Consider the following 57,671-nt stretch of genomic DNA (forward strand, 5'->3'; position numbering starts at 1 on the left):
GCAATTATAAACGTTAAAAACAAATTCTGTGTAGGTGACTCGCTTGAGTTGATGACGCCAAGCGGCAACATTACCTTTACTCTAAATGAGATGCTGGATAAGAAAAACCATTCTATTACAGATGCTAAAGGTTCAGGACACCAAGTAAGAATACCGATACCTAGCGATGTATCTTTAAATTTTGCCCTACTGTTGCGAAACCTAGATGCAGGCGTTGATACCCGCAATCCGTTTCGAAAAGCACCTAATGCAGTAACACCCGAAAACGTGAGCGAGGCATAATTTATGGCACTGCTTATTCTTGATAGCTGCATAAACTGCGACATGTGCGAACCAGAATGCCCTAATGCCGCTATAAGCATGGGAAATAAAGTGTATGAAATAGACCCGTTACGCTGTACAGAATGTGTGGGGCATTACGATGCGCCTACTTGCGCAGCGGTATGCCCAATCGATGTTGTTAAGCCCGACCCGCACAATAAAGAGTCACCAGACGAGCTGGCTGAAAAGTTTGTTCGTTTAAACAGTTAACAAAAAGTAATTCAGCGAGTAAATGGTACTTCTCGAAGAATTCCCTTGAATCATAACCAAGAGTGGTCCCTAATTGCGGTAAAGTTTGAATTGGCACTACTAATTAAGGGTTTTATTTTGAAGTTTGCCTCTCGCGCTACGGCGATTTCTCCGTTTCTTGCTATGGCCTATGGCGAAAAAGCCACGACGCTAGAACAGCAAGGTAAAGATGTTATAAGACTTAATTTAGGCGAGCCTGGTTTCGGCGCACCCGCGGCAGTGCTCGCGGCAATGAAAGAAAGCTTAAGTGCCTCAGATTTTCCCTACACCTCGGCGCTGGGCATGCCTGAACTACGTGAAGCCATTGCACGTTTTTATGAAGTTAAACATGGCGTAGCGGTAAGCCCTTCTAGAGTGGTAATTACCGCTGGGGCTTCTGGTGCTTTACTTTTGGCAAGTGCTGCCTTGGTTGAATCAGGCGACAACGTGATATTGGGCGACCCGTCTTACCCCTGTAATCGACGTTTTTTAAACGCATTTGGCGCAGAGGTAACGCTGGTGCCAACACGCAGCGAGGATAACTTTCAGCTAACCGCTACAAGTGTTGCTGATAATTGGAAGCACAACACGAAAGGTGTACTTATCGCCACACCTGCCAATCCTACAGGTACGGTTATAGATGTAGAAGAACTGATTAAAATTGGCGAATACTGCAAATCCCAAGGTGGCTTTTTAATTGTTGACGAGATTTACTTAGATCTTTCGCTTTCGGCTGATCTTGATATTCGCGATGATGCATTCGCTTCCCAATCGACCCTAGACACTAATACCAAACTTCGAACCGTACTTGCCAATGCACAGCTTGAAGAAACAGTGGTCGTAATAAACAGTTTTTCCAAATATTTTGGTATGACCGGCTGGCGTCTTGGCTGGTGTGTGGTACCTGAAGCGATGACACCCATCCTTGAAAAGCTCGCGCAGAATTTGTTTATTTGCCCCTCTACCCTCTCGCAAAAGGCCGCTCTTGCGTGCTTTACCCCAGAAGCATTGGCGCAATGCGAGCAAAACCGCCATACGCTGGAAAAGCGCGCTTCCCTTGTTTTTAGTGCACTTGAAAACATGGGGCTTGGTTTAGATGCAAAGCCTGACGGTGCGTTTTACGCATACATCAATATTAAGCACACAGGGCTAAGTGCAATTGAATTTTGTGATGCCCTACTCTCACAACATCATGTAGCGCTTACTCCGGGTAATGATTTTGGTGAGCACAATGCCAACCAATACGTAAGGCTGTCTTTCGCCACTAGCATTGAACGCTTGAAGGAAGGCCTGTCGCGACTAGCAGTGTTTGTAGAGTCAATAAGCTAACGTTTTTTATACTCACTGTTTAATTTCGTGAATAGACAAATATTACCGAAAAAAATGATAGATATGGGTGCTTGTGCGTATATTGGGTAACGCATATTGATGACACGTGTCGAAACGAAATAAAACAGGACAAAACAATGAGTAACGAACGGGAATTTGATGTAGTTATCTTCGGTGCTACAGGCTTCACGGGCAAACTAGTAGCTGAGTATTTTCAAGCGCAGTATGGCAGTGACAGCAATGTTAAATGGGCAGTGGCAGGTCGTAACGAAGCTAAACTTAATGATGTTAAACAAGAGCTAGGCATTAGCGATTGCGTTGCGAGTATTGTAGCCGACGGTGACAATGCCAATGCACTTGACGCAATGACAAAGCGCACAGCCGTTGTACTTACCACTGTTGGGCCGTATCAAATTTACGGCGAAAAGTTACTTTCTGCATGTATCGATAACGGCACCGGCTATACAGATCTTTGCGGTGAGCCTGCCTGGATGCACCAAATGATCAACAAGTACGAAGCGAAAGCTAAAGAAACCGGCGCAAACATTGTGTTCTCGTGTGGCTTTGATTCTGTGCCTTTTGACCTTGGTGTGCACTACCTTCAAGAACATGCCAAAAAGCAAACTGGCGATGTCATTGAATATGTAAAAGGTCGTGTACGCAAAATGCAGGGCACGTTTTCTGGCGGTACGGCTGCCAGTTTGAAAGCGACCATGGCGGCTGCGCACAAAGATAAGTCTGTCATGGCTGCGCTTATTAATCCGCACTCATTAACCGATGGCGCGTCAAATCAGCCACAGCCTGATGGCAATAAACCTTACTTCGATGAGCAGTTGGGCACATGGGTTGCACCATTTATTATGGCGGCCATCAATACTAAAAACGTTCATCGCACGAACTATCTGGGCGGTTATAGCTACGGCAAGAACTTTCAGTATGATGAAATGATGATGACCGGCCCAGGTGAGAAAGGTGAAGCCATGGCGAATCACGTTGCCAAAGATAAGTCGCTTGCAAGTGATGATGGCCCTAAACCAGGTGAAGGCCCAAGCAAAGAAGAGCGCGAAAATGGCTTTTACGATGTCATGTTTGTGGGTACGGCTACCAATGGTGATATGCTAGCCGTATCGGTAAAAGGCGACAAGGATCCAGGCTACGGCTCTACCAGTAAAATGATTTCAGAATCTGCCCTTTGCTTGTGCAAAGACGTTAGTTTATCTGGTGGTTTCTTCACACCTGCGGCAGCACTCGGTAACAAGCTTATCAACCGTTTGGAAGAAAAAGCAGGCTTAACGTTTGCTATCGAGAAATAGCGATTCAAAAAACGAAGGCTGAACACAAATTGCGTTCAGCCTTTTCTCTCTGCGCTAGGTGTTATTATTATTTTAAGCAAGTACTGCTTTTAATGCTTTAACGCAAGCATCTGTTTCTGAGGGCGTACCCACGCTTATACGTGACCATGAGTCATACCCTGGCCAAGTACGCCCAACTACCTTTATGCCTTCGGCTTTCATTTTCTCTGCAAATTTATCGTGTGGCATGCCCGTGTCGATATAAATGAAATTGCCCTGCGGATTTGGGGCATAAGGCTGTTTTAATTCCTTGGCAACTTTTACTAACTTATCACGTTCAGTTTTAATCCGTGAACGCATGGTGTTTAAGTTTGCATGGTCATCCATACTTGCCATGCCTGCAACGAGTGCCAAGTAGTTCACACCGCCCATGCGCAGCATGCCGCCCATGGCTTTCGCTTGCTCAGCAGGCATAATAGCGTAACCTAAACGCTGGCCAGCCATGGCGTGGATTTTTGAGAACGTGCGGCAAACCACCACGTTGTGCCCCTCTGCGACCAGCTTCGATTGCACGTTAGCAGGGTAAGCGTCCGACATCTCAATGTAGGCTTCATCAATGAATACCTGCGCTTTTTTCGACACCCGTTTTGCAAAAGCGGTAAGCTTGGCTGCATCTACCATACTGCCAGTCGGGTTATTTGGGTTGCACACATAAACAGCGGTGGTATCGTCAGTCACTGCTGCTTCGATAGCATCTAGGTCAAAAGTCATATCGGCAGCGAGCGGCACATAAGTTACATCTGCTCCCATAAACTCTGCCCCTCGCGGCACACCTTCGTAAGTAGCCATCGAGGTTACCAGCTTGTTGCCATTTTTCGTGATCCAGTCGGCGTAACCAAATAAAATAGGTGAAGAACCGTTTGTAATAACGATTTGATCGGCAGACACGCCCTCTTGCTCAGCAATTTTCTGCGCCAATACTTCAACCGTAGCATCGGTATAACGCGCTAGATTTAAAAGCTCGCTTTGCATTGCCTTAGCGGCCTTTTTCGAAGGTCCAAAGGCGTTTTCATTTGACGATAAGCGAATAAGACCGTCGTTCACGTTAGGTGTAGCCGAGGGAAAATGTTCGGTGGGCATTCCCGCCGCACGCAGGTCTCCCATTATGCTGTCGACGCTGGTAGTCAGCGCCACGGCTCCGGCGCCTAATCCCACAGATTTTAACCAATTACGACGAGAAGAATTCACCGAGGTTTGTTGTACGTTTTTATTCATATTTCGCTCTGCCTTCCATCTACAATGTCTTTAGACTAAAGGCTTGGTTTTAAACGCGCAATAGCCTAAAAACGCTAACTCATTGACACTATTGCACTTTTTACGTGCACAAAATGCACTAAAATTGACAATGTAAGTAGTTTTAATGTGTTAAGCGGTTACATTGCGGTGCAGTGCTTTTATTAGCATTTAGGCGTTTGCGATGAATGACATTTTTTAGAGAGGAGTGATAAAAAATAAAAGCGTGTACGAACACGCTTTATCTATGTAGTAATTGAAATAGCTCAGCTATTGACTTTACTTCCTGCGTTTTAGTCGCAAAAAAGCAGCGGCAGATAATATAAAAATGCCAAAAGATGCAGGCTCTGAAACTCGAGCAACTGAGAGTTGTGCGTTTCGGCCGATATCATAAGCTTCTTCATCAGTTCTGATATACCAAGTTCCGTCGTCAAAAAACTCCAAATCGAATCTGACTAATTTTAAGAGAGCTTCTTCACCTGTATTGACCAAAGTACTCATCTTAATATATTCGCCGGTCGACTGGTTCACAGGGACATAAGTATCAAAAGATATCGATAAGAAATAACTTTCCAAATCACCTGTAATTTTACCTGATACGCTCAAGTTCTCGCCAAATTCAGCGTAATAGCCCTCTGGAGGAACCGTACCAGTGATTGGAGTGACAAAATCAGTCCGTCCAATGTCGTTAAATATAGCGTCAGAGTTATCAATCCAAGTATCTTCTGAAGAATAACTCGCGTTATATATAATTAAATTGTCTACGTGATTTGATGGACCATCGTATTGAAATGAATAAAGGTTAGACGAATTAAACCGAAAGTCTTCGCCATAAATAAAGCCATCTACAACAATGTTACCTGACACATCTACTGCATCTAAAAAACCATCGTCTCCCTTTACACCTAAACAATCAGAACAACTTCCAGTCCAGCTAATAATTGTTCTGTTTTGAGCATCGCTTTCAATTATTATTCCAGCCGACGCTGATGATGCTAATCCCATAAACGCTACTGACAATAAAACGTTTTTCAAATACATCTTTATTCCTTTTTTGATTTTATTAACTTTTATTCCACTTGTATTCCGCGATACTTAAGCAAAATCTAATCCATTTATTATTTATTTTAATATCAGACACTTAAAATTAAACACCCCTATTCCGTAAAATTTTTCGACACTAGAAAATTAAAATCACTGAATATCAGAATTAGTTAGTCTGAAAGATGGAAAAGTAAGTCGCCCTAAATTTCACTGGTGCAGCCTCAATATTTAAAAAGTAGCTCGGCTACCTGTAAACTTTTACGCTACTTCTGAAGTAACTATCTTAGTAATTTAATTGCAAAACAGGAGTTAACTATGGCTAAGGATCACGGTACCCAAATTAAAAACGACGACACTTACGAAGCCTTGCGCGATGAAGGCTATAGTAAAGAGAAATCAGCACGCATTGCTAACGCACAAGCTAACAGTGAGCAAACACCGTCAAAGGACGGTGGAAAAGGTAAGAAGTACGAAAACCGTACTAAAGATGAGCTGTATGAAAAAGCCAAAGAAGTAGGTATTGAAGGCCGCTCGAACATGAGTAAAGAGCAATTAATCAAAGCGTTGCGCAACCATTAAAGGAATAGACTATGGACAGCTCATATAGACTGCTCTGCTTTTGCTCAATATTGCTTATTGCTGCAGCTTCCCCCCTCAGTAAGGCGACAAGTATGTCAATGGAATCAAATGACACCATTACAATCTCAACTCATCTTGGCAAGGTACAAGGCAGTCTTAAAAATAATGTTGTTACTTTTTACGGCGTCCCCTATGCAGCTGACCCTTTTGTCAAAACTAAACGCTTTCAAGCACCAGAACCGATAAAACCGTGGCAGGGTGTACTGCGCGCAATAGAGATGAAACCGCCAGTACCACAACCAGGGCGAGGAAAGAATGTAAAATTAGTCGGCGCACCTGGCGACTTAACCGTAAATATTTGGGCGCCTGAAGACGCGTTTTCAGATAATAATAAAAGGCCTGTTATGGTATGGCTTCCAGGGGGGGCTTACATTAGAGCGGACGCCGGAGAAGGTGTTTATGATGGGTCACACTTCGCCCAAAAAGGCGTAGTAATCGTCACTGTCAATTACCGAGTAGGCGTAGATGGGTTTATGCATATTGATGGCGCCCCTGATAATCGGGGTACTTTAGACCAAATTCTTGCCCTTAAGTGGGTTAAAAACAATATTGAAGATTATGGTGGGGATCCAAGCAACATCACCTTATTCGGGCAGTCAGCCGGCGCAGGCAGCGTAGCAATCCTACTTGGGAGCAGTCGGGCAAATACCCTGTTTGATAAAGCCATAATGCAAAGCCCCCCTATGCAGGCTATTTCTAAAGCGCAAGCCGCAGAAGTGACACGAGCATTTGCGAAAAAATTGAATATCGAACCTACACTGGCAGCACTATCAAACGTGCCGTTTGAGGCATTAGTCAAAGGCGTGGTAGATATCGGTAACGCTATTAAAAGTCGTCGTGAATGGGGGATGCTATCATGGGGCGGTACCGCATTCTTACCCGTAGTTGATGGCGAGCTGATCATCAATTCACCAATGTTGAGCCTCAAAAACGGTGCTAACCCGTCTATTCCAACCATCGTCGGTAGTACAGATCAAGAATCGAGATTGTATTTAGTGCCAGGCAATGAAATTGAAAAGATTGACGAGCGCAAGGTGTCGCTTTTCTTACATGATTTAAACTTGGGTGAGAATGCACCAAAGGTTTACAAAAAAACCCATCATGATTCCTATGGCGATATCTATGCTGACATTCAGTCTGATTATACGTTTAGAATGCCAGCTATCCAGATAGCAGAGCTTCTAACTGAAAAAGGCAATACTGTGTGGAAATACAATTTTGGCTGGAAGTCGGACGCTTACGGTGGTGAGCTTGGAGCCGCACATTTTGTCGATGTTCCGTATACGTTCGATACTATAGACACAAAAGAAGCAAGTAACTTTGTTGGCAATAACCCTTCTGAAGAACTGAGTCAGGCGATGCAAAACTATTGGGTGAGATTTGCAAAACAGGGGGCACCAGGATGGAGTGAATACACCAAAGAGAGTCGCAAAACGATGCGCTTCGACAACCAGTCGGTTGAGGAAGAAGACCCTAACTCGCTGAAAAGAGCGTTATGGGAAGCGTTTGAGTTCTGAGAGTTTACACTTGTCTTAGCAACATTTATTGATGATGAAAACTAAAGGGTTTTCAACTCTACCTTTACCATGGATGGTTTGAATTTATTTTTCAACCTCTAGTGCTTTTCACAAACCCTAAACCTTGAGAAAAATTCATAGTTCAATGAAAATAAGTCATTTTTATTCATAGTTTAGACCGCGTATAACGTACGTACAGCTTTAAAGGCTCCACGACATTCGGTTTAATCTTAGGAATAAAAGCGTATTCTCATGAACAACAACGTGAACCCAAATTTTTCTTTTACTATTAACAGCGTTCAGTTTAATGAAGATTATCGCCCTTCAGATAACACGCGTATCACCACTAACTTCGCTAACTTAGCTCGCGGCCAGCGCCGAAAGGAGAACTTACGCGATGCTCTGAGTATGATAAACAACCGCTTTAACGCATTAGCGAGTTGGGATAACGAAAATGGTGACCGCTATGCCGTTGAACTTGAAATTGTGTCGGTAGATATCGATTTAGAAAGTAACGGCAACACCTTCCCTACTATCGAGATCTTGCAGACCAACATCATCGATAAAAAAACAGGGAAGCGTACCCAAGGCATAGTGGGAAATAACTTCTCATCTTACGTTCGCGATTATGACTTTAGCGTTCGTCTATCTAATCACAATCGTGGTCAGTCATCATTTAGCGTACCCAATGACTTTGGCGATCTCCACGGAAAACTGTTTAAGTACTTTGTTAATTCAGAGGCCTATAAAGCGCACTTTTTAAAGCTGCCGGTTATTTGCTTAAGTGTTTCTGACAACAAAACCTATCGCAGAATAGAAAATCATCACCCTGTTTTAGGCGTGGAATATCAGCCGAATGAATCGTCGCTCACCGAGCAGTATTTTAAAAAGATGGGCTTAAACGTGCGCTATTTCATGCCACCAAACAGTGCTGCTCCTTTTGCATTTTATTTCTTTGGTGATTTGTTAAACGACTACACCAATTTGGAGCTTATCAGCACTATTGCCACGATGGAGACCTTCCAAAAAATTTATCGCCCTGAGATTTATAACGCTAACGCCCAAGCAGGTTTAAGCTACAAACCAAACTTGAAAAATAGCGATCACTCAGTGACTCGCATTGTTTATGACCGTGAAGAGCGGACTCATCTAGCCGTTGAACAAGGCAAGTTCGTAGAAGAGAACTTTATAAAGCCTTATCAACACAAGTTAGCGCAATTCACAGCAAGCTACGCCTGATCCGTTCATTTAGATACTTGCGATATTCAAGCCGCATACGTTGCGACAGTAAAACTATGATAAGGGCAGCACGTTCTGCCCTTCACGCATCCATACGAATTATTGATTAGAAGAAAGCGAATCACATGAAAAAACTCCTCCCCACCTCTATTGCAGGCAGTCTTCCAAAACCATCGTGGCTTGCACAGCCTGAAACCCTGTGGTCGCCGTGGAAGTTAGAAGATGAAGCATTAGAGGAAGGCAAAAAAGACGCGCTTCGCGTTACGCTTCAGGAACAAGTTCAATCAGGCATCGATATTGTGTGTGACGGTGAGCAAACCCGTCAGCATTTTGTAACTACCTTTATTGAGCATCTAGACGGTGTTGATTTTGAAAACCGTAAAACCGTACGTATTCGCAACCGTTACGATGCTAGCGTACCTGTGGTTACCCACGCCGTTACACGGCCAAAATCAGTGTTCGTTGAAGACGCTAAATTTTTAAGAAGCCAAACTGACCAACCAATTAAATGGGCGTTACCTGGCCCTATGACGATGGTTGATACGCTGTACGACGACCATTATAAAAGTCGCGAGAAACTTGCATGGGAGTTTGCCAAAATACTAAACCAAGAGGCAAAGGAGCTTGAGGCTGCTGGTGTTGACATTATCCAGTTTGATGAACCTTCGTTTAACGTATTTTTTGATGAGGTCAATGAATGGGGTATTGCCGCATTAGAAAGAGCCATTGAAGGGCTTAAATGCGAAACTGCAGTGCACATTTGCTACGGATATGGCATCAAAGCGAATACCGACTGGAAGAAGACATTGGGCTCTGAGTGGCGACAATATGAGGAGAGCTTTCCTAAGCTAGCAAAATCTAAAATTGATATGGTTTCTCTGGAGTGCCATAACTCTCATGTACCCATTGAACTGATCTCGCTGCTTAAAGGCAAAAAAGTGATGGTGGGCGCTATCGATGTTGCAACTGACACAATAGAGACACCAGAAGAAGTAGCAGCTACATTACGTAAAGCATTAAAGTACGTGGATGCCGACAAACTCTACCCCTGTACAAACTGTGGTATGGCTCCCCTTTCTCGACAGGTTGCTCGAGGCAAGCTTGAAGCGCTCAGCGCTGGCGCTGAAATAGTAAGGCAAGAATTAGCGCAAAAACAGTCTGCGTAACATGGCTTTGTGCAAGTTCACTTTTTGGCTTCCCTTGTTAATCACATCAAGCGCCGAGCCCGCGTTAGCGGGCGCGCCATCTTCACCATTATCGCTAGTTTTCATGACAGGTTTCTCTTGGCTCCCCGTCACAACTGAGTAATTGCTTTAATCTTTCGCTAAAATTTTTACCATACCTCAGCCATTTATTAGTGTTTGTTTAAACTACAGTGTAAACTCTGTCACTCTCTTTTAGAGCGATTGGTTCAAGAGATATTGAGTTTGGCGCAAAGGGAAAAGCCAAATTACACGTAGTAATCCAAACTGAAGATACAAGCGACAATGACTCCACAACTTTTAATAAAAAAACGAGTTAAGTTTTTAAATTTCATCCAGCTGCTATTCATTTCAATAAGTACTTTCACTCTATCTATTGATGCTGAAGCTGCTAACCGTATTTTAGAGAAAGCGTACGAAATTAGAAGTTCTGACCCTCAAACATCTAAAGAACTATTTAATAGCTTAGACAAAGCAAATTTAAGCAAGGATGATAAGCAACTTTATGACTTTACTGCCGCCTACATTAAGCTAGTCGCCGGTGACTTACTTGCCGCGTCCGAAGCCTATCGGCAAATTGCTAAAGGTGATTATTCGTTTCGGTATCAATTTCAATCATACGCTGCGTTAGCTGCTCTTAACGCCGCTACGCAAAATTGGAACGATGCGTTTTCGGCTATGGATTTTTTGACGGAAAACATTGACAGAGTCAGTGATCCCTCAGTGAAAGAACAAGCGCATAACGCGATAATTAATTTCTATAGTTCAATTGACGAAAAAGAGACGGTAATAAACTATGGGAACTCGTTAATTGATGGGCAACATTCTCCACGTTTCACTTGTTTATTACATATGCAGCTTATCGTTGCTCTTGTCTTAACCAAAAACGACTCACTATCAGAAGAGCGATTTTCTCAAGCGCTAAATTTTTGTGAAATAGCTAACGAGCAAATAGCGCTTATTGCCATATACACACATTTCGCCACTTATTTATACAACGAAAATGAAATCGAACGCTCTCTCGCCGTTCTCCAAGAACACCTGGCCGACGTTGAAAGTACTAATTACCCTCCATTGTTGGAAGAACATTATGCGTTGTTAAGTAAGATATATTTTTTACGTGAAGAATATAAACTTGCCAAAGAATACGCATATAAAGTTTTAGATCAAAATGAAGATACCGGATACGCGGTGATTTCAGATATCGATGCCTATGAGGTGTTATACAAAATTGCTGAAAAACAGCAGGATTATAAAAAGGCGTTTGAATTACATAAAGCTTATGCAAAAGCGAGGTCTTTGAACTTATCGAGTATGAGCAACAAAATGTTAAGTATTCACAAAGCTCAGCAAGATAGTCTTATTGCATCAAACCAAATCACTTTACTCGATGCAGAAAACTCCCTGTTGAAAGCACGAGCTCAACTCGCTAAAGAAGAAGACAACAAACGTAAACTTATATACTTGGTGCTTTTTTTGACGTTCATAGTGGTCGCTTTTTGGTTGTACAAAAAGCGTAGTCATTACATTGCGCTAAAAAGAATCTCACAAAGAGATGGCCTTACAGGCACAGCAAACCGCACCTACTTTTCAGCAATGGCGACTGAGCAGATAAGCATCGCAGAGCAACAATTAAAGCCGGTCAGCCTGATCATTTTTGACTTAGACGACTTTAAACAAATAAACGATACCTTTGGACATCGAGTAGGCGATCAGGCTTTGCAAACTGCGGTGTCAGCAGCCCAAAAGGGCTGCAGACCACAAGACTGTATTGGTCGACTAGGTGGCGAAGAGTTTGGAATTATTTTGCCCAACTGTAACCTTAAACAAGCTCTCACCGTTGCTGAGCGCTGTAAAAACGAAATAGCGCTAACTAATCAATCTGGCCAACAAAGCTTCAAACTCACCGCCAGTTTTGGCGTTGCAAGTGCACCCAAATGCGCCTACGACTTTGAAGTGTTATTTGAAGCCGCAGATGGTGCCCTTTACCAGTCTAAACATTCAGGAAAAAACCAAGTTAACTGTTCGCTGAACGGTGATTATTGATAGAATGAAAAATACTACTGTCTGAAGGGAACCATGGACTATGGCGTTAGATACCTTCAGGCGGTCAGATTTTAAAAGCAAGCCCCGTTAACCAAATTAAAACATTTAAGTTAACAACTCCTGATTACCGATAAATAACCCAAATATTACGACGAATTGAAGAACCAATATAGGCATGATTAATATTTGTTCTAACAAGCAAAATTCTCATCTTTAAAATCGCATAAGCTAAAACATTCGGTACTTTTTTAATAAAAATTTTTGACCATAAAACACGCTATACGTTCACACTTTGTCCCATCGTTCATAAAAGCAACATAACCTGCTTGTTTTTAATTCAGCTCCTGCAAAACATAGCAAAATTCTATTATTTAAATAAACATCAAAAAATAGTTAATTAATTAAATAGCGTTACTTATTTCACCGCAAAAAATTGATTTAGCTCATCTTTGCTCATTAGAATGCGCGCCCTTTTTAGACTTAAGTATAAATTTGTACATAAATCGACCTCGTAAGGCTTGCCTAAAATTTTGGCCTTATTTAACAACAAGCATGTAAATTCTAATTCATTAGGAACAATCAATGAAAAACATTGCAACTGCTGTTCGGTTAGCATTGGCTGGAAGTGTCGCTCTGACATCTGGCAACGTAATAGCGCAAAATTCAACGACTGAAAGCGCTGATGTTGAAAAAATTCAGGTTACTGGTTCACGTATTTCTCGCCAAGGCGCGATTGCCCCTTCACCAGTTACCGCTATTTCAGGCGAGTCTCTGCTTAATTCGGGCGCCATGAACATTGGCGAAGTGCTAAACGAATTGCCTTCTCTTGCAAATACGTTCTCACTAGGTAACTCAGGTCAATTTATCGGTACCGCAGGCCTCAACATTTTAGACCTTCGCGGTATGGGCACAGACCGTACGCTTGTCTTAGTTGACGGTAAAAGACACGTATCTTCTTCAGCGGGGACCGCTGCGGTTGATACTAACACCATCCCTACTTCATGGATTGAGCGCGTAGAAATCGTAACAGGCGGTGCATCTGCTGTATATGGTGCCGACGCTGTGACCGGTGTGGTTAACTTTATTCTTAAGAAAAATATTGAAGGGTTTGATATCAGCGCAACACAAGGTTTTGCGCAGGAAAACGGTTATAAAAACAATAAGTACCAAGCGTCTTATGGTTTTAACTTCGATAACGACCGCGGCAACATTGCTTTTGCCGCTGAATACAGCTCTCAAGAATCGCTGGATGCGTTAGACAATCCATGGACTGCTACGTCTTACCGCAACATGAGCTTTGAAAGCATCATGGGTTACGAGCGCAGTGAAGACCAGCTAAATTCAACCGCCTATCCAGATGATATTTACACCGCTAACGCGGATTATTACGTAATAAACAATGCGGGTGTATTTGGCGATGGCACAAAAACCTTCAATGCCGACGGTTCAATTAAAGACATCTATATAGGCGACCAAGTAGATGGCGCTTTCTGCGCAAATTGTGATTCTTTTAACCTTCGTCAGTTCACACAGCTACAGCCAGAATTTGACCGCACCAACTTAAACGTTAAAGGTAACTACGAGCTTAATGACGATACTCGGGTTTACGCGCAAGCTAAATATGCTCGCACTCGTGCGATTTCTATGGCGCAACCAGCGTTCTTTTTCTATAGCGACGAAACAACTATAACGCGCGACAATGCATTTCTAGACGACAGTGTTACTGAGTACATGGTCGAGAACGGCCTTGATAGTATTGTGCTAAACCGGATGATGACCGATTTAGGTGTTCGTACGGAAGCTGACGAGCGTGAAACCTATCGCTATGTACTTGGAGTTGAAGGTTATATCGGTGAAGAGTGGAACTACGAAGCGTTTGTAAACTACGGTAAAACAGAGCTAGAGCGTGAAAACCGCAACAATCTGATTTTACAAAACTTCTACAACGCAATAGATGCTATCGAAGATGACAATGGCAACATTGTTTGTGCATCAGGTAGCGAAGATGGCTGTGTTCCGCTTAACATTATGGGTTATGGTCAAGCTTCACAGGAAGCTATCGACTACGTTAATACTACGTCTGTAGGTACGAGCAAAATTGAACAATATAATGCTGGTGCAACTATCGCTAACTCAGGTATCTACGAGCTGCCAGCGGGCTACGTTGGCTTTGCAGCGGGTGTGGAATATCGCAAAGAGAAAAGTGAAATTGATGAGCCTGAAAACGCGGCAGGAACCTTCTTCAATGCGCTAGGCGAAGACAAGGGTGAATACGACGTTTCTGAAGTATTTACTGAAGTAACTATCCCACTTATTGAAGGTCTTCCAGGTGTTGATATGCTTACGTTCGATACAGCGGCGCGTATTGCTAACTATTCATCTATCGGCAACGCAAAAAGCTGGAAGCTTGGTCTAGATTGGCAGGTTTACGAAGACTTACGTGTTAGAGCAACTAAGTCCTCTGCCCTTCGCGCGCCAAACATTAGCGAGCTTTACGGTGAAGCCAGCCAAACGTTTTTTAACGTTGACGATCCATGCCGTACAAACAACCTAGAAAACCTAGCTAATGCCGACCAGCGTATAGCTAACTGCGCAGCACTAGGCGTTCCGGCAGATTTCAACTCCGACTACGATGCGGCTACTTTGGAAGGCGTAAACGGCGGTAACATCGACCTTCAGGCAGAACAGTCTATCTCTAAAACCTTGGGTTTGGTTTACACCCCAGCTTGGTTTGAAGACTTTACTGCGACTGTCGATTACTGGGAAATTGAACTAACTGACGCTATCACCAATATCGATGGTCAAACTATTCTGGACCGTTGCGTTGACTCTGAGACTGGCATCAACAATTCATATTGTGGTCTTATCGACCGTGACTCGGAAACAGGCGAAATTACCCAAATCCGCAGCTACGCACTGAACATTGCGGGTCAAGAGGCCAAGGGTATCGACTTCGAACTAGGGTATGATTTCGACGCGCTAGAGGGTGCATTCCGTACAAGCCTTATAGCAACATACCTTAAAGACCGTAAAGAGTTCCCATTCCAGGACAACCCTGAGCTATTTTACCAAAATGCAGGCACAGCGGGTGAGTCGGACTGGCAAGGCGTATTCACGGTTAACTACAGCCGTGGCGACTGGGAAGCAAGTTGGAAAACTCGCTACATTGAGCGCGCAAGCCTTTATGATAATCAAGATTTAGCTCGTAACCCTAATCCAAGTAATCGCATGGAGCTGCCTTCATATGCAGTAACCGATGTTACCGCCGGCTATAACTTCGCAAACGGTGTAAGCCTAACTGTAGGTATTGATAACCTGTTTAATCGTGCACTACCTACAGGCACAACCGGTACCGGCTCTACCGACGCGGCTTATGACAACATTGGTCGCTTTGGCTATGTAACGGTAGCGTACAAAATGTAATTTACGTTATATCGAGCAATAATTAAAACGGCGTTTATAAGCGCCGTTTTTTATTATGAAGATAACATGATGTCATTTTATCGCTATATAAACGTCTATATGGTTGCCATTCACATAGTGCTCGAAGTCTATTGAAAACGTCCTTTCATACTCGGCACCTCCTTGTGTGAAATAGCGCCAAATATCGCTCCATGCATCGATGGCAATTTGTGGCATTTCACCTTGTCGCGAAAATACGAGATACTTTCCGGCGGGAATAGTGATGTGCTCAATCTTTAAATGTTCGGGCACTGAGTCACCGTCAAACCCAGCCAACACGGAAAAGTCACCAGAATGATCGGATTCGTAGTTGAAATACACGCCATACACTCGCTCGCCGCCTTTATAGTCAACAGCTATCGAATTATCAAACCTTTGCCAAAGTGCGGGTATCTTTCCCTGTGGTGAGAATTCAGTGTGATTATTGGTAATTACCGTAAAGCCTTTAATATTTATCGGTGAAGAGAGTTGTCGCATTTCCATATCTTTATTCCATTTATTTGCGCGAGATAATCATGATACACGCTTGTGCTTTGCACACCATTCAGATCTTGGTTATTTCTCTTACTTTTCATGTGTATTCTAACTGCAAAATAAAAGGCTCATTGGTTAAAAATAATGAAACTAGCTATTATCACCTTTTAATTTCAATACTTTTCCTTATCAACGAGCATTTCAGTTTTAGAACAAATATAATCCGGTTTTGTCTCATCCAGGTTGCAATATATTGTGAATCAACGTTTTTTACTTGCCATAGTCGCAGTGCTTCTGGCGATGGTAACCATACAGTCTGGTGCATCGTTTGCGAAACAACTCTTTCCTATAGTTGGCCCTGAAGGCACCAGTGCTCTTCGTGCGTTTTTCGCCGCGTTGGTGTTAACAATAATTTTTAGGCCTTGGAGAGCGCGCTTGAGCGCGAAAGGGTGGCGTAACGTTATTTTCTACGGCGCTTGCTTAGGCGCAATGAATATCATTTTCTATCTTGCGATTGAGCGTATTCCCCTTGGCATAGGTGTTGCGCTTGAGTTCACCGGGCCATTGGCTGTGGCGTTTTTTAGTGCCAGAAAAAAGCGAGATTTTGCGTGGGCGATTTTAGCTGTTGCAGGCGTTTGTTTGCTGCTTCCCGATATTGGCGGCGTAACGGCCGAGAGCTTAGATCCCGTCGGCGTTACTCTTGCCCTAACAGCCGGAGCGTTTTGGGCCGGTTATATCGTTTTTGGAAACAAAACAGGCAACGAAGGTTCTGGCGGTGTTACGGTAACATTAGGCATGCTAGTAGCAGCTATCTGTGTAGTGCCTATTGGCGTTGCAAGTCAAGGTGTCGCCTTACTCTCACCACAGACTATTTTCATTGGGTTCGCTGTAGGCGTTTTCTCGTCGGCTATCCCGTATACGTTAGAAATGAGTGCAATGCGCAATATGCCTAAACAAACTTTCAGCATTATGATGAGTGTTGAGCCTGCCGTTGCAGCCATGGCGGCGTTCATCATTATTGATGAAACCCTCACGCTTTCACAATGGTTTGCAGTTGCTTTGGTTGTTATTGCAACCGCGGGTAGTTCTACTACGCAAAAACAAGGTCCAAAAGAAAAACAAATTGAAACCCTTTCCTAGGGTTTCAAGCTTACTTTTCCCTTCTTATTATCCTGCTTTGTGAACTCATACCTTGCCCTTATCGTTTAACTGCTATGTACATTGTTAAATTAACGGCACAAGGTGTAACGATGAAACATTACGCAGTGAACACAGAAGTAGAATGGGAATGGGGTAACGGCAGTGCAACAGGAAACATCAGAGAAAAATTTACCAATGATGTAGAGCGCACGATTAAGGGTTCGTCGGTAAAACGAGAGGCTAGCGACAACGACCCAGCATATCTCATTGAACAGGACGACGGTAGCAAAGTGCTAAAATCTCACAGCGAAATTACGAAGTCGTCTTAATCTGTTTATTAATAAACCTAAACAAAAAATGCAGCGTTCCTTTTTCACCGATAGCGATGTCGTCAATATAGCGAAGTCGCTCATTGGTAACTTCCTGTTTAGTAATGTCGACGGCGTACTAACCGGGGGAACGATAATAGAAACGGAAGCCTACCGTGGTCATAATGATCTTGCCATGGAAAAACACCTGTTGCGGCGTCCTTCTTCTTTATCAACACTTAAAAAGCAAGGCGGCATTGCGTACATCTACACCATTTATGGTTCTCACAGTATGTTGAATATTGTTACGAATGACGCTGACCACACTGATTCAGTTCTGATCCGAAAAATTAAGCCTACAGAAGGTGTAGACAAAATGCGTGAACGTCGCGGCGTCACACCATTGCGTAATCTATGTGACGGTCCAGCTAAGCTGACACAAGCTCTGGCGATAACACCTGCGCTTAATGGTGAGCCTGTAGTGAATAACGCTTTGATTTGGGTTGAGGATAGTAACCATACTATTACAAGCAAACACATCGCTAGTTCGCCTCGCATTGGCATAGACTACGCAAAAGACGATCAAACCGGTAAGCTAGGTGCACGCGATGACACAACCTTGCCTTGGCGGTTCACGCTTAAGTAGCGCACCTCAATTGAAACTACTTCGCAAAAGCGAAGGTCAGCTTGCAGTCGATGTATTTGAGCAATTTGTTTACCACCCTTGGCACGGCAATATCACCGTTAGCAATTTTTGATTCAACATAAATATCGCAGTCATCATATTGAATTTGCTGGCGAATAACGTAATCGTTGAGTTCGTCAAACAGGCTTTCTTTTAAAGGCACCATACCAATGAACGCATCTGGGCCTTTTTTATCTACACATTCTTCACGCTTAATAAAATAAGCGCCTTCAATTTCTCGTTTTAGCGTGTACGCTTGCATGGCATCTAACGATGTTAAGCGAAAGTGCACGCTTGTTTGGGAGTCTGTCACTGTATAACTCTGTTTTTCTTTTGAAGATTATCTAAATGGCTACTGCTTTATTTCCACTTTCCAAGGCGGGTTCACTCTATTCTCTCCCGCCCAGTACAGCTTTATTTTGTTGCCCGATGGATCTCTTAAAATGGCCTCTTTCCAAAGGTAGCGCTGCTGCGTTGGCGGCTGCTCAAAACGAATACCTTTTTCCACAAGAGAGGTATACAACTCGTCTAGCGCCTCGTGTTCAAAATAGATCACACTGTGATTTTGAGCACTTTCGCTTTCTAAAAAGAGCGAAAAAGTGGACGAGCCTTCAGGACACGTGAATCTGGCATAATGCGGTGTATCTACAATTTGAGTGAACCCAAGTGAAAGGTAAAACTCCACCGATTCGACCATATTGGTAACGGGTAACGTAACTTGATTCAATTCCATGAAGATCTGCTCCTTTTGTAAAAATTTGAAAGACGCCAGCCTAGCGGTTTTCACTTAAAAGGTCAGCGTCCAGTCAATATAACCGTTACACTATCAAAAATAACGTGGCTGCTGTTGCCGCGCCCATTGTCAGGTTAAACTGCCGTCTTCGAATTGGCGAACTCAACCACACGCGTATTTTTGCGCCTACCGCCGCCCAAAGAGAGATGCTTGGGAAACCAATTACGGCAAAAGCGATAACAATCGCAATACCAGATTGCGTGTAGTGCTCGCCAGGCAGTGAAAACGTGCCTACACTGGCTAACGCCATCATCCATGCTTTAGGGTTAATTAACTGAAATAATGCCCCTTCCCACCACTTGAGCGGCCCTTGGCGTTTGGTCGATTTAATTTTGTTTTCTACTAGGTCTACTGGCTCATCTACGGGGCCAGTGGCAATTTTAAATGCTAACCATAACAGATATCCCACGCCAAGCACTTTCAGCACACTGTACAGTACAGGAAATATGTTGAACAGCGCACCAATGCCCAGCAGTGTGCTTATCATTAGACCTGCAACACCAATTACAATACCCAGCATGTGCGGCAGCGAACGTTTATAACCGTATTGTGCCCCAGAAGCCAATAGCATCATATTATTCGGGCCAGGCGTTACCGTACTAATGAATGCGAATGTCGCAAGCGCGATGAGTAAAGATGTTTCCATGACAGTCCTTATGTGTTGAGTTGAGCAATGCGTTTCTTTAAAAAGAAAGGGGTCGGTTAACCAAACGCTTGTTTTTCACCAACACAATACAATCATATTTTTGTATGCATCATACCCAAACATGCTTAAAAACAGCCATACAGTTTAGTCATTGTAACGCCTGTATGGTAGTTATTTCACCAATCTGTATGGTTAAAAGCTCCTGCCAATTAAGATATAGTCATCTGTATGCAGATGACTTCATAAGAATAAATATTGCGATGACGCTTTACGAAACATTAGCCAATGAACTTAAAGCCCAAATCGAGCGTGGTGTTTTTGAGGTGGGGAACAAGTTACCCTCGGTTAGGCAGCTGTCAACGGAGCATAAAGTAAGTATAGCTACCGTGCAGGAAGCATATCGAGTGTTAGAAGCGCAGCAACTGGTAGAGGCAAAACCTAAATCAGGTTATTTTGTCGCCCGTAGTGTATTAATAGATAACACCCCTAGCATGACGAAGCCTCCGCAACGCCCTATGAATGTGTCTCAATGGGAAGATGTGCTAGACACCTTGCTAAATACCTTCAATAAAGAGCATGACGCTAAAACCCTGTGTCAGTTTCAGCATGCCATGCCCAACATGACTGCCAAAACCCTTAAACCGCTCATAAAACGCCTGCATGAACTCACCAAACATCGAGCCTTGGACGGCATGATATACGGTGACGTAAAAGGTGATGAAACTCTGCGAAAACAGCTTAGCCGATTGGCCGCAGCATCTGGCTGTGCGTTGCAAAACGATGAATTTATTGTGACTTCTGGCTGCCAGGAAGCCTTATCTGTGTGCCTTCGCGCAGTAGCGAGCGCCGGCGATGTAGTAGCGGTAGAATCCCCCGGATTCTACGGTGCTATGCAAGCTATAAAAGGCGCTGAATTAAAAGCGTTAGAGATCCCCACCGACTCTGCAACAGGACTGAGTTTAGAGGCATTAAAGCTAGCGCTTGATCAATGGCCGATCAAGGCCATTTTAGTTGCCCCAACGGTAAATAACCCTCAAGGATTCGTTATGCCTGAGGCGAAAAAGAAAGCGTTATATGAATTGGCCAGAGAGTACGACGTAGCCATTATTGAGGACGACATTTACGGCGATATTGCCTACGCCTACCCTCGTCCAAAAACCATTAAATCGTTCGATAAAGATGGACGCGTTTTACTGTGCTCCTCGTTTTCAAAAACGCTAGCGCCTGGTTTTCGCGTGGGTTGGATAGCGCCGGGAAGCTATAGAAATAAAGTCCTCCACGTTAAATATGTCAGTAGCTCTATGTGCCCTACTCTACCCCAATTAGCTATAGCCAGTTTCATTGAGCAAGGCGGTTATGACAAACATATTCGGGCTATGCGTCACCATTACCTCAGTGCACGAGACGCACTACGTTCAGACATTAAGCGTTACTTTCCCGCCGACACCTGTATTAGCTATCCTCAAGGGGGCTATGTGCTTTGGGTAGAGCTAAACAGCCGTTATGACTCCGTGAAGCTGGCTGACGAAGCCAAGCAAAAAGGAATTTATATCGCGCCGGGGCAGCTATTTTCGGCAACGGGTAAGTATCGACATTGCCTGCGTTTTAATTTCATCGATGGCACTCAGGCTGCGCGCACCGAAGCTATTAAGCGCCTCGGTGAGATGCTTGTTGCGCAAGACGCCTAATTATTTATACAAAAGGCGTAAACCCGAGGGCAGTTGATCCACATCAACGCAGGCTTGCCGTAAGTCCACCAAAATAAAACCATCAAAACTAACCTGTGAAACTTTGTATGCTTACGTTAGTGAATTATACAGATGCGAATGATGACATTGTGCCTGAAGCACACGGACTATACCGTCTGCATTTAAAGCCTAACACGCAAATAGCGATAGAGAACAAGCCCGTTTTCGGTGCGAACATTACCCTGCATAGCAGTGTTTTAAAGCACGATAATTTTGTGGCGACACCAGATAATATATTAGGTTGGCTAGATCACTGCGGTTTGTCACACTTTGCAGTGAAAGCCGAGACCGACAATTCAGAAAGTGAAGACACGTCTGTACTTTTGCCTTCACAGTTTTTAAATGCCGAAGGCGGAATTTTGCGTGTAACTGCCCCCACCCGCATTTATCTAATCAGCAAAACCCCAATTGATATTAACAAACGCGGCCTGTGCCTTTTTACGCCAGTAAAATAACCACACAGAAAAGTACTCTGCCCCCCAAATTTTGGGGGGCAGAGTACATTCTCTTTTATTCGATTTCAGTGGTGGCGTTTGATGTGCTCTCTAGGTGCAGGCTAATCGCTTCAGACAACCCGGAATAACGCTTATCCACCCGTTGAACCATGTGGCTAAATGTAGTGTTGTCAGAGATGATTAAGCAGCCGTCTTTAGCACGGGTTAACCCTGTGTACACTAGGCCTCGATGAAATAAATTGGCGGCTTTCTCGCTATCAGGCTTAGGTAAAATAAGCACAACATGGTTAAACTCAGAGCCCTGAGATTTATGTATGGTCATGGCGTACACAGTTTCAAACTGCGGTACTCTTGATAGCGATATGCTGCGCAACGCTTGTTTTTGCTGTAGCGCCTTGTCAGCATTGTCTCCCGCATTTGCCGAAGCTTTTTGGCTTGAACCGTTTTGACCTGAAGCTTGGATATCCTGGTAAAACCACGCATATAGCTTTCCCTTGCTGTCAGGCCAGATTATACCAACCTCACCGTTTGAAAGTCGCTGTGGATGATGATTCTTTACAATCATAATGGGCTGACCTTGATAGAAATGGCCTTCCCGCCTTCTAATCTTGTGCTTGATAGCATCGAACACCAAATTATTCAGGCCTTCTACGCCCATGGAGCCCTTACGGACCGGAGTTAGCCACCTAACCACATTCAGACGATTAAGCGCTTCTTCAGCGCTGCCGGCATCAAAAATGGGCAAGAAGCTTTCTTTAGCCAACTGGTGTAAATCACGGCCGCTAACCTGCTGCTCTGGCCATAGGTGTACGCCCGCCTGTAGTCGTGATGCCGTATTTGAACCAGGGTCAGAATCGAGTTTTGAACCAAGACCCGCACTTTCGTTATTGTCGCCAGCCTTGTCGGTAATAGCGGTAAGTGCACCGCTTGCATCACCTCGCTGTATGGCCGTTGCAACTTTTGCCACCTGCCCTTTGAAGCGCTGCGGTGCTTGCAGAGTTGCTACATAGCTTTTTGCCTGCTCATCAACAGGTAACAGAGGCAAATGCGGGCACAGCGTAGCGATGTGCTGACGCATTAACGATGGCACGCCACCTAAAGAAAGCGCGTCGTCATGACTGTTAAAACTAAGTGAGCTATGTGCGCTGTTCGTGCCATTTGGCACATTCTCGTTTTCGTCAAAACTTGCTGAACCGGTACTAACTAGCTGCTCTAGCACGTTGCCAAGCTCAACCGCAGGAAGCTGGTCGGCATCACCGATAAAATAGAGCCGTGCATGGTCTGGCAATGCTCGTACTATGCGCGTCATTAGTGCTAAGTCGACCATACTTGCTTCATCGACAATGAGTACATCTGCTAACAACTGGTTGTGCTGATTGAACTTAGTCGATACACCGTGCTCGCGCAATCCTAGTAATCTGTGCAGCGTCACAGCATCGGTAGGCACGTTGTCAAGCACTGTGTCGTCCAACTTGCCGCGAAGCCCGTCTATGCTTTTCATGATAGATTCGGTCATACGCTGTTGCGCTTTACCTGTAGGGGCCGCCAGCACAATATTTAAGTTTTCATCGCAAGCCTGTAGCGCCAGTAATAAGCGCAATACAGTATAGGTTTTACCTGTTCCTGGCCCACCGTTTATAACGCAAAAGCGCTGCATCAGGCTTTTCGCCACCGCTATTTGCTGCCAATCTTGCCGATCGGTTGTTTCGGTAGGAAAAATAGCGGGCCAAAGTTGCTTTACTTTTTCGGTAGCTTCATAGCTTAACGGCGTAAGCGCAGCTCGTTTTACCACATTGCGCGCCACTTCTTGTTCAAATTCATAGTAGCGACGGCTGTACAGCTTGCCGTTGTTATAGACAAATAGTTGAGCCACCTGCTCGTTAACCAGTGCGCTTTTTACAATTCTAAGTAACGGCGTTAGTTGTGGCACGTCAACACCTGCTTTGGGCGCTTTTTCCTGCTCTGATTGTTCAACCAGCGTCAGTGAGGCAGCGGCCGTTCCGTTATTGCTATGCTCATTTGTTTCGGCCGCCAAGGCCGCCTCTTTTTCCGCTATTGGTTCTTTAAAAAGCGTCGTACCCGCTATGTCTTTAAGATAGATACAGCTGTGGCCATTGCGCTGCATATACGACAAATACGCTAAGACCCCAGCCCAGATAAGCCTTTCTTCTTGATCTAGCTCGTCAACAAAACCGAATTCTTTTGCGACAAATTTGTCGATCGCCTCGATGCCAAACAAATTATCAAAAAATGACGATACAGAATGTTGATTGTTATTCATTATTTTCCTTTGCCTTAGTTCTTTTGACGTGTATTACTCGTCGTCAAAACTAAACTGCTGCTGACCCAAAGACGTTTGTTCCAAAGGCTGGCGAGAACTGCCTGCATGCTTTGAACTATCGCTTTGGTAGGCATCATCTTTGCTCGCAAATATCCCGTCTAATCGATTGAGTACAGACGATGAAATATCAGTATAAAACACTCCTTCACCGCGCTCGTTTTCTGGGTGCATCCCGCGTAGATACAGGTAATACACTCCACCGAAATGCATATCTGGGTCGTAGTTAGGCAGCGTATTCTTTAAATAGCGATGTAGCGCCAAGCAGTAAATTAAGTACTGAAGGTCGTAAAGGTGATGCTGGTTATTGTGAAACAGCGCTGTTGGCGTGTAACTATCTAGGGTATCGCCAAGCCAGGTTGACTTGTAGTCTGCCACATAAAACTGACCGTCATGTTCAAAAATCAAGTCAATAAACCCGTGCATCATTCCCTGTAATTTTGCAGTGATTAGTTGAGGCGCTGTTTCCACCTCGCCACCAATAACGTCAGCTACGTTTTTGCGATGAGTAGCGAGTACTTCACGAAGCTGAGTCCATTGCGTGTCGTTCATTGGAAAATAGAATTCTGCTTCGCGCAGGGTTTGCGCTAAGGGCAAATCACTCATACTTAACTGCGTATTAGGATAAAGCGGTGTTTGCAGTGTTTCCTCTAGCCACTCATAAAGTAACGGCGTGCGCTTCTCATCTAGCCCAAAGCGGTTAACCAGTTCCTTACCCGTTTCTTCCCACTCGGGCGCACTAAAGTCACTGTGCTCTAGAATATCGTGAAGTAAATTACCTGCGCTCGCACCTTTTTCGAGGGTAAAACGCAGATCATTTTTACTTACCGTACTTTCAATACCTGCCGAGGAATTGATGTCTGCATCAATTGAGCCCATCTCAGCCATAAGAGTGTCGCTTGCATACACTTCTTCATCTCGAATGGTTTGAAGTACGGGCACACTAGGAAGGGTTTGACTCAAGGGCTCTGTTGTTGCGACTTTTTCTGCCGCCGTGCCGGTCTCTGGGCTTTGCCCTGTAACAACCGTGGTCAAACGGCTCATTGCTGAAAATGAATACAGTCGCCATTCTTCGCTTGCCGTGCCGGTAAATTGCAACGCAGTAAGCTGAGGTAACTCATCTTCTTGTTCAAAGCCGGTGTACACTTCCTCAAACTCATCACCGTCGATATGGCAGGCATGGGACGCTTCTTCTTCAGCAACACGGTTTAACACACTTGACCAATCGTTGTTGCTGCCATCGCCACCTACACCAAGTGCTCGTGCTAATGCGCTTCTTTCATTGTTAGTCAGCGGTACAACGCCCATGTAACAGCGATGGGCAGCTCGTGTTACCGCCACATAGGCCAGTCGCATGTCTTCCGCTTCGCTCTCACTTTGAACGCGAGCTATGGCCTGTGGCGTCTGCCCAAGCTGCATTTGTAAATCTTGTTTTTCTTCGTCGTAATAGGTAAATATTTGCGACGTAGTGTTGCCGTTTTTAGCGGCGTCTTTATAGCCGGTGGCAAAAGGAACAAACACGATGGGGTATTCTAGCCCTTTCGAGCCGTGTTGAGTAATAAGTCGAATAAGTTGGCTATCACTTTCAAGGCGTAATGTAAGCTCTTCATCGCTTTCAGGCTTATGAATTTGCTTATTCAACCAGTCGAGTAGCTGCTCTGGGCACTGGTGAGTAGTGCTGGCTTTTTCCAGCACTTCGGCCAAATGCTGATAATTAGTAAGGGCGCGTTCCACGCTGTCAGCATGAGGTTGATAGCTATCTTGCATTAAATACAGCAGCACACTCATGCACCCTTTTTGCAGCCACATATCTCGCAGCGACAATACTTTGTCGATAGCCGCATCCCACTGCGCGTCATCTTCATGGTATAACAATTCAATGAGTGTTTGTGCGCTATATCCCCAAAGCGGAGACGCCAAGCTCGACGACACTTTACTGGTGTCGTTGGCATGCCAAATACCGTTAAGTAACCGCAGTACATCTTTGGCTTCGGCACTGGTAAATAAGTTACTGCGATCGCTTAAATAAACGCACGCCAAGCCTTTTTGCTGCAGTACACTTTTGATAGCGCCAGCTTCGGTCCTGTCTTTCACCAAGATAGCGATATCCTGAGGCCTCACCGGCGCGGTGCCACCATTGTCGGTTTGAAAGTGCGCTTCGTTCAATAAGCGGTAAATCTCTTGCGCAATCCACTGAGCCATTTTGCGACGCATAATGTGGGCGTTTTCTTTGTCTTCCAAACACATGCTAACGTAGTTCATTGCACTGCGTTTCGTTACAGCACTTTTCATTACACCGCTCTTCATTACAGCACTTTTCATTACACTGTCTTGTTCGGCAGCGTCGATAAGTGGCGTTTTTGCCGCGGCCGCTTTAGGTGTAAATTCCACAGGGTTGTATTTGATGTCAAAGCCAAACACATCGGTGGGCTTATTTGATGCCACAGGCGCACCATAAAATAACCGATTATAGGCTTTAACCATTCCCTCTACCGAGCGCCAGTTGGTATTCATCACCCAGCGGTAATCAGCCTGGCTACCCGCCTTTAAATAGGTAAAAATATCGCCACCGCGAAAGCGATAAATCGCCTGCTTGGGGTCACCTATCATTAATAACGCACTTTCGTTAGCATTCTCAAGATTAGGATAAACTGCGTCTAAAATCGCGTACTGCTTTGCATCGGTATCTTGAAATTCGTCGATAAGCGCTACGGGAAATTTTTTGCGAAGCTCAGGCACTAGGGTATTGTTCGGCTTCACCACTTCGTCGGCGAGCATGCGAATAAGATCGTCGAAGTCGATAACGCCAAGCTGCTTTTTCTGCTTTTCAACGCGGGATTTGATGAACGCAATGGCTTCAACCACCAGCTTGAATACAGGCACTTTGCCAAGCGCTTTGTCTTTCTCACCAAATGCTTTTTTTAGCGCCCCTGCAAAATCTTTTATAGGCGTTAAGATCTCTTTTACGCCAGATGAATTTCGCGCATATCGATTACCTTTAACAAAGGCTTCCGCTTCGGGCGGTGGAAGATAATAACTTTGTTCATCTACACAAGAACGCAACCAAGCTTTAAGTGCAGCCAACTCCTGCGGCCGTTCTTTTTTATGGGCCGGTGTTTTGATGAGCTGTTCTACCAATAGCCCTTCATTGTCTTCTACGCTTTGAAGTAGAGACTTCACGTAGGCTAAAGACGTATGCGGCGCTTCATCTAGCTGCTTTTTACACGCTGCCTCAATATCCTCTTCACTAAGCAATATTGGGGTCAGAGTACTTTTAATGCTGGCGTTAAACTCTCGCAGCAGTTTTTCGGGTGTATGCCAGCCTGACTCTGCCAGTAGTCTAAACTCGTCCTCACTTTTGCTAATTTTTCGAATGAAGTCTTCGGCAGCTTCAAGGTATAAGTCGCTGGTGTCATTGCCCAAGTTAAGTGACATGGCAAAGCCACTGTTAAACGCTAGCTGGGTAATAACATGCTGACAGAAGCCGTGAATAGTAAACACCGAGGCTTCATCAAGCTCCAGCTGCGCTGCTTTTAAAAGGGCCAGACTCTCGTCAATATCACAGCTATTAAATAAATACTGATAAACCGGGTCACAGCCACTGTCTATTTCATTGCCGTTATCTTTGGCTTGCTGCCAAATAGGTAGAGCTTCTCTTAGTGTTGCCGCAATACGCCCCTTTATTTCTTCGGTCGCGGCTTTGGTGAAAGTCATCACCAATATTTCTTTAACGGTGAGCTTTTTTTCAAGCAATAGACGCAGATACAAGCGCGTAATATTAAAGGTTTTACCTGTGCCGGCGCTGGCCTCTATAAGGTGGCGCCCTTTTAATGGCATAGCGACGACATCGAGTAATTGCGCTTCAGTGCCGCTATGGTCGTCGGTTTGCAGCTGAGCTTGCTCGTCTATAGGGTTGTCAGAGGATGTAGGGTTGTAACTCATAGCTTCTCCTCCTGAGACGCATTGTTGACCATGGCGAGCAGCACAAAAGCACTTAAATGCGGCACATCGTTCCAACTCACGCCCTGAGGAAACAGCCAATTTAAGTAAGGGTTGCTTGCCATATCTGCGCTGAACTGCCCGCTACTTTGCTGCCAGTCGGTTAGTGCTCGCTGTAATTCTATCGTGTCAAAAAGTGCAGCGGCTTGATCCACTACCTGTTTCGCTTTTTCGTGTTTTTCACTTGTCGCTTCGCTAGCTACAGGGTTGTCTTTATCAGTGAACGGGCACATCTCGTCAATTGCCTGTTGAACTTGGTGAATTATCGCTCTGTCGGTTTCACTAGTCCCGTCCGCGCTCTCTAGTAGCGCATGCAGAATGTCGGTAAACATTTCAGGCTTTATGCTTTCCACTACAGGCTTAGTGTCTGAATTTCTGGTCCCGGGCATAAAAGTACCGAACAAACTTAAATGAACTGGTGTCGGCGCTGTATAAACCGCCATATAAAGCTGTTCAATAAACAAAAGTAACCGCACAGCAGTTTCCCGGTCGTAAGCGGGGAAGCGCTGCTTTTTCAAAATGGTTTCGCCCTTTTCCCAAGTGCACGAATAGATATCCAGCGGATAGTTGTTGTAGCTGGTTTCTTCAACGCTACTTGAAAAAACTAATTGGGAGATGAAAAATCCCAGGGCGCGATGTGCGTCAATCTTGCCTGCACAAAGCTCTACTAGCGCGTCACTGCCTAATAAAGCCGATGAAGTAAAGGTAATGTACTTGCCTTGAAAGTGTGCTTTTTTAGGTTCTGCGTCATGAGGGCCCATGGCCTGACTTAATGCCAACGCCCCTTCTTTCCACATGTCAACTTCATCTCTAGCAACGGGGTTATTGGGAATATCCCCTCTAAGCAAAGCAAACGTGACCACTTTTTCACTATATGAAAGCTGGGTAACATCATCTTTCTCTGGCGCAATGCGCTCCGCAGATGAAAAGATAGCGTCGAGCACCTGGTAACGCAGCAGCGCATTGGTTTCAAACGGCTCGCTATTTTCAAGTAGCGTAAACGATTGAGACAGATTCACGCCCAGCCGTTGTACGGAGAAATACTCCAGCGGATCTTTAAAAGCTCTCGCAATTTGGATACCTGATAAACGAAGCGTTTGCGTTGATAGTGCATCAGATGATGGTGCTAACGTTACCGTATCCGCATCATTGGCAGATTCATTATCTGCTCCATCGGTATTTAATTTCGTTTTTTGTAACGCGTCAGCTAACCGTAACCACCCTGTTTCGTAGCTCGGCAAGGTTCCCGTAAAGCCTTCTTCACTGAACGGGTGAAGCGGCGCATTAACGCTGTACTTTGATAAGTCAAGTGCGTAGCTGTTTGCTAACATATCCATGAACTCAGCCAATACTAGACTCGGTTGCCGCTCACTGTTATTGGTAACGTCGTTCCCTTGGTAACTTAAATATAAGCTGTCTCTAGTGGAAATAATGGCTTCTAGGAATAAATACCTGTCTTCCAAACGCCGTGAGCGGTCACCGATTTGGCGGCCAGCACCTGCCATTAAATCAAGACCCAGCGGGCTTGATTTTCTGGGGAATTCACTGTCGTTCAGCCCCAAAATGCACACTTTTTTAAATGGAATGCTACGCATTGGCAGCATAGAACACACGGTAACCTGACCGGTCATAAAGTGGTTACCGGCATCTGGCGACGAGAATCGATTGAGTAACAGGTCGCGAACCTGACGAAGGGTGAGTTCGTGTTCATAACCTGCCTCTTCGCATCGTGCAGCAAGATCGGCAGCAACTTTGGCAATAAGATCCCAACTTTGCTGCTGCTCTTTTATCGGCATAAAACACGCATCTCTAAGCGATATTAAGGCTTTAGACCACTGCGCCGCCGTCCTTGGGGCTGTTAATACTTGGGCAAACTCACCTAACAGCGCCACAACGTCGATAAGCTTACCTAGCGTAAGCGCACTTTGTCCTTCAACGTCGGGAATAGTAAGTAAGTCACTAACAATGACTTCACTATCTGGTGCAAGCATGCCCATAAGTAATCGGCGTATTCCCCACCACCAGCTGTAAGTGTCGTCTAGATCAACGCCTTCTGAAACAGCCGTTTTATGAGCGCTATTAAGACCCCAATGAATATGAGCTTGTTTTAGCCATACCACCATTTGCTCGATATCATCTTGGGATACTGAGAAACGCTTTTGCACTGAATCTAGCTGCAGATAATCCATAATGTCCGATACACCAAATCGGCTATCGGGCAGCTGTAACAGCGCCATAAACGCCGCAATCAACGGCTCTGCATCCATTGGGCTTCTATCTGCAATGGTACAAGGAAGCCTAACCTGCCCCCTGCCAGCCAAAGCCTTAGTGCCTACTCTGTGAAATACAGCATCCACAAATGGCGCGTAGTTTTCGATGGCGGGGCACATCACAAGAATATCTGACGGGGTGCGGGTTTTGTCTTGAGATAACCAGTGTAACAAGTGGTCGTGTAACACTTGCACTTCGCGAAGCGCGGAATGGGTGCACATGATAGTAACGCTATCGTCTTTTTCTCTTAAATCATGAGTAAGTGGCTTAGGTTGAGCGGCTTGCAATATATCGTTGTGAATATATTCGAGTAGACCATAACGGTGAACGTTTTCACCACTGTTAGAAGCCTCTTCAAAATCTGGTGAATCAAACGCACTTATCTCAAAGGTATCCAATTCGGTGAGTAAGTTGAACAGCTCTCTGCCCTGCTTACCTAAGTTTCCAAGCAGCGGGTTCGACTGGTCTTCTTCCATCCATTTTTTGAGCCCTTCTAAACGCAATAGCTTCGCCTGTTCGCTACTACTTTTCGCTTCCCCCCAATAATTAACGCTAGGATTTAAGTGAAATATATGAATATCAATGTGCTGTGCGAGAGCGTCAAAAAACGCGATCAGCTGCGGGGCCATAGTGTTAATGGCAAACACTATCACACGATCAGGCAACTTATTCGTTGGATCATTTGGTAAATGGCCAGCTTCCAACGCATCGAGCGTCATTTGATGCAAACGTGCAGGATGCAGCGGTTGCTCTTTGATCAATATGCGCCAAATTTCACTTTGCCATATCTCCATGTCATCAAATACAGCGCGTTCGTTAGCTTCCCATTTAAACAACCAGTCTGGGCGGTACAACAAGTATTGCTCGTACACGTCGGCCAGAGCGGTAGCTAGCTGAAGGCGTTGTAACCCTTGCTCTTGTTCACTACCGGCGCTCTGCCAATACCGGTTAACTTGCTCGAAAGCTTCTGTACTCATTAGCGAGCCATCTTGGAGAATATTGTCTATACGCCATGTCAGTACTTCACGACGATAGGGAGATTGCTTGGGTACTTTGTCCTGTCCAAGTACAGTACGTGCTGTGTTCCACATAAAGCGTACTGGTAAAGGATAATCAATATTCATTGCCACGCCATGTTCTGTAGCAAGCTGCATACTGACCCAGTGCTGCATACCCGGGCTTTCAACCAAGATGGTTTCTGGCGTAAACACGCCCATGGGCTGCTGGCGTAAAAGCGTGGTGAGAAGAAAACTTAAGTGTTCTAATTTATTAGAGGGATATAGCGCAAGCAATCGAAAAATCCTTTGTAGAACGTGCTTTTAGATATTGTGCAAAGACCAAGGCCTATTGACCTATTATAAATCAGTGTATCGCATTAGGCTCAGTAGTTAAGTGATTTCTCTAAAATTTAGATAAGCAAATGCCTTATGGTAATAATACAAAATCTTGGGCACGACGAAGAAACAATGCTGGTGAGTGCTTTCACAAGATGATAAGAAAAGCTGACACGCCGGATAAGCGAAAAATGAAGTTGCTATTTTTTAGGCAAAAAAAACCCACACAGACCTCAGGACACGAAAAATCTGTATGGGTAAGGTTTACGGTCTACTCAGTAACAACGTGAATAAGCGTTGCCTGGCACTCATTCACGTTAGCGCTACTGGGCAGCACTGTTAACAAATTGATTTTTGCAGATTGAATGCCAACTTTTTAATCTTTACTATTCAATAACTTAAACAAAAACCAATACTTTAGTTGTAACCAGACGGTTTTACTATGGTGCAAGTGCACCACAAGCATGCACTAAACCGCCGAATTAATACCGAGATAACTCTGATGACAATTAGCAGTTTCTCCTACATCGTCATTCAAGTACAATTTCTCCTTTAGAAAACGCAACGTAATTTCACGGTCAGGAGCAACAATGTTAACCGCGCAACAACTCGCCACTATGCTTTATCTTCAAGACAAAATGAATGCCAAAGTAAATCCAGAATGGCTAAATGCTGGTTACGGATACTTACGTGCAGCAATGGTTGAGTCAGTTGAAGCCATCGAACATCATGGTTGGAAATGGTGGAAAGCACAGCAAAAAGACTTGCCTCAACTTCAAATGGAGTTAGTAGATATTTGGCACTTCGCACTAAGCGCCTGCATTATTGAGTATAAAGGTGACATCGCTGAGTCTGCGAAAAATATCGCTTCTGAACTAGCAAGTGGCAGCACTTCTGTGACTTTTGACGGAAAAGATTATGACGCGTCAAATCAGTCGCTTCTTGATAACTTAGAATTGATGACAGGACTTTGCGCCGCCAAACGCTTTAGCGTCCCACTATTCATGTTCATCGTAAGCCAGTGTGAAATGTCAGCTGACGAACTGTATCGTCAGTACGTAGGTAAAAATGTGCTCAATTTTTTCCGCCAAGATAACGGCTATAAAGAAGGCACTTACGTAAAAGTGTGGGAAGGACGTGAAGACAACGAGCACCTGGTAGAAGTAATGGATGCCCTTGACTTAACGAAGCCAGAGTTTAGCGACTTAGTATATGAAGGGTTACGCTCTCGCTACCCTTCTTAAAGCGAACATTGTGTTTCGTTTGACGCGATTTAGCGCCGCTGAAGTGCTTATAGCTCATCACAGTTTCAACGCTTACTGCGCCTCCTTCTGATAACAAAAAGCTCTGTCATGGACAGAGCTTTTTAATTATTACCAAAGCAAAAGACTTACAAAGATTTTACGCGTCGACCCAAACTAACTTGTCGCTATAGCTACCTTGGATGATATCGACAAAACGGTCTTCTAAAACATGACGCTTTACTTTAAGCGTCGGAGTCAGCAAGTCGTTTTCGATGCTCCATTCGTTTTTCATCACGACAACGCGATCCATAACTTGATGGCTTTCCAGCTTTGCGTTTATAGCTTCGAATGTTTTCTTAAGGCTAGCTTCAATGCCTGCTTTGTCTTTTCTCTGCGCTTCTTCACTAAGCACAAGTAAAGCCACTGGCTGAGGCAAATTTGTGCCTGTCACGCAGACTTGCTCAACTATAGGGTTTTCCATAAATTTAGCTTCAATCGGCGCTGGCGTAACGTACTTGCCTTTCGCAGTCTTAAAGATATCTTTCAAACGGCCCGTTATTTTAACGTAGCCATCAGCATCGATTACCCCTTTATCGCCAGTGCGCAGATAACCGTCTTCTGTAAAGACTTCAGCCGTTTTTTGTGGTTCTAAGTAGTATTCCAACATATTGCACGGCGACTTAACTTGGATTTCACCTTCTTCTGAAGTACGAATGTCTACGCCGTCGTAGGGCTTACCAATGCAGCCAATTTTATCGTGTCTAAAAGGCACACTGCCCGTGCCGTAGGCACTGTTCTCGGTCATTCCCCATCCCTCAGAAATGTAGATACCGATTTTCGCGAACCATTCAATGACAGCCGGCGCTAGCGGCGCTGAACCACTTGCCCACAAGCGCGCATTGTTAATGCCCAATCCATTACGAATTTTCTTCGCTACAATTTTGTTCAAAATTGGAATCTTTAGCAGCGTATCCAGTTTCTTCTGCGGCATTTTCGCTAACACGCCCATTTGAAACTTGGTCCACAGACGAGGCACCGAAATAAATAGCGTTGGCTGACAATGCCCCACATCGCGCTGGAATGTTGCTAGGTCTTCCACAAAATGGATTTTTCCGCCGCTGTAGTAGCTAGAAAGCTCTACCAAAACGCGCTCAGTAATGTGCGCAAGCGGTAAATAGCTCATTGTGCGATCATTTTGGTTAATACCCAATTGATCCAGCGAGCGACGCGCAGCCCAACAAGCCGTATTGTAACTGTGCACTACCCCTTTAGGCTGACCAGTACTACCAGACGTATAAATGATGGTCATCAAATCATCCATTTCAGGTACAGGTGAGTCTGTAATGGGCGCGATATCCATAAACTCTTTCCACTGCTGTTTGGTAGCAATGTTTGGATAAGGGAAGGCAACCGTTAAATATTCTGAAGGAATAGATGCAACTTGTTCAGCAGTGTTGTCTAGTTTTCCAACGAACAGTAGCTGAACGTCAGCATGTTTCAATACATATTGGACCGTGTCTGGACCGGCCGTCGAGAAAATAGGGACCGACACGTGACCTGCCATCATAATGCCCAGATCAGCGATAAACCACTCAGCGCAATTTTTCGAAAAGATACCTATGCGGCTTCCTTGAGGAAAATCGAATTCGCGTAAACGTGCTGCCACTTTTCGGGCTTGCTCGGCGACTTGTTTCCATGTGTAGTCGTGATATTCACCGTTTATAGGTTGCGTAAGAAATACGTCGTCTCCACGGCTTTGTTCCCAGTGGTACAACATACTTAATGGCGATGTTATTACTTCCGTGGTGTTTGCGTTTGCTGTCATGTCTAGCGGCATAAGTCACTCATATGTTGTTATAATGTAGCTCATTTTTACAATGATTTCACAGACTTCTAATAAGCCCTATTTTTTATTGAAAAACAAGCTTTTTAAACAAGCGTTTACATTCTTTGCGATGAATAACAAGGCATTGGGCGCTAAATTTAATTTTTTTATAGATGAGGCTTTTTGCTCTTTATGATCTTTCTTGGATAAAAACTGAATACTGCTCCTATACCCACTTTTTAAACAACAGAGGGGCAAGCTCATCAGCTGCGCATGGCTTTGCGTAAAAATACCCTTGGTGGAAAAAGCACGATTTCTCAATAAGTTCGTCAACCTGCGCTTTAGTCTCAACCCCTTCTGCAACACAACTCATATTTAGGTTAGTCGCGAGTGCTATAGTCGTCGTAACCAACGCTTCGTTGGCATTACCAGGCGCCATTTCGTTAACGAAGCTTTTATCTATTTTAAGCACCGACAATGGGTAACGTTTTAAATAACTGAGCGATGAATACCCCGTTCCAAAGTCATCTAGTGCTAGCACGAAGCCTTCATTAACAAAGCGATTAATTTGCCTCAAAGCATTATCGCTATCGTCCATTAACACCCCTTCAGTGATCTCAAACCTGAAGGCTTCTTTTGGTAAATCGAATTCGTTTAACAGGCTCAGTACACCGCTTAAGTCGAATTCTGTCTTAAAATGAAGCGCGGACAAGTTAATCGACACATACCCAGTAAAGCCTTGGCTATACCAAGCTGCCAAGTCTTCTGCGGCTCGGCGCATGGCTTGCCGCGTCACTTCTATAATATATTTCAGTTCTTCTAAAATGGGTATGAATTGGTCGGGGAATAGTGGCTCGCCATCTAGCTTACTTCTCAGCAATAACTCGACGCCTATTGTGGTATTTGTCCTTGCATCGATGATTGGTTGATAGTGGTTAAAGAAACAGTTATCCGAGTACGCGCGCTTAACTTTATTTTCTAACAGTAAACGTGTTTTAGCGCGCTCATTCATGTCACTAGTAAAGTATGTAAAACCACTTAATGCATCTTTCTTAGCGCTATACATGGCAACGTCGGCCTGCTTAATAAGCTCTGCGGGCTCAGACGCATCTTCGGGGTAAAAAGCAACGCCAATACTACACGATACTCGCAGCACTTCTTCAGCCAGTGAAATTGGTGTTTCTACCGATTCGATAATTTGTGCGACGAAAGAACTTAGATCATCGCTTTCATCTACCTCTTCGATGACAATAACGAATTCATCACCTCCAAGCCGCGCCACCGTGCCAGACTCTGCTACTAGATTTCGCATTCTGTTCGCCACTATACGTAACAATTTGTCGCCATAATCGTGGCCGAGAGAATCGTTAATACCTTTAAACCTGTCCAAATCTACAAACATTACTGCTACACGGTGTTCGTGATGTCGAGCAAGCCCAATGGCGTGTTCAAGTCTATCAAGCAGCAATGTTCTATTTACCAGCCCCGTCAAGCTGTCATACGTAGCAATCTTCAGCAACTTGCGTTCTGCGTTTTTCTGCTCGGTAATATCTGAAATAACAATAAGGTAGTGCTCTGCATCGTTAGTTTCGCCACTTACTGCTGTAATATCTATCAAGACGTCGTAACGCTTGCCGTCGGCACCGTCAATAACAGCTTCGTCTTTCCAAAAATCACCGCCCTGCATTTCCGGAAGCTTACCTGAAAGATGCCTATTTAGGTTGGGATAGCGCATATAAAGCCGCGCAAGCTGCTTAGGCAGTGGATCTTTACTATTAAATCCAAACACATGTTCAAAGGAAGGATTAGCCGCGACGAGACGCTTGTCCTTATCGAAAATTAGTACCCAATCTCGAGTTTGCCTGAAAGCATCACTAAATAACGTCACTTGCTGTTGTGCTTTTTGTAATCGGAATAAGTGACGCTGCCTAGAAAGTAAGTAAGCCACTAACAGGCCCACGGCTAAGGTGACATATATCGAATAGGCCAACGGCGAACGAAGCGGTGCGTATGGCATAGACAGGCTTACTTCCGCTGGCAGAACGTTAAAGTCGAAGCTTCCAGGTGTGGGCGCGACGGTAAAAACATAGTCGCCAGGTTCGATATTAGTAAAGGTTACTTTCGCATCTTCAGTAATACCTTCGGTAACCACTTTGTCACCATTTAAAAGTTTGTAGTAATACTTCACTTTTCCTATGCCAGACATGGCGAGTGCGGAAAAGTGAATGGTTAGCCCATAGTCCTCATAATTTAGATTAAAATGGTGACCGCTTAAGTTTTTAAGGGGCTGATTTAGCTCGCGATTACCTAGTACAACCTCAGTAATGGCGGTTTTCTTGCCAAGTAAACCACCGTCAACATCTAAACTTTCCAGTTGCGATGCAGAAAAGACAACGGCACCACTAGTAGAACCATAGGCCAGCCTTCCATCGTTAAGCTTTAGCGATGCCCCCTGATTAAACTCCGAAACACTTAGTTCTCGACCGTAAATAAAATTCTTAATTTGACCGGTGGAAGGGTCGTATCTGTGAAGACCTTTATGCGAACTAAACCAGATACTGCCAGACTCATCCTTCTGAAGCCCATATACAATGTTCGATAATAAAATATTGTTATCATTCAAATCATAAAGGGGTTCGAAAGTATCCGCATCTAGGCCTATTAGCCCCACACCACTGTATGCAAGCCAAAGTACGCCCATATCGTCAATTACCCACGACGTAATGGAGCGTTCGCTCCCTCTATAAACCTCTGGGAAACGATATACAAGTTCATGCTGCGAGGTAGTCGGATCGATTAGCCACAATCCTCCTTCTGTAGCTAAAAACAGCCTGTCATTGTGATATTTTGACTGCCCTATAAAACCATAAGAAAAATTGATATCGAACACTCGTGGGTCTAGTTTAAAGGGCGAAACTTCTTTTTTAACGACGTCGTATTTCAGAAAGCTTTCGTAACCAATGAAATACAAAATGCCCTCATTGGATAAGTACATGCCGGGCCCATAAGTATCAAAAACTGTATTTTCCCCTCCACTCAATACTTCAGGACGAGACACTTCTCCTGTTTTCGGGTCAAATAACCGAATCCCTTCATAAGTACTTAAGAACAATTTTCCACTCTGCAAAGGAATAATCTTATCGACTGCTCCCTTTCCATAAACTTCGTCATCGAAGTAATAAAACTTCTCGGATATATTCGTAGCAAAATCATAATGATTTAGCCCGTTTTCAGTCCCTATCCATATTTTATTGGGCTCTGTTTCAGCAAATGTCCACACAACATGACTGGTTAGCGTACTCTCTTCACCTGTTCTTTCATTCTGGATAGCAAAGATATCTGCGCTTTTCACCCCAAAATATAAAGCACCAGCGTAAACGGAACTCATCCACAAATTATCTGCTTCATCTTTGGCTATTGCGGTGATTTTTTTATTTGAGATTTCAGTGAAACCATTATTAGGCTCTAAGATATGTTCATGCTCCCAACCATTAGCCGTCTGAACTAGTTGGTACAAGCCTTTATTTGTGCCCATCCAAAACGCATTTTCTTTGTGCTGCACCAAAGTCCACACGTTTCTATCAGATGCGACTTGTGTAAATACGTTTTCTTTAACACCGCTGACTTGCGCTAAAAAATCTTTTTTGTCTGTAACGAATACCCCGAGTACCGTTGTAATCCAGACTCTGTTTTGCTCATCCAACATCAGAAATTTTGCATTGATATTGTCAATATTTTGCTCAGTATCACCTAGGTAATCCAAGCTAATTAAAGGCTGTTCAGCATCAAAAATAGTTTTGACATAAACACCTTTGGTCGTCGCCACTACCAAAACATCATCAATAGTTATGGCCGAACGAATACTATGTTGATTTTCAAGCAAAGGTGCCGGCAATTCAGCAATGCGGGTTATTTCGTTTTTTTCTGTATCAAATAGTTGCACTTCTTCGTTTAGTGCAATAACAAGTTTGCTTGGCGTATACCAATGAAATGTCTCGGCATGTTGCACAACCCCTTCTATGTCATGATATTTCGTGGGCGCTATTTGAACGACATTTTGTGTGGTTAAATCAAGATAAAAATTTCCTCGCCCATAGATACTGAACCAAAGCGCTTCTGAGCCTTGCAGCGCTAGCCGATGAACTGATGCATCAGCAAGGCTATTATCTGGGCCTGTTACGAGTTTAGTTCTTACGCCGTCCCACCGCACTAAGCCACCTTCAGTGGCAATCCATACAAATCCATCTTCGCTTATAAGAATGTCATTCACGACATCTTGAGGCAGGCCATTTTTTGTCGAGAGAGACTGAAAAACAGGGTTAGATAACCGAGGAGATGCCACTGCACCTAAACAAACAGAAAAAGCCAAAAGAAAAAGGTAGGTAAAACACTTCATCACGAATGGATCGCACAATTTACATTTTTATTATATTTTCAAGTGTAACAGAATGTTTGAAACATGGGCAGCTTCATGCCGAGGTTTTTACAATCTTAAAAGATATCGTTATAACATTGAAATTTAAAGGCTTATTGAAAGTACCCTGCTAGCTTTGTAATGCAAAAAGTACACCTTTGACCAACTCTTGGTGATAAGTTTCCCAATGAAATTGGTGCACTGCTATTTGGCTTTGTTTACAAACTAACTGTATTTAATTTAGTTCGTTAATCTTGCTGTATAGGCACGCGCCCAACCGGCACAACCTGTCTTCGAATACTTGGCTGTGGCGCTAATCTGTATAGGTCACCATTTTGACCCACATAGTGCTTAGTCACACCGCATAACTTCGCAATTTCCGCGTGAGCCTTTAAATGCTGGTGTTCGCCATGAACCGGGATCGCAATCTTGGGTTTAACCCAGTGATACATTAATTTGAGTTCTTCCTCGCAAGGATGACCGCTCGCGTGAATAGGTAAGACACTATCTTCACTGTGAATAACAGAAACACCTTTTGCTGATAATGCTTTGCTCAAACGCTCTACACTGTCTTCATTGCCGGGAATAACGATAGAAGAAAATAGAACCGTATCGCCCTTATCTAAATTAAGGTGGGGATGATTGTCACGGGCCAAACGAGCAAGCGCCGTATTTTTTTCGCCCTGACTACCTGTTGCTACAGCTAATACCTCGTGAGGTGGCAAGTAGCCTAAGTGTTGAGGGTCTGTTATCGGTAAATCATCCGGCCAAATACCTTGTTGTTTCGCAATGCCATACATGTTCATTAATGAGCGTCCATACAACCCCATGTATCGCTTTGTTTTCTTTGCAATTCTTGCCAGTGAAATAAGCCTTGCTATATTGCTCCCAAAACACCCAACAACGACCCTCCCTGTTAGAGGCGCTATAGTGCTCAATAATCCGTCGTAACAGTTTCTTTCTGAGATCGAAAAACCAGGCTTTGGCGCGTTAGTGGAATCACCCACCAAAGCGAGGATGTTTTCTTCACCCAATCGCTTGTAAAGATTTGTATCGAAAGGTTGACCGGTGATCGGGTTAGCATCAATTTTCCAATCTGCAGTATGCAATACCGTCCCCACTGGGGTGGTAATCTTTAGTGCGAAAGGCTCGGGTAAAGAATGGGTGATAGCCAGCCAATGTACGCTGAACGGCCCTATCTGCTTGGTATCACCGGCATCAACTTCAATTATCGCTATTCGGTTTGCAAGCTTGCTGCGAGCTAGTTTGCGCCTTAATACCTCGGCGGTAAACGACGTGGTATAAATTGGCTTTTGAAACCGTTCCCATAAATAAGGAATAGCACCAATGTGGTCTTCATGAGCGTGCGTGATCACAATACCAGCTAGCGAGTCTTTCTGCTTCGCAATAAAGGTGGGATCAGGAGCTACTACTCGGTGTGTAGAGCCTTTTGATTGGATACCGTTAGCGACTTTGTCACCCTTTTTATAGTCGGGTACTAGGGGCTCATCGAATGATACCCCACAATCCACCATTAACCATTGACCATTGTGTCCGTATAAATTGAGATTCATACCTATTTCGCCTGTTCCCCCTAGGGGAACAAACCACAAGTCGTCAATGTTTGGTTGCAACAAAGCGTTAACTGCCTTTTTTATAACGTTAAATATAGCGTGCGAAAACGGGTGTTAAAGCACCTAATTATTTGTGGAGTTCTGCATTTAGCTGATCGATAACTTCAGCCCACGCAGCATCTTCCACGATAGCCTCTTTCAAAAAAGCAGACTGACTTTCATTCCAATACTGAGCTTCATGTAAATGCTGGCTTTTATTAAGCCCTCGATGCGTCTCGAAAAATTCAGCAATTTCTTCGTCAGAGCTTCCTAAACCGAGTTGGCTAAACAAGCTGTTCATTGTAGGTTTGTCAGTAAACATAACGCCTCCTTGGGTTATAGATACACAAAAGAATGTTTGAGGCTACGACAACGCCGCGCATGGATCGCGCGCAAATGTCCTCGGCTGCTACTGAATATTTACATTTTGGTGAACACTTGAGATCACACGTTAAAGATACTCAGCAAACTCCTCTGGTGTAATTACCTCACCCTCTTCTGCGGGAACTGGGCATACAATAACCATGAGTTCATCTTGTGTCATACCCGGTACCCATTTCGTTAAAAATTCTTTAGTCGACAGTTCCATGGCTTCACAATGCGCCCAGTCTTCTGTGGCCCATAATAATGCAAGCTCTGCATCAGGCCATACCGGTACGCCATCTTCCTCGTCGGTGGTTAGCATCACACAGCCGTGCTCGTCTTTAAGGATAAACAATTTCTGTTCAGCTTTAATTGTTTCAAGGCTTGCTTCCAAACGCTGGAATGCATTTTTTTCTAGTAAAGGATGTAATTGAGACATTGGACTCTCTCTAAAATTCTGTCATTTGCGTGCCGAACAGTTCGGCACATTGGCGTAACTAGGGGTAGTGTTTAACAGGCTGTCGATACACTTTGTATGATCTCAGCGAGTCCGACCCGTCGTACTTGCTTCATACTATGCACGTAAACTTTAAAAGATACGTTCTCTATGGTTTCTATTTTAGTCACTTTGGTGCCAGCGTGTAACTGCGTTTCAACGTCTGTTGGAAGTACAGCTATACCGCCCTCACTTTGTAGATTATTGAGTGCTAAGTTTAATGAATTTGTCCTTAACTTAGCATCGCGAAGTTGCGGATAGGTGGTAAGTAGCCAGTCTCTGGCTTTAGCGCCCCAATCTATTGCTACAAAATCTGCAGCATCTATAGAGTCTGCACCCTCTCCGATACGGTATAGCGCCAGCTCATGCTCTAATAAGACATCGCTATTCACCTCTTCAGATTTAAGTGGCTCAGTGGAAAACGAGAGATCTGTAACCCTTTCATGAAGCTGACGAGACAAGGTATCAAGCGTTAAAACTTCTGCCTTTACCGACCAGTCCGGAAATGAATTGTGAAGATGGCTAAGCATTCTAGGCAACAGCAATTCACTAGCAAGCTGTGTTGCGCCACACACAACATATTCCGAAGACTGAATTTGTAGTTCTTGCTTCGCTTCATTCAACGTAGCGCATAATTGCTTTGCATAGGGAAGCAACTTTTCACCTGATTGTGTAAGCTGAATACTATTGCGCTGTCTTATAAAAAGCGTGGTGTGAAAATATTCTTCAAGAAGCTTTATTCGTGCACTAACGGCAGATTGAGTGAGGTAAAGGTTTTCCGCAGCTTTACCAAAGTGACGTGTTTTAGCCACCTCTATAAAGGTGGTGAGAAAGCGTATATCCATGCTTGTTGTACAACCGAATCTAAGTAGACGTAAATTGACACAGATCATACGGCAAGTAAACACAAAAGCACAGAAGCGCACCGCTTAATGCGGTGCGCTTAAATAAAATTTCATCAACTCGCTGAATTAATACTCTTCTTGGTGCAGGCGACGCTGTTTATCACGGCGTTGCAAGTCACGCTTCTGCTTCTCCTTTACCGTACTTTGGCGTTTGGAGCTTGGCTTTTTAGCGTGAAAATCTTCCTCTTCTACCGAGTCCCATTCATCACGCTGGTAACGATAGTCTTTACTCATTGACTTCTCTGGGTTGTTAACACACTTCAATTATTATCGTAAGCAGTAAAATGGAAAACGAATTTTAATCATCGTAGCGATAAGAATTTTTGATTACGTACTCAATGAAACTCAATAGACATAACACACTCGTTTCCATTACGCTTATATCAGCACGTTCAGCTAAGCCATCAAGAGTTTAAAAACACCAACTTTAATAGCAAAATCAGAACCTTAAAAAATCTCATGCTTCTACTTATTTACGTCAATATTGTTTATTAGTTAAACAAAAGTGCCGAAATTCTTTTTCTTTTTGAACTCTTAAAAATTTTTTATTGATAAGAGAAAAATCTTTTGTTTTATCTTCGTTTTTAATTATTTTAAAAGTGCGCTGAACAAAACATTACGTTGGGTACATCATGAAAAGTTTAGCTATTCGACTATCAGCAAAACCTTATATCGACCGTCAGAAGTTTCCATATGGTTTCCGTAAATCAGGTGACTTCAGCATTACTGAAGCCGACCTTCTAACGAATTACGGAAAGACCTTGTTAGGACTTGAAAGTGGTGAACTATTGCCAGAAAGCGAAGATGAGAAACACTTCGTCGAGTTCATTAATGGCAAAGTTGAAGCGGCTAATAACCTAGAAAAGGCATGGGCAAAGTATGTCAGGTTAGCTAGGGGTAAAAAGCACTTTTACACGCTTCATAGCAGTGCTAGCAACCAGTCGGATTACGACGATGATTTTTCTGATGATGAGTTTGACGTCGCCTAAAAAGCACTCTCCTGTTAAAGCTCGCTTAATGCGAGCTTTTTTGTTTGTAAACCTTAATGATCTCAATCAACTTTAACCAAGAACAAAATGGTGAAAGGTTAAGGAATGTCTACACTTAGAGTAATAAAGAGCGACGTTTATCAACGTTAACCGTTGCTCTGCATAAAGAGCCCTAGCAAAGGAGGCGAAACGATGATCATAAGTTCAAAACAGCTCACTCACTTTTCTATTCATGCCGTTGATGACAAAGTGGGCGGCATCCGCGATATTCTTTTTGACGACGAGACGTTTACTGTACGTTACTTGGTTGCAGACACCAATACATGGCTTCCGCTTAGCAGAAAAGTGGTCATTTCCCCCATCGCTTTAACAGAACTAGATAGAGATAAGAGCGCCGTACATGTAAATATGACGGTCGAAAAATTGAAAAATAGTCCTTCTATAGACGAGCATAAACCCGTCTCTCGGGAATACGAGGAAAACCTTTTTAAATACTTTGGGTATGGGTACTACTGGATAGGGCCTGGAGCTTGGGGTGAATTTGCACACCCTAATGAGCTTGTTCAGTTGCAGCAGACTAATGACTCAGAAACGCTTCACCCCAAAAAGACCAGCAATCACTTAAGAGCTGTTGGTGAAGTAGGTGGTTATGAAGTTGCTACTACCACCGATAACGTGGGTCACATTAGCAATTTTATAATTGACTCGCGAAGTTGGAAAATAGTCATGCTCGTTGTGGATACGAATAACTGGCTTCCAGGTGGAAAACATTTAGTTTTGATGCCACATGACATAAAAAGTATTGATTGGGCCGCACACAGTGTTGAGGTTAAGCTAAGTCATGATGAACTGCTCAACAGGCCAGAAGTAGATAGCGACAGAATTGCAGAGGACGATTACATTGCAATGCTCTGCAAGCAATTCGATTAGTAGTTTACGTAGAGCTTTAAGAAGTCATATTGACCGTACAATGTCCGTTTGACCGCGGACATTGTGGTTGTGTAATGAAAGAATTAAGTATTACTGACAGAAAAATTCGTACATTAACGCGATAAGGCGTTTAACCCGTTCATCCGCAAGGCGGTAGTAGATCGTTTGACCTTCCCTTCTAGTAGCCACCATTTTAGACTCTCGTAATAAAGCAAGATGCTGGGAAATCACGGGTTGTGAAACGTTGACTACTTCTAGTAGTTCAGTTACCGACTTTTCCTCCTCTAATAGTGAACAAAGTACCATTAGACGGGTTTTGTTTGCGAATTGCTTTAAAAAGATTTCAGCTTCCGCAGCGTGTTCCATTATATTTTCTGAACCTATTACCATTTCCTCGGACATAAGCACTCCCTATGTGTAAAGTATCTGGGCACTAATTTAGCCATTAACTATACTAAAGTATAAGACATTCTGCCGACTTGCCATTTTATGCGATGAATTTCAGTTATTTCTATTGTCTAGTTGAATTAATAAGCCTTACATTAGCTTTTTCTTATTTTAGTTTATTTGTGCAAGTTTATTTTTAAGGAACGATCATGTTGATTGATTTAAAGACGCGTATTGAAAACATCAATTTTGATATACGTTGTGTTACTGCTGAACAGGCAGCAAATGAGTTAAAACAAAATAATGGTGCACTTATCGATGTAAGAGAAAATAGTGAAGCAACAAAGCATCCTGTTCCCGCTGCGCTTAATATTCCGCGCGGTATTTTAGAGATGAAAGCACTTGAACGTTTTCATGATGCCTCAACACCACTCTATGTTCATTGTGCGTCTGGCGTTCGTGCGAAATTAGCGGCAGAACAGTTAATGAACATAGGGTATGACGAAGTATCAGTCGTAACCTGTTCAATACCAACCATTAACCAAGCCAACGAAAAATGACTTGCACAAGATGTGTATGATATAAGAAGGTTAAATAATAGATTAAGGGCGATGTATGCTTAAATCTACACTAGAACAATGGCGTATGTTTAAAGCCGTGGTAGATGCCGGGGGCTTTAATCAAGCCGCTGCTGAAGTACATAAAAGTCAATCAAGCGTTCATCACGCGGTTCAAAAGCTGGAAAGCGCTATCGGTGTAACGCTGTTTGAAAATATTGGCCGTAAAGTACAACTTTCCCCTCAAGGTGAACTGATGTACAGACGCGCGTCATTTTTGCTTAACGAGGCTCACAAGCTAGAAGCTGTAGCAAATAGTTTAAAAGTTGGAACAGAAACAACGCTGCGTATTGCTGTGGATATTATTTTCCCTTCTGAGTTACTTTATAACGTTTTAGCCAAAGTCTCAGCAGAGTTTCCTTTATTGCGCATTGAAATAGAGGAAACTGTGCTAAGCGGTGCAAATGCATTGCTAGCTAGTGGCAAAGTGGACTTAGGCATTTCTCCTTTTGTCTTCCCAAATGGGTTCAGTGAGGATTTATGCGAAATTGAGTTTGCCGCTGTTGCTCATGCCGATCATCCGCTACACCAACTAAAAAGAACGCTAACACTAGAAGACCTTAAAACCCATCGTCAAATTGTGGTTCGCGACTCTTCAGCAGAGCGCAAGGCAGATGTAGGTTGGCTCGGTGCGGAACAGCGATGGACGGTTAGCCATGTAAGAACATCGTTAGATATCATTGCTCAAGGGTTAGGCTTTGCTTGGTTACCCATAGCAATTATAAAAGAAGAACTAGAAAATGGTACGCTGGTACCCCTTCCTTTAGATAACAATGCAGCATTACGAAAAGCCCTACTATATCTTTCTTTCGAAGATGGAGACACATTAGGACCAGCAGCCCGCGCATTCATAGGGGAATTGAGATACCAAACCATGAACCTACCCACCTCAGATTTCATGATAGATTCCTGCTCTTGATAACCGTAGATTTAACTAATCGCTCCTGGTAAGTGCTCAAAGCCTAGCACGAACCCAAATACCGATATTGTCACGCCTATCAAAGCCACCGCACCGTCGTCGGTGGCCATGCCGACTGCCATTATGAGGACTGCTAATGCAGGTATAAAGCCCATGAAAGGAATGAGCTCAAGGGGTATCATAACAAAGCCACAACCTACACAGTTCAATGCAATCAAAGAACGAAACACGGGCTGCCTCATAAAAAAGCAACGAGGAATGAGAAAGCGATCTATTTTTGCAGCGTGAGGTTTGATCTTTTCAACGATGTTTCTTAATTGGTCCGCATCACAATGAATATCCATCACTTTTTGAGGTAGCCAAGGGTGCCTGCTACCGAGTAAAATTTGCAATGCAATGAGTAAAATCGTCACACCAGTCAGTGAAGGGACACCGGGTATTGCGCCTATAGGCGTACAAGCGATAAATGATGGTAGCGCCAACATAGGTCCAAAACCGCGCTTTTCCATCACTTCCCAAAAATCAGCAAAATAGAATAAATCCTGACTTGCTCTTGGCTGCATTTTTGTCAGCAGCTCGGACAAGGTCATTGATCTTCCAGCTGTTTTTGCCCACATTTTCAATTCCTTTGACTTAACTTTCGTTTTTTCCCAGTAGTTTCAAAGCGCGCTCTCCACTATAAACGCGCTAAAATTCTTCGTCGTTTACATCTCATATTAGCGAAACTTTTCTTGCAAAAGGTTGTGCGAAAAATATGCCATAGGTGTTGTACAGCTCCTGCAAAAAGCGGGTGGGAATACTTTTTGCAATACCATGTAAATTGGTAACACTTTGCACTAATTCATACGCTTAACCATCTTCACATCGATTGGCAATGTCGACGCTCTACAAAAGTCATCGCCTAACGATATTTACGTCGATGTTGCATTTTCCGTATGCGTGCTACCTAAAACTGAACGATTAAAGCGAGGAAATACTCATGGATGCCGTGCGTTTTTGTTATTGTTCCTTGTTATTTATGATAAAACTATAATATTGATTTTATTCCATATTCTTAATGGACAGAGAAAGAGGGACATCCACGTGCTAACCGTACTTTTAGTCGATGACGACGCCGAATTTACTGAAGTTGCCTGTACAATTATTGAATTTCTGGGCCACGACGTACTTACTGCCGCTACATTAGCAGAGGCTCGAGACTGGCTCGAAAAAGAAACCTTCGATCACGTACTGCTAGATTTCATGTTGCCAGATGGAAGCGGCGCACATCTATTCAATGAGCTTGATGCACTTCCTAAGAGACCTCGCGTAACACTAATCACTGGCCACCCGTCAGTCAAAAGTGTAATAAAAGGCTTATGTGGACCTACAGTCGATTATCTCGTCAAGCCAATACAACGTGAAGAAATCGAGGCGGTACTGAGTAAAAAACCAAAACAAAAAACGCCGGCTGAAGAAAAGATTGAAAAGCATTTCGACTTGCTTATTGGCGAGTCTCCCGTGATGAAAGAGTTGTACAAACTCATTTCACGGGTGAGCAAAACAAGCGCTAACGTTATGCTATTAGGCGAAAGTGGTGTTGGTAAAGAGGTTGTTGCAGCTGCAATTCACCGCGCTTCAGAGAGTGAAGGGCCTTATATCGCCACTAACTGTGGTGCATTTTCAAAAGAATTAATTGGTAGCGAACTATTCGGCCATGAAAAAGGGGCATTTACTGGTGCAGTAGGTCGTAAAGAAGGCGTGTTTGAGCAAGCAGAAGGTGGCACTCTTTTCTTAGATGAAATTACAGAAATGCCCATTGATATGCAGCCAAACCTATTGAGGGTTCTTGAGAATAAAGTCGTTATTCGAGTAGGTGGTACGAAAACGATCCCTGTTAACTGCCGTGTAGTTTCAGCCACAAACAGAACGATGGAAGAGATCGCACAAAGCAAAGTCCTGCGCGAAGACATTTACTTTAGGCTTGCTGTATTTCCGATAACAATACCACCTCTACGCGACAGAAAAGAAGACATTCCTCTGCTAGCTAAAACTTTCATTGCCGAATTTAACAAAGAGAACGGCTCGAATTTTAAGTGGGAGGAAAGCCAGCTAGATACGCTTCAAGCTTATGATTGGCCGGGCAACGTTCGTGAGTTAAGGCACTTTGTGCATCGTGCAGCCATTATGAGTGACCCAGAACAAAGCGAAATTGAGCTCCCTAAAACTATCGAATCTCCATTTGCGCAAAAGCAAAGTACAACACCTGCATTACAAGCGGGAAGAACTATTGAAGATGTAGAAAAAGAGCTTATTTACGCCACCTTGGAAAAAGTGAATGGCAACAAGACAACGGCAGCTGAAATGTTAGGTATAAGTACCAAAACCTTGTATAACCGTCTTCATGCCTATGGTGACCTTAGTAAAGAAGAGTAAAAGAGGTATTCGACATGACTAGTGAAGAATTTGCTCGACTAAGTGTTTTCGTGCACGACGCTCGAAAACCTTTGAATAGAATATCTATGCAGGCTGAGCTAGTGAAAATGGCACTCAATGGAGACGTCCCGCCTGAAAAGGCGTTGGCGGCATTGGATAAAATAATAAGCAGTGCAAAAGACTGCAGTCACACCCTTTCTGATATGACAACTGAGTTGGGTGAGAATGTTTCGGAATGAGTAAATGATTACTAAAGTTCTGTCTTCGTTATACAGCTGGATAATTTTGGTCGTTCTGGTCATCGTTGTAATAACAGCAAATTCCTTCTATGTGGTAAGTACGCTCAACGACCTTTCTGCACTAGAAGCACGGCTGTTCACTACTAATCGCGTTATCAATGCAGTAAATCGCTTGCATGTAGCTATATTGAGAGTTGAGTCTGGTCAACGTGGCTATATGCTCACGGACGACGAAGAATATCTTACGGATTATACCGAAACACTCGGGGTAATCAGCGAATTAATGGACGAAGTAGAAGTCAGCTCTTTTTCATCTGATATTGACGATCAGTCTGTGAGAATCGAAGAATTGCTTGAGCTTACAAAAGCGAAAGTGAATGAGGTTATAGAGGTTGTTGAGCTCGTTAAAGAGGGAAGAGAGCGAGAGGCTATTAACTTAGTTAGAAGTGATAAAGGCATAAAGTTATACAAGCGTTTCGAAACGCTATTTCGCGAAATTGACAGCTCTGAAAGAGATATGCAAGGCACGCACTTGGCAAACCTGATGAGCCTGAGAAGAGATTCGGTAAACACCTTGATTATTTCGTCAGCAACTACGTTACTGCTCATAATCACTGTTTTTCTACTTTTAAAAATTAATTCTCGAGAACATGAGAAATATCAGGCCGATCTCGAATCTGTGAACGAAGATTTAGAATCTCGAATTGAAGAAAGGACACAAGAGTTAAGTCTTTATTCCGACGAATTAGCACGAAGTAACCGAGAGTTGGAAGATTTTGCGTTCGTAGCCTCGCACGACTTACAAGAGCCACTTCGAAAGATAAGGGCTTTCGGAAACCGTTTAGAGTCTGGTTACAATGACGTAATAGACGAAAGAGGCAAGGATTACCTAGCGCGTATGCTTAACGCTGCAGAGCGAATGTCTATGCTTATTTCAGACCTTCTCGCATTTTCACGCGTTTCTACCCGTGGTAAAGAGTTTGATGAGGTAGATCTAAATAATACCATTCAAAGTGTACTCGGGGATTTGGAAATCGCCATTGATGAGACCTCAGCAGAAATCAGCGTAAGCGATATGCCCGTTATACGAGGCGATAAGTCACAACTCGAGCAATTGTTTTTAAACTTAATATCAAACGCACTTAAATTCCAAAGTGAAGGCGTAACCCCTGCTGTCAACATTAACGCCGAAAAAGCAACCGAATCTGACACTCATGACATACTGCTGGCAGATGAATACGACTGGATAAAAATTACGGTTAAAGATAACGGTATTGGTTTTGAGCAATCTTTTGCAGAGAAAATCTTCGCTCCTTTTCAACGTCTTCACGGTAGAAGCGAGTACAAAGGCACAGGGATTGGGCTTGCTGTTTGCCGTAGGATAGTAGAAAGACACAATGGGCAAATCACTGCTCTTAGCTCACCAGGACAAGGAGCAACGTTCTCGATAATAATGCCTGTAGAGAGCGACCCGTTTGGTTCTAACAACAATAATGGAGAAACACAATGACGCGTAAACAAACACAACCAATTAATATATTGATGGCTGACGATGACGAGGATGATCGTTTATTAACCGTTGATGCGCTAAAAGAAAGTCGCGTTTTGAACAACTTGTTTTGTGTGGAAGACGGCGTAGAGTTGTTAGAATTTCTTCGTCACGAGGGTAAGTACTCCGACCCTGCTTCTGCCCCTCGTCCTAGCCTTATCTTACTTGACTTAAACATGCCAAGAAAAGATGGCCGTGAGGCGCTTCAAGAACTTAAAAATGACCCCAAACTTCGCAGTATCCCCGTTGTTATCCTAACAACATCTAAGGAAGAAGAAGACATGCTTCGCGGTTATGATCTTGGATGCGCTTCTTACATTACTAAACCGGTTAATTTTGAAGGCTTAGTTGAACTAATGCGTGCTTTAGGACGTTATTGGATTGAGTTTGTAGAGTTGCCACACGAGTAAAAGAGGTACTAGATGTCAGAGGTTATAAAAATTCTATTGGTAGAAGATGATGAAGATGATTACTTCTTAACTTCTGACTATCTAGAACAGTGTGAGTCACCCAAGTTCGAGCTAACTTGGGTGACAAACAGCCTTGATGCCGTGGAAGCGCTCAAGACTGAAGATTTTGATCTATGCTTGCTTGACTATTTGCTGGGCGCTGAAAATGCCATTGATGTTTTGGGTGTTCTAAAATCAAATCAATTTAGCCTACCTGTGGTTATATTAACAGGACAATCAGACGCTACCGTAGATGAAATGGTTATGCGCGCTGGGGCCGCAGATTATTTGCAAAAATCAGAAATTGAATCGCCACGCTTTATGCGCACTATTCGCTACGCCATGGTAAGGCGCGACATTGAGAACGAGCGTATTGAGCGCAATAAAGTAGAGCAAAAAAATAAGGCGAAGGACAAATTTCTTGCGCACTTAGGTCACGAGTTACGCACTCCCCTCACCTCTATCTTAGGCTATACAGAGCTCCTGATTGACGATGCTAGAAACAGCCCGTTTCAGCAAGAGTTATCGATCATACACTCTAACGGGAAACACTTGTTAAGCCTGTTAAATGACCTTCTCGATATGTCACGGATAATGGCAGAAAAACTCGAGCTAAATATTAAAGATGTAAATTTATCTGCTTTTCTTACCGACATTCATTCATTAATGCGGCTAAATGCAAAAGACAAAGGTTTGAGCTTGAACGTAGTCTCTGAGACTAAAATACCTGAGTTTATCCAGACGGATCCTACACGCCTTCGGCAGGTGTTACTCAACCTCATCTCGAATGCCGTAAAATTCACAGATAAAGGCAGTATTACGCTCACCATAGCACTGGAGCAATGTGTAGAAGCTGGCAAACAACACCCGCTACTTAAGTTTTCGGTAGATGATACTGGCATTGGAATGCCCCCAGACAAGTTGGCCAATATTTTTCAACCTTTTGAACAAATTGAAGATGTCATGCGCGCCAACCACGGCGGCGCGGGTCTAGGCTTGGCTATCTGTAAAGAACTGGTCACGAAGCTTGGTGGTGATATTAATGTGACATCTCGACTGGGGGAAGGCAGCACGTTTACATTTGATATTAATCCAGGTGACATTTCTTCCCAGCCTAACGTTGATTTAACGCTTGGCCAGATTCAACCTGTCGAATCGAGCAGTATTGACTTGAATGTCACAGGTAGGGTGCTGATTGTCGATGATTTGAGAGAAATTCGACGACTTACCGGTCACATTGTAAGCCAGTCTAAAGCAGATATAAGCTATGCTGAAAACGGAGTGAAAGCGCTGGAGGCGGTTCTACAGGCGGATGAACACAACCAGCCTTTTGATTTAGTCCTTATGGACATTCACATGCCTGTTATGAATGGAATTGAAGCTTTACATGCAATACGTCGCCACGGTAAGAATATCCCTGTGATCGCAGTGACCGCTGCCAGTCGAAAAGGGCTAAAGGAATCTTTAATACGTGAAGGCTTTAATGACGTTATCGGTAAACCGATAGACCGCTTTGCGCTTGCACATTTACTTGCACAATATCTGCCCCCCGGGGACCACATTACTTTTATCAATGTGGAAGCGCAAGTAGCTGATATGCCAATGCACAAACCTTACGCGCCAGAAAAAGAAGCCTCGTTTTGCAGCGCTAGTGAGGCGTCAGTTAACTCAAACGCAGCACCAACAAATGATGTTAAAAAAGACAGCGTACAAAGGTGCAATAATAAACGTGTACTAGTAATTGAAGACGATGAAGACGCTGCAGAACTATTAAAATTGTTTTTAACCCATTTAGGGCACCATGTAACTACTGAATTCTGCGGTGCTGACGCGCTTGAAGCAGCTCAGAACGGCCAGTTTGACCATGTTCTAATGGATTTGACGTTACCTGATTACGATGGATATGACTTGGCTGAAGAGCTTAAAGAAAAATTACCAGATGCCATCCTCACAATAGTAAGCGGCCATGAGGCAAGTAAAAAAACAATGGAAGCGATTGGAATAGATAGCGCGTTACTTAAACCAGTGTCGAAAGACGACTTGGCTTCTGTGATTGGTTAAACCAACCGTTATTTATAATTTGCTAAGAAAATATTACAAGGGTTTGCCAAGATACTGTGATTATCTTGCAAACCTTTTGCCTGCTCGCCACCCCGAACAAATATATCCCCTTGATAATTATAGAAATTAACATTTGGTATGCGCGTTGCACCTTCTAAGTGAACCCTAAATATTAAGGAGAGTATTATGGCTACACAAGCTTCAGCAAAAACACAAACCGTTAAAACAAACCGTTCTAATGGTGTGGCTGAGCCGAGTCACCCGGTAACGGATCAACTGAAAGATTCTCTTCATGCGTCAGTAGATAAGTTGGCAGACAGTGCAGGCATTGCAGAGGAAAACATTCGTCGTACAGCTTCATCGTCAGCAGAAAATATGTCTGCAAGAAAGCGTTTAGCACAACAGAAATGGCAAGCTTCGAAATTGCGTCAATATGCTATTGAAAACCCGATGGCGACCGCAGGTATCGCGTTTGCCGCAGGTATGCTGGTAACATCACTTCTACGTAAGAAGTAATTGCATGAAAGCGCTAGATTTTCGTACCGCACAGTTTACCGTGTGCAATGAAAATCCATTTCGCCTGACGCCGCCAGCGGCGCAGGCGATTTTTCGCACACAAACGAAAGGCGATAACACTGACAATTCATCGTTAAATGATGATCAAACATCCCCAATAAATTACCCAGACCCATCGTTTAAAGACGTTTTCGCTGCATTTAGGGAGGCATTTACTCAACGGAAAGCGCAAGGTTTAGCGTTTCTCGAACTCACTAATAGTGAATTGATGCTCATTAAAAAAAGTTTCTTTGTCACCATTTTTGCATGTTTAGCCGCTTTCGCTGTTGGTACGGTTTGCTGGCTAATTCTGAACATTGCTGTTGGCGCTATACTTCACAATATGGGTCTACATTATGTAGCTGTGCCACTAATTTTATTGGTATTAAACAGCATTGCCGCATTTGGATTCTTTAAGCTTGCTCAGAACGCTTTTAATTACCTGAGCTTTAGCAGGCTAATTCAAACCTGGCGCAAGGTCTTCGAATAAAACGAAGCTCTAACCCATACATCAAATGACACGAGCACTAAACGAGGCTATTTGTTATGAATATCTTTCTTAAAGCTAACATGCGCGACATTGCACAAAAAGAACATGCATATTTTTCACAAAAACATCATGCCGACGTTGCACTTACACAGGCAAAAAGGCAATGTAAGTTAATGATGGGCAAACCAGAGACCCTTCTTGGCATTGCGTCAGTAGGCGCATACAAAGGTGCAGTTGATGCAAAGCCTAATGCAAAGCGAAATCAAGCGCTAATGACATTAGGCAGGACCGCATTATTGTCATTGTTTCAGTGATCACAGTATTAAGGAACATGTGAGATGAACATCAAAAATAACATTAAGAATAGCCGTATACTTCTTACCTCTATGAGCATGGCATTAAGCCTTGCAATAGTGGGGTGTTCATCCACACCAGTGGCTGCACCTACGCCATATAAGCCCGCTAATTCGAAAGCGGCTTACGGATACTCAAGTGAGAAAATCGCAGTAGATGAATATAAAGTTCTTTTTAAAGCAACGGATAAGACACCTGCAGATAAGGTTCAACAGTTTGCACTTTATCGAGCGGCCGAAATTGCCCAAAAACAAGGGTTCACTCATCTAGCGATAGTGAAAACGAATGTAGACAAAAAGCCAGTGATAGCGAGAGAGGTAATGGCAGGGAAAGAAGAACCTCCAGTATTTCAAACAGACAGGCAATGTACTATGTCTGGCTGTGATGAGGTGGCTCAACCCATGGCCGTCCCAAGCTCTAACGACGTTGTAAAAACTCAGATTAACGACATTTACTTTACCATTGATGTAAAAATGGCGAATGATAAAACGCGTTTGGGTAAAAATGCCTTTACTGTATTAGAAGTGCTCTCACAGCCTCTAGAGCAAAAAAACGGCAACTAGCCGAACAACATTCTGTTCATCTATACACCGCAGCGTCAGTTTTTTAAGAGAAATGCTTTTCGGTACGTAGTTGGCGTTACTGAAAAGCATCGCTCAAATGCTCGAGCAAAACCGTGATACGTTTTAAAACCAACAACCAGTGCAATAGTCTTTAATTATTTTCCGTCGTGGCTAACAGGTCGCTAGGTAACTGAGGTGATGTGATTGACGGACTTCGCGCCCCCTTTCCTTCCGGAATAATCAATGTATGGCACGCACAAACATCGTCCATAGAGGTAGATGGTATAAATTGAAGCCCCGCTTCACACTGAACAATACTGCGATCAAAGCCCACTATCTTTAATTTATAGCTATCATCCATTCCCTGAAGTGCCTCATAAAAAGCAGACTGAGGACCCGCAAAGTCGAGTAATTCCATTCCTTCGTATGCAAGTAAACAATTAAGTTTGCGCATAAGTCACGTAATATTGATGAAGTAATGCGATCATAATACACACTTACCAGCATGACAGATAAGACATTCATACGCCCAAAACTGACACATTTTTGGACATCTTCATTTTTAATGAGCCGTTAATCTTCTATTAATGTTGTACAAAAGTCTCCGTCATTATAGCTAGCTATCATTAAAACCATGAGCTGCAGAGCAGATTTGTAGACCGCTATTCACAACGTGACACAGGCTCTGCTCCAAGCAATTGAATCAGGTAATAGCATATATATATTTTGCAAATGACTAAGGAGTCAGGCGATGAAAAAGCTAAGCACGTTAATGACAAAAACAACACTTGTAGCAGCTTCGATTATGGTAGTAACAGGCTGCAGTGCAGTGGCAAAGCCGCAGATGGAGCATTCACGAAGTACAAATGCGCCAGTGTTAAAAGCTAACGCATTGGATAACGCATTACTTTATTCTGACGAATGTATTACTGAGCGAGAAGTGGTAACGGCACAAAAGATGTGGGGCGACGGCATAGTGCGAATTGGTGCAGTTTTTAGCAACGATGGTGATTACTCAGGCGAGGCCGCTGACTTTATACAAGCCATGTATGGTTACGATTTAAGCAGCGTACTGTTTAAACCAACGCTTGCAGCTAACGACCAGTTCCGTTCAAGCTTCGATGCTGCGCTTTCTTACTTTGTCGGCGGTAATGACGCTTACGAAGAGGACAAAGGCTTTGCAATAAAGCCCTACACAAATGTGAAATTTGATAATGTGGGTATTATCAATAATAGCTGTCGCATGGCCGTAGCTATGGGTAACTACTTCTTTACCGATACAAAAGGTGGCGAAACGAAGGTGGAATACACTTTTGCCTATGTCAAAGATAGTGACGGCGACCTGCGTATTGTTGCTCACCAATCTTCGTTACCTTACAACCCAAACGGTAACTAAATAGACCATTGCCCCTCCATTCATAGGAAGTGTGAGGGGCGAAACACTCTCCCTTTGCAGGCAAGGCGTCCCTTCCCTTTCGCTTTGCCTCTTTTTTATTTTCAGCGAGAAAAACTATGTGGGCAAAACGTATTGTGGCGCGGTGAGATGGGATACTTACATAATCATATTGCGTCGCCAGGCGCCAATTCAGACGCCATGACAAACCACAACCTTGCTCTCACGTTCTTCGGAAGCTGGTAAGAAACAAAGAATAATCCCAGCCAAAGGCCCTTAACACACTGAGAGTAAAAATGGGTGACAAGGGCCTTACTTGATCATGTAAAAAATGCATTCGTACGTGTAATCGTGACGTTAAATGCCTGCAGATACGGCCTGACAACCAGAAAAAGATTAAATTATATCAATATAATTCAATAACTTAAAAAACAGGCACAAAGATAGCATTAGTTAAAGTGAAAGTAACGGAAGCAATACGAGGATTTAGTTATGTTAGGTTGGGCAATCACATTTTTTATCATCGCCATTATTGCAGCAGTTTTTGGTTTTGGAGGCATCGCAGGTGCAGCAACAGGTATCGCACAGTTTCTTTTCTTTGTGTTTATCGCGTTGCTCGTAATCTCACTTATCGCAAATGCGTTACGTGGTAGAGCACCAAGAGCCTAAGAGTTAGAAGTATTTTAATAGGAAAAAGGAGTAAGGATATGTTTTCATTTAAAAACTTATCAAAGGTACTAGTAGCATCAGCATTTGCACTATCACTAGCAGCTTGCGGTGACGGTGAAGCGGAAGACGCAGGCGAGGAGCTAGACGAAATTGTTACCGATGCAGGTAATGCCGTTGAAGACGCTTGTGAAGATGTGAAAGAAGGCGTAGACGCTGAAGATAAAGACTGTTAATCACGTTTTTATCAAAAAAAGGGCCAGACAATTGTCTGGCCCTTTTTGTATTTACTGTCCCGTCCTGAAATACGTTGACATAAAGAGGACTTCTTTATGACAACTTCAAGTAATCAAAGACCTAAGCGCGTTAGTTAAGACACTTCTTCACCACCTAACTCACGGGCAAGATCGTCTAGTGTAGATAGCGTCGAAT

Annotated in this window: 53 protein-coding genes (2 of these 53 running past the window's edge); 32 read left to right on the top strand and 21 right to left on the bottom strand. The window is 43.6% G+C overall.

Translation table 11 applies throughout. The features are described 5' to 3' along the window. The 4 genes from trhP to AC27KT_RS12925 form a co-directional block, all read left to right on the top strand. A protein-coding gene (trhP, locus tag AC27KT_RS12910) for a prephenate-dependent tRNA uridine(34) hydroxylase TrhP (RefSeq protein WP_487130553.1) crosses the window boundary here: on the top strand, window positions 1-282 show its 3' portion. It extends 1,215 nt beyond the left edge of the window; the window shows 282 of its 1,497 coding nt (coding positions 1,216-1,497); its start codon lies off the left edge, out of view; its stop codon occupies window positions 280-282. Between the two features lie 3 nt (window positions 283-285). Further along, window positions 286-531: a YfhL family 4Fe-4S dicluster ferredoxin gene (locus tag AC27KT_RS12915; RefSeq protein WP_487130555.1), complete on the top strand. Its 246-nt coding sequence runs from the start codon at window positions 286-288 to the stop codon at window positions 529-531. A 117-nt stretch (window positions 532-648) separates the two neighbouring features. Then, window positions 649-1,878, top strand: a complete 1,230-nt coding sequence (locus tag AC27KT_RS12920) for an aminotransferase class I/II-fold pyridoxal phosphate-dependent enzyme (protein WP_487130557.1) — start codon at window positions 649-651, stop codon at window positions 1,876-1,878. Window positions 1,879-2,015: 137 nt separating this feature from the next. Further along, the gene (locus tag AC27KT_RS12925) at window positions 2,016-3,191 is read left to right on the top strand and encodes a saccharopine dehydrogenase family protein (protein ID WP_487130559.1); all 1,176 of its coding nucleotides are present in this window, start codon (window positions 2,016-2,018) and stop codon (window positions 3,189-3,191) included. 72 nt (window positions 3,192-3,263) lie between these two features. On the opposite strand, the gene AC27KT_RS12930 is transcribed toward AC27KT_RS12925, so the two are convergent. After that, on the bottom strand, window positions 3,264-4,445 hold the full coding sequence (locus AC27KT_RS12930; protein WP_487130561.1) for a pyridoxal phosphate-dependent aminotransferase: 1,182 nt from the start codon (window positions 4,443-4,445) through the stop codon (window positions 3,264-3,266). Between the two features lie 297 nt (window positions 4,446-4,742). Continuing rightward, window positions 4,743-5,504: a hypothetical protein gene (locus tag AC27KT_RS12935; RefSeq protein ID WP_487130563.1), complete on the bottom strand. Its 762-nt coding sequence runs from the start codon at window positions 5,502-5,504 to the stop codon at window positions 4,743-4,745. Between the two features lie 318 nt (window positions 5,505-5,822). Between AC27KT_RS12935 and AC27KT_RS12940 the strand changes: the two genes are divergently transcribed. The 4 genes from AC27KT_RS12940 (at window position 5,823) to AC27KT_RS12955 (ending at window position 10,068) form a co-directional block, all read left to right on the top strand. Further along, window positions 5,823-6,086, top strand: coding sequence for a DUF7218 family protein (locus AC27KT_RS12940; protein ID WP_487130565.1), 264 nt, complete (start codon window positions 5,823-5,825; stop codon window positions 6,084-6,086). Between the two features lie 92 nt (window positions 6,087-6,178). Continuing rightward, window positions 6,179-7,663, top strand: a complete 1,485-nt coding sequence (locus AC27KT_RS12945; RefSeq protein ID WP_487130567.1) for a carboxylesterase/lipase family protein — start codon at window positions 6,179-6,181, stop codon at window positions 7,661-7,663. A gap of 264 nt (window positions 7,664-7,927) precedes the next feature. Beyond that, complete coding sequence (locus AC27KT_RS12950) at window positions 7,928-8,902, top strand: DUF1852 domain-containing protein (RefSeq protein WP_487130688.1); 975 nt, start codon at window positions 7,928-7,930, stop codon at window positions 8,900-8,902. Between the two features lie 125 nt (window positions 8,903-9,027). Next, window positions 9,028-10,068, top strand: a complete 1,041-nt coding sequence (locus tag AC27KT_RS12955) for a methionine synthase (protein WP_487130569.1) — start codon at window positions 9,028-9,030, stop codon at window positions 10,066-10,068. Here AC27KT_RS12955 and AC27KT_RS12960 read toward each other — a convergent pair. Beyond that, window positions 10,045-10,173 carry a hypothetical protein gene (locus tag AC27KT_RS12960; RefSeq protein ID WP_487130571.1) on the bottom strand — a complete coding sequence of 43 codons (129 nt, stop codon included), beginning with the start codon at window positions 10,171-10,173 and terminating at the stop codon, window positions 10,045-10,047. The two genes, AC27KT_RS12955 and AC27KT_RS12960, sit on opposite strands and share 24 nt — an antisense overlap. 216 nt (window positions 10,174-10,389) lie before the next feature. Here AC27KT_RS12960 and AC27KT_RS12965 point away from each other — a divergent pair, with 216 nt between their 5' ends. Next, the gene (locus AC27KT_RS12965; RefSeq protein ID WP_487130573.1) at window positions 10,390-12,150 is read left to right on the top strand and encodes a GGDEF domain-containing protein; all 1,761 of its coding nucleotides are present in this window, start codon (window positions 10,390-10,392) and stop codon (window positions 12,148-12,150) included. A 582-nt stretch (window positions 12,151-12,732) separates the two neighbouring features. Continuing rightward, window positions 12,733-15,573 carry a TonB-dependent receptor domain-containing protein gene (locus tag AC27KT_RS12970; protein ID WP_487130575.1) on the top strand — a complete coding sequence of 947 codons (2,841 nt, stop codon included), beginning with the start codon at window positions 12,733-12,735 and terminating at the stop codon, window positions 15,571-15,573. A 72-nt stretch (window positions 15,574-15,645) separates the two neighbouring features. Here the strand turns inward: AC27KT_RS12970 and AC27KT_RS12975 are convergent, their stop codons facing one another. Beyond that, a complete protein-coding gene (locus AC27KT_RS12975) occupies window positions 15,646-16,095 on the bottom strand; it encodes a GyrI-like domain-containing protein (RefSeq protein ID WP_487130577.1) in 450 nt (149 codons plus the stop codon). A 246-nt stretch (window positions 16,096-16,341) separates the two neighbouring features. Between AC27KT_RS12975 and AC27KT_RS12980 the strand changes: the two genes are divergently transcribed. From AC27KT_RS12980 to AC27KT_RS12990, 3 genes are all read left to right on the top strand, one after another. Then, the gene (locus AC27KT_RS12980; RefSeq protein WP_487130579.1) at window positions 16,342-17,226 is read left to right on the top strand and encodes an EamA family transporter; all 885 of its coding nucleotides are present in this window, start codon (window positions 16,342-16,344) and stop codon (window positions 17,224-17,226) included. A gap of 110 nt (window positions 17,227-17,336) precedes the next feature. Continuing rightward, window positions 17,337-17,555 carry a hypervirulence associated TUDOR domain-containing protein gene (locus AC27KT_RS12985; RefSeq protein ID WP_487130581.1) on the top strand — a complete coding sequence of 73 codons (219 nt, stop codon included), beginning with the start codon at window positions 17,337-17,339 and terminating at the stop codon, window positions 17,553-17,555. Window positions 17,556-17,583: 28 nt separating this feature from the next. Beyond that, complete coding sequence (locus AC27KT_RS12990) at window positions 17,584-18,180, top strand: DNA-3-methyladenine glycosylase (RefSeq protein ID WP_487130583.1); 597 nt, start codon at window positions 17,584-17,586, stop codon at window positions 18,178-18,180. A gap of 16 nt (window positions 18,181-18,196) precedes the next feature. Here AC27KT_RS12990 and AC27KT_RS12995 read toward each other — a convergent pair whose 3' ends face one another. The 3 genes from AC27KT_RS12995 to AC27KT_RS13005 all read right to left on the bottom strand — a co-directional run bounded on the left by AC27KT_RS12995 (window position 18,197) and on the right by AC27KT_RS13005 (window position 19,658). Further along, the gene (locus tag AC27KT_RS12995; RefSeq protein WP_487130585.1) at window positions 18,197-18,532 is read right to left on the bottom strand and encodes a hypothetical protein; all 336 of its coding nucleotides are present in this window, start codon (window positions 18,530-18,532) and stop codon (window positions 18,197-18,199) included. A gap of 39 nt (window positions 18,533-18,571) precedes the next feature. After that, complete coding sequence (locus AC27KT_RS13000; protein WP_487130587.1) at window positions 18,572-18,952, bottom strand: VOC family protein; 381 nt, start codon at window positions 18,950-18,952, stop codon at window positions 18,572-18,574. Window positions 18,953-19,037: 85 nt separating this feature from the next. Beyond that, window positions 19,038-19,658, bottom strand: a complete 621-nt coding sequence (locus tag AC27KT_RS13005; RefSeq protein WP_487130589.1) for a LysE family translocator — start codon at window positions 19,656-19,658, stop codon at window positions 19,038-19,040. Between the two features lie 260 nt (window positions 19,659-19,918). On the opposite strand from AC27KT_RS13005, the gene AC27KT_RS13010 reads away from it, so the two are divergent. Together AC27KT_RS13010 and AC27KT_RS13015 are read left to right on the top strand one after the other, a co-directional pair. Next, the gene (locus AC27KT_RS13010) at window positions 19,919-21,346 is read left to right on the top strand and encodes an aminotransferase-like domain-containing protein (protein WP_487130591.1); all 1,428 of its coding nucleotides are present in this window, start codon (window positions 19,919-19,921) and stop codon (window positions 21,344-21,346) included. A 107-nt stretch (window positions 21,347-21,453) separates the two neighbouring features. Further along, window positions 21,454-21,861 (top strand): hypothetical protein, encoded by a 408-nt coding sequence (locus AC27KT_RS13015; RefSeq protein ID WP_487130593.1) that lies wholly within the window; start codon window positions 21,454-21,456, stop codon window positions 21,859-21,861. Window positions 21,862-21,916: 55 nt separating this feature from the next. On the opposite strand, the gene recD is transcribed toward AC27KT_RS13015, so the two are convergent. The 3 genes from recD to recC are packed head-to-tail and all read right to left on the bottom strand — an operon-like array spanning window position 21,917 to window position 31,761. Continuing rightward, on the bottom strand, window positions 21,917-24,142 hold the full coding sequence (recD, locus tag AC27KT_RS13020; RefSeq protein ID WP_487130595.1) for an exodeoxyribonuclease V subunit alpha: 2,226 nt from the start codon (window positions 24,140-24,142) through the stop codon (window positions 21,917-21,919). Between the two features lie 33 nt (window positions 24,143-24,175). Continuing rightward, window positions 24,176-28,141 carry an exodeoxyribonuclease V subunit beta gene (recB, locus tag AC27KT_RS13025; RefSeq protein ID WP_487130597.1) on the bottom strand — a complete coding sequence of 1,322 codons (3,966 nt, stop codon included), beginning with the start codon at window positions 28,139-28,141 and terminating at the stop codon, window positions 24,176-24,178. Then, window positions 28,138-31,761: an exodeoxyribonuclease V subunit gamma gene (gene recC, locus AC27KT_RS13030; RefSeq protein WP_487130599.1), complete on the bottom strand. Its 3,624-nt coding sequence runs from the start codon at window positions 31,759-31,761 to the stop codon at window positions 28,138-28,140. Before recC ends, recB begins: the two co-directional genes overlap by 4 nt. Before the next feature lie 632 nt (window positions 31,762-32,393). On the opposite strand from recC, the gene AC27KT_RS13035 reads away from it, so the two are divergent. After that, window positions 32,394-33,047: a dUTP diphosphatase gene (locus tag AC27KT_RS13035; RefSeq protein ID WP_487130601.1), complete on the top strand. Its 654-nt coding sequence runs from the start codon at window positions 32,394-32,396 to the stop codon at window positions 33,045-33,047. 157 nt (window positions 33,048-33,204) lie between these two features. Here AC27KT_RS13035 and AC27KT_RS13040 read toward each other — a convergent pair whose 3' ends face one another. From AC27KT_RS13040 to AC27KT_RS13070, 7 genes are all read right to left on the bottom strand, one after another. Continuing rightward, the gene (locus AC27KT_RS13040) at window positions 33,205-34,884 is read right to left on the bottom strand and encodes an AMP-binding protein (protein ID WP_487130603.1); all 1,680 of its coding nucleotides are present in this window, start codon (window positions 34,882-34,884) and stop codon (window positions 33,205-33,207) included. A gap of 214 nt (window positions 34,885-35,098) precedes the next feature. Beyond that, window positions 35,099-39,268 (bottom strand): EAL domain-containing protein, encoded by a 4,170-nt coding sequence (locus AC27KT_RS13045; protein ID WP_487130690.1) that lies wholly within the window; start codon window positions 39,266-39,268, stop codon window positions 35,099-35,101. Window positions 39,269-39,534: 266 nt separating this feature from the next. Then, the gene (locus AC27KT_RS13050; RefSeq protein WP_487130605.1) at window positions 39,535-40,923 is read right to left on the bottom strand and encodes a ribonuclease J; all 1,389 of its coding nucleotides are present in this window, start codon (window positions 40,921-40,923) and stop codon (window positions 39,535-39,537) included. A gap of 64 nt (window positions 40,924-40,987) precedes the next feature. Then, window positions 40,988-41,221, bottom strand: coding sequence for a DUF2789 family protein (locus AC27KT_RS13055; protein ID WP_487130607.1), 234 nt, complete (start codon window positions 41,219-41,221; stop codon window positions 40,988-40,990). 129 nt (window positions 41,222-41,350) lie between these two features. Beyond that, complete coding sequence (locus AC27KT_RS13060; RefSeq protein WP_487130609.1) at window positions 41,351-41,701, bottom strand: DUF2750 domain-containing protein; 351 nt, start codon at window positions 41,699-41,701, stop codon at window positions 41,351-41,353. 71 nt (window positions 41,702-41,772) lie between these two features. Further along, window positions 41,773-42,603, bottom strand: coding sequence for a LysR family transcriptional regulator (locus AC27KT_RS13065; protein WP_487130610.1), 831 nt, complete (start codon window positions 42,601-42,603; stop codon window positions 41,773-41,775). 126 nt (window positions 42,604-42,729) lie between these two features. Beyond that, a complete protein-coding gene (locus AC27KT_RS13070; protein ID WP_168463489.1) occupies window positions 42,730-42,897 on the bottom strand; it encodes a hypothetical protein in 168 nt (55 codons plus the stop codon). Window positions 42,898-43,295: 398 nt separating this feature from the next. On the opposite strand from AC27KT_RS13070, the gene AC27KT_RS13075 reads away from it, so the two are divergent. Together AC27KT_RS13075 and AC27KT_RS13080 are read left to right on the top strand one after the other, a co-directional pair. Beyond that, on the top strand, window positions 43,296-43,652 hold the full coding sequence (locus AC27KT_RS13075) for a MaoP family protein (RefSeq protein WP_039216528.1): 357 nt from the start codon (window positions 43,296-43,298) through the stop codon (window positions 43,650-43,652). A 192-nt stretch (window positions 43,653-43,844) separates the two neighbouring features. After that, window positions 43,845-44,582, top strand: a complete 738-nt coding sequence (locus tag AC27KT_RS13080; RefSeq protein ID WP_487130611.1) for a PRC-barrel domain-containing protein — start codon at window positions 43,845-43,847, stop codon at window positions 44,580-44,582. A gap of 90 nt (window positions 44,583-44,672) precedes the next feature. Here AC27KT_RS13080 and AC27KT_RS13085 read toward each other — a convergent pair whose 3' ends face one another. Beyond that, window positions 44,673-44,984 carry an ArsR/SmtB family transcription factor gene (locus tag AC27KT_RS13085; RefSeq protein ID WP_487130613.1) on the bottom strand — a complete coding sequence of 104 codons (312 nt, stop codon included), beginning with the start codon at window positions 44,982-44,984 and terminating at the stop codon, window positions 44,673-44,675. Window positions 44,985-45,178: 194 nt separating this feature from the next. Here AC27KT_RS13085 and AC27KT_RS13090 point away from each other — a divergent pair, with 194 nt between their 5' ends. Further along, entirely contained in the window at window positions 45,179-45,529 is a 351-nt protein-coding gene (locus AC27KT_RS13090; protein ID WP_487130615.1) for a rhodanese-like domain-containing protein, read from the top strand. 55 nt (window positions 45,530-45,584) lie between these two features. Further along, window positions 45,585-46,505 carry a LysR family transcriptional regulator gene (locus AC27KT_RS13095; RefSeq protein ID WP_487130617.1) on the top strand — a complete coding sequence of 307 codons (921 nt, stop codon included), beginning with the start codon at window positions 45,585-45,587 and terminating at the stop codon, window positions 46,503-46,505. Window positions 46,506-46,516: 11 nt separating this feature from the next. Here the strand turns inward: AC27KT_RS13095 and AC27KT_RS13100 are convergent, their stop codons facing one another. Continuing rightward, window positions 46,517-47,122 (bottom strand): exopolysaccharide biosynthesis protein, encoded by a 606-nt coding sequence (locus AC27KT_RS13100; RefSeq protein ID WP_487130619.1) that lies wholly within the window; start codon window positions 47,120-47,122, stop codon window positions 46,517-46,519. Between the two features lie 466 nt (window positions 47,123-47,588). Here AC27KT_RS13100 and AC27KT_RS13105 point away from each other — a divergent pair, with 466 nt between their 5' ends. From AC27KT_RS13105 to AC27KT_RS13145, 9 genes are all read left to right on the top strand, one after another. Next, complete coding sequence (locus AC27KT_RS13105; RefSeq protein WP_487130621.1) at window positions 47,589-48,920, top strand: sigma-54-dependent transcriptional regulator; 1,332 nt, start codon at window positions 47,589-47,591, stop codon at window positions 48,918-48,920. Window positions 48,921-48,934: 14 nt separating this feature from the next. Next, window positions 48,935-49,159 (top strand): hypothetical protein, encoded by a 225-nt coding sequence (locus AC27KT_RS13110; protein WP_487130623.1) that lies wholly within the window; start codon window positions 48,935-48,937, stop codon window positions 49,157-49,159. Between the two features lie 4 nt (window positions 49,160-49,163). Then, window positions 49,164-50,669, top strand: coding sequence for a sensor histidine kinase (locus AC27KT_RS13115; protein WP_487130625.1), 1,506 nt, complete (start codon window positions 49,164-49,166; stop codon window positions 50,667-50,669). Further along, window positions 50,666-51,118 carry a response regulator gene (locus AC27KT_RS13120; protein WP_487130627.1) on the top strand — a complete coding sequence of 151 codons (453 nt, stop codon included), beginning with the start codon at window positions 50,666-50,668 and terminating at the stop codon, window positions 51,116-51,118. Before AC27KT_RS13115 ends, AC27KT_RS13120 begins: the two co-directional genes overlap by 4 nt. A 12-nt stretch (window positions 51,119-51,130) precedes the next feature. After that, a complete protein-coding gene (locus tag AC27KT_RS13125) occupies window positions 51,131-53,218 on the top strand; it encodes a response regulator (protein ID WP_487130629.1) in 2,088 nt (695 codons plus the stop codon). Window positions 53,219-53,404: 186 nt separating this feature from the next. Beyond that, on the top strand, window positions 53,405-53,734 hold the full coding sequence (locus tag AC27KT_RS13130) for a DUF883 domain-containing protein (RefSeq protein ID WP_487130631.1): 330 nt from the start codon (window positions 53,405-53,407) through the stop codon (window positions 53,732-53,734). A gap of 4 nt (window positions 53,735-53,738) precedes the next feature. Next, window positions 53,739-54,263, top strand: coding sequence for a hypothetical protein (locus AC27KT_RS13135; RefSeq protein ID WP_487130633.1), 525 nt, complete (start codon window positions 53,739-53,741; stop codon window positions 54,261-54,263). A gap of 56 nt (window positions 54,264-54,319) precedes the next feature. Then, a complete protein-coding gene (locus AC27KT_RS13140; RefSeq protein WP_039216551.1) occupies window positions 54,320-54,577 on the top strand; it encodes a hypothetical protein in 258 nt (85 codons plus the stop codon). Between the two features lie 24 nt (window positions 54,578-54,601). Then, entirely contained in the window at window positions 54,602-55,180 is a 579-nt protein-coding gene (locus AC27KT_RS13145; RefSeq protein ID WP_487130635.1) for a CC0125/CC1285 family lipoprotein, read from the top strand. A gap of 151 nt (window positions 55,181-55,331) precedes the next feature. Here AC27KT_RS13145 and AC27KT_RS13150 read toward each other — a convergent pair whose 3' ends face one another. Further along, on the bottom strand, window positions 55,332-55,634 hold the full coding sequence (locus tag AC27KT_RS13150; protein ID WP_487130637.1) for a type 1 glutamine amidotransferase family protein: 303 nt from the start codon (window positions 55,632-55,634) through the stop codon (window positions 55,332-55,334). Between the two features lie 297 nt (window positions 55,635-55,931). Between AC27KT_RS13150 and AC27KT_RS13155 the strand changes: the two genes are divergently transcribed. From AC27KT_RS13155 to AC27KT_RS13165, 3 genes are all read left to right on the top strand, one after another. Further along, window positions 55,932-56,576 carry a phosphoribosyl-AMP cyclohydrolase gene (locus AC27KT_RS13155; protein ID WP_487130639.1) on the top strand — a complete coding sequence of 215 codons (645 nt, stop codon included), beginning with the start codon at window positions 55,932-55,934 and terminating at the stop codon, window positions 56,574-56,576. 489 nt (window positions 56,577-57,065) lie between these two features. Beyond that, a complete protein-coding gene (locus AC27KT_RS13160) occupies window positions 57,066-57,242 on the top strand; it encodes a DUF1328 domain-containing protein (RefSeq protein ID WP_014949832.1) in 177 nt (58 codons plus the stop codon). A 38-nt stretch (window positions 57,243-57,280) separates the two neighbouring features. Continuing rightward, window positions 57,281-57,475 carry a hypothetical protein gene (locus AC27KT_RS13165; protein ID WP_014949833.1) on the top strand — a complete coding sequence of 65 codons (195 nt, stop codon included), beginning with the start codon at window positions 57,281-57,283 and terminating at the stop codon, window positions 57,473-57,475. 134 nt (window positions 57,476-57,609) lie between these two features. Here the strand turns inward: AC27KT_RS13165 and AC27KT_RS13170 are convergent, their stop codons facing one another. Then, window positions 57,610-57,671, bottom strand: the final stretch of a protein-coding gene (locus AC27KT_RS13170) for a hypothetical protein (protein ID WP_487130642.1). It continues 157 nt past the right edge of the window; only the last 62 of its 219 coding nucleotides appear in the window; the start codon falls outside the window, past its right edge; it ends in the stop codon at window positions 57,610-57,612.

The sequence above is a fragment of the Alteromonas sp. 5NW40-0090 genome, from assembly GCF_057552975.1.

What these genes read in the sequence shown, in the direction of transcription:
- AC27KT_RS13090 (WP_487130615.1), top strand. Translation starts at nt 45,179, where the DNA reads ATGTTGATTGATTTAAAGACGCGTATTGAAAACATCAATTTTGATATA.
- AC27KT_RS13045 (WP_487130690.1), bottom strand. Translation starts at nt 39,268, where the DNA reads ATGAAGTGTTTTACCTACCTTTTTCTTTTGGCTTTTTCTGTTTGTTTA.
- AC27KT_RS12965 (WP_487130573.1), top strand. Translation starts at nt 10,390, where the DNA reads ATGACTCCACAACTTTTAATAAAAAAACGAGTTAAGTTTTTAAATTTC.
- AC27KT_RS13130 (WP_487130631.1), top strand. Translation starts at nt 53,405, where the DNA reads ATGGCTACACAAGCTTCAGCAAAAACACAAACCGTTAAAACAAACCGT.
- AC27KT_RS13035 (WP_487130601.1), top strand. Translation starts at nt 32,394, where the DNA reads ATGTTAACCGCGCAACAACTCGCCACTATGCTTTATCTTCAAGACAAA.
- AC27KT_RS13145 (WP_487130635.1), top strand. Translation starts at nt 54,602, where the DNA reads ATGAACATCAAAAATAACATTAAGAATAGCCGTATACTTCTTACCTCT.
- recB (WP_487130597.1), bottom strand. Translation starts at nt 28,141, where the DNA reads ATGAGTTACAACCCTACATCCTCTGACAACCCTATAGACGAGCAAGCT.
- AC27KT_RS13160 (WP_014949832.1), top strand. Translation starts at nt 57,066, where the DNA reads ATGTTAGGTTGGGCAATCACATTTTTTATCATCGCCATTATTGCAGCA.
- AC27KT_RS13095 (WP_487130617.1), top strand. Translation starts at nt 45,585, where the DNA reads ATGCTTAAATCTACACTAGAACAATGGCGTATGTTTAAAGCCGTGGTA.
- AC27KT_RS13040 (WP_487130603.1), bottom strand. Translation starts at nt 34,884, where the DNA reads ATGCCGCTAGACATGACAGCAAACGCAAACACCACGGAAGTAATAACA.
- AC27KT_RS13055 (WP_487130607.1), bottom strand. Translation starts at nt 41,221, where the DNA reads ATGTTTACTGACAAACCTACAATGAACAGCTTGTTTAGCCAACTCGGT.
- AC27KT_RS12955 (WP_487130569.1), top strand. Translation starts at nt 9,028, where the DNA reads ATGAAAAAACTCCTCCCCACCTCTATTGCAGGCAGTCTTCCAAAACCA.
- AC27KT_RS13005 (WP_487130589.1), bottom strand. Translation starts at nt 19,658, where the DNA reads ATGGAAACATCTTTACTCATCGCGCTTGCGACATTCGCATTCATTAGT.
- AC27KT_RS13010 (WP_487130591.1), top strand. Translation starts at nt 19,919, where the DNA reads ATGACGCTTTACGAAACATTAGCCAATGAACTTAAAGCCCAAATCGAG.
- AC27KT_RS13085 (WP_487130613.1), bottom strand. Translation starts at nt 44,984, where the DNA reads ATGTCCGAGGAAATGGTAATAGGTTCAGAAAATATAATGGAACACGCT.
- AC27KT_RS12915 (WP_487130555.1), top strand. Translation starts at nt 286, where the DNA reads ATGGCACTGCTTATTCTTGATAGCTGCATAAACTGCGACATGTGCGAA.
- AC27KT_RS13155 (WP_487130639.1), top strand. Translation starts at nt 55,932, where the DNA reads ATGAAAAAGCTAAGCACGTTAATGACAAAAACAACACTTGTAGCAGCT.
- AC27KT_RS13070 (WP_168463489.1), bottom strand. Translation starts at nt 42,897, where the DNA reads ATGAGTAAAGACTATCGTTACCAGCGTGATGAATGGGACTCGGTAGAA.
- AC27KT_RS13075 (WP_039216528.1), top strand. Translation starts at nt 43,296, where the DNA reads ATGAAAAGTTTAGCTATTCGACTATCAGCAAAACCTTATATCGACCGT.
- AC27KT_RS12930 (WP_487130561.1), bottom strand. Translation starts at nt 4,445, where the DNA reads ATGAATAAAAACGTACAACAAACCTCGGTGAATTCTTCTCGTCGTAAT.
- AC27KT_RS13100 (WP_487130619.1), bottom strand. Translation starts at nt 47,122, where the DNA reads ATGTGGGCAAAAACAGCTGGAAGATCAATGACCTTGTCCGAGCTGCTG.
- AC27KT_RS12975 (WP_487130577.1), bottom strand. Translation starts at nt 16,095, where the DNA reads ATGGAAATGCGACAACTCTCTTCACCGATAAATATTAAAGGCTTTACG.
- AC27KT_RS13015 (WP_487130593.1), top strand. Translation starts at nt 21,454, where the DNA reads ATGCTTACGTTAGTGAATTATACAGATGCGAATGATGACATTGTGCCT.
- AC27KT_RS13120 (WP_487130627.1), top strand. Translation starts at nt 50,666, where the DNA reads ATGACGCGTAAACAAACACAACCAATTAATATATTGATGGCTGACGAT.
- recD (WP_487130595.1), bottom strand. Translation starts at nt 24,142, where the DNA reads ATGAATAACAATCAACATTCTGTATCGTCATTTTTTGATAATTTGTTT.
- AC27KT_RS13065 (WP_487130610.1), bottom strand. Translation starts at nt 42,603, where the DNA reads ATGGATATACGCTTTCTCACCACCTTTATAGAGGTGGCTAAAACACGT.
- AC27KT_RS12925 (WP_487130559.1), top strand. Translation starts at nt 2,016, where the DNA reads ATGAGTAACGAACGGGAATTTGATGTAGTTATCTTCGGTGCTACAGGC.
- AC27KT_RS12945 (WP_487130567.1), top strand. Translation starts at nt 6,179, where the DNA reads ATGTCAATGGAATCAAATGACACCATTACAATCTCAACTCATCTTGGC.
- AC27KT_RS12935 (WP_487130563.1), bottom strand. Translation starts at nt 5,504, where the DNA reads ATGTATTTGAAAAACGTTTTATTGTCAGTAGCGTTTATGGGATTAGCA.
- AC27KT_RS13000 (WP_487130587.1), bottom strand. Translation starts at nt 18,952, where the DNA reads ATGGAATTGAATCAAGTTACGTTACCCGTTACCAATATGGTCGAATCG.
- AC27KT_RS13115 (WP_487130625.1), top strand. Translation starts at nt 49,164, where the DNA reads ATGATTACTAAAGTTCTGTCTTCGTTATACAGCTGGATAATTTTGGTC.
- AC27KT_RS13080 (WP_487130611.1), top strand. Translation starts at nt 43,845, where the DNA reads ATGATCATAAGTTCAAAACAGCTCACTCACTTTTCTATTCATGCCGTT.
- AC27KT_RS13150 (WP_487130637.1), bottom strand. Translation starts at nt 55,634, where the DNA reads ATGCGCAAACTTAATTGTTTACTTGCATACGAAGGAATGGAATTACTC.
- AC27KT_RS12960 (WP_487130571.1), bottom strand. Translation starts at nt 10,173, where the DNA reads ATGAAAACTAGCGATAATGGTGAAGATGGCGCGCCCGCTAACGCGGGC.
- AC27KT_RS13060 (WP_487130609.1), bottom strand. Translation starts at nt 41,701, where the DNA reads ATGTCTCAATTACATCCTTTACTAGAAAAAAATGCATTCCAGCGTTTG.
- AC27KT_RS12970 (WP_487130575.1), top strand. Translation starts at nt 12,733, where the DNA reads ATGAAAAACATTGCAACTGCTGTTCGGTTAGCATTGGCTGGAAGTGTC.
- AC27KT_RS13110 (WP_487130623.1), top strand. Translation starts at nt 48,935, where the DNA reads ATGACTAGTGAAGAATTTGCTCGACTAAGTGTTTTCGTGCACGACGCT.
- AC27KT_RS12985 (WP_487130581.1), top strand. Translation starts at nt 17,337, where the DNA reads ATGAAACATTACGCAGTGAACACAGAAGTAGAATGGGAATGGGGTAAC.
- AC27KT_RS13140 (WP_039216551.1), top strand. Translation starts at nt 54,320, where the DNA reads ATGAATATCTTTCTTAAAGCTAACATGCGCGACATTGCACAAAAAGAA.
- AC27KT_RS13135 (WP_487130633.1), top strand. Translation starts at nt 53,739, where the DNA reads ATGAAAGCGCTAGATTTTCGTACCGCACAGTTTACCGTGTGCAATGAA.
- AC27KT_RS12990 (WP_487130583.1), top strand. Translation starts at nt 17,584, where the DNA reads ATGCAGCGTTCCTTTTTCACCGATAGCGATGTCGTCAATATAGCGAAG.
- AC27KT_RS13125 (WP_487130629.1), top strand. Translation starts at nt 51,131, where the DNA reads ATGTCAGAGGTTATAAAAATTCTATTGGTAGAAGATGATGAAGATGAT.
- AC27KT_RS12940 (WP_487130565.1), top strand. Translation starts at nt 5,823, where the DNA reads ATGGCTAAGGATCACGGTACCCAAATTAAAAACGACGACACTTACGAA.
- AC27KT_RS13165 (WP_014949833.1), top strand. Translation starts at nt 57,281, where the DNA reads ATGTTTTCATTTAAAAACTTATCAAAGGTACTAGTAGCATCAGCATTT.